Consider the following 57,671-nt stretch of genomic DNA (forward strand, 5'->3'; position numbering starts at 1 on the left):
ATCTCTGAACAAGTGGCAGGTCTTCTGAATAACCGTAATAAGGCTGTATTGGATCAGGCTGGAATACAGTTTAAGAGTCGAAATCATACGCTCACCGAAATTAACGTGTTGGAAATTAGAACAGGTGGTCAAGAGGTGGGCCAAGGAAAAGCTGAATTTAGCGGCAATCTGCTATTGGATGGCGGAGACGCTGTAATTCATGGGGATCTAACCACGAAAACAGACTTTGTTTCAGTAGAAGGACTTACAGTCAAGGGCAAGCTGACGATTGCACCCGAGGTCAAGCATGATTTTTATGCCAAAAATATCAATGTGGAACAGTCTGTCTTCGTTTATGGCGGCGATAGTAATACGGTTGTATTTGACAATTCCACTCTCAATAACGTGGATGTAGATAAAAGCGATGTACATGTGGCACTAACAGGGGATACCCGTACTCAAGAAGTTAACATTAGATCAGACAGTATGCTTAATATCGAGAAAACGGCTAATCTCCCGTTATTAAATATTCTCGAAGGTGCAAGCAAAGTGGAGCTACAAGGAGCCGTTGAGACGGTTCATGTGAATACATCCAAGTCCCTGCAACTCAACGGTAACATCACTTTACAACAGCTTAATGTGGATGGGACAGGCGCTGTCAACATTAATGCTGCAGGCACCGTTCAGCAGCTTCAAGTGAATAACCCTTCCGCGCAGGTTAATGTGGCGGGCAATGTGAAAGTTTCAGAGATTTCTTTGGCTGCCGGAGTTTCGTCTTCAGTTGTGAGTGGAAATACAGGATCGGCATCTTCCAATACGGTATCTCCTTCATCAGGGGGAGCGAGTGGGGGGAGTGGAGGCGAAACATCTCCTGTTGTTGCCAATCGTGCTCCTGAACTACTAAAACCATTTGAAAGTCGCAAGTATACGCAAAATGGACAAGGAGCAACGTTAAACCTAAACAAATATGTGACTGATCCGGATGGTGACTTGGTAACTTATACGGTCAGTTCATCCAAACCTGCCGTAGCAAAGGTTATCCTGAATGGATCGCAATTAGATATTGTTCCCTTGGGGGATGGCACGGCTACCATAACGGTGACTTCCAATGATGGTCGTGGTAAAAGGCTGAGATCCACATTCGAAGTCTACGTGAATAGACCTCCTCTTGCATCGCCAATTCCTGATCAGGAATTGATAGCTGAATCAGGTAGCAAGGATGTGGATCTCATGGTCTATGTTATGGATGATGAGAAATATGAATCGGAGTTGCTATACAGTGTAACGAACAGTGCCACGGAAATCGTGGACACAGAAATCGTGAAATCGAACTATGCTGAATCTGTATTGAGGTTAACGCCTAAAAAGGCGGGGGAAGTTGTTCTTAAAATTAAGGTGGATGATGGACAAATTGCAGATGATGGCAGTACGGGAATTACTGAACTCGACATGAAAGTTGTTGTTCTGCCACCACTCAATCGTGCGCCTGTGGGGGAAGCTCCATCGAAAATAGAGGTATACCTGGGGGATGACATCCCTGTAGTGAAATTAAACGAGGTATATACTGATCCAGACGGTGATCCTTTGACGTATACAGCGACTTCATCCAATCCAGACGGGGTAACAGTAGAGGAGAATGCGGGTGAACTGAAGTTAACATCACTTCAAAATGGGACGTATAGGATATCTTACACAGTGAATGACGGTAACGGAGGAATCACTGAAGATTTTTTCGATATCGATATTCTACTAGTGCCAAATCATAATCCGGTAGGAAATTCACCAGGATGGGTTGAAGCATATCTGGGTTTCCTGACAGATCCTATCCCCTCGGTGGACTTAAATGATTATTATACAGATCCGGATGGTGACCCACTCACATTCAGTGCATACTCCTCTAATCCTGACTTAATTGTTGAGGAGGAAGCGGGTGTACTGAGCTTTACCGCTCTAGAATTTGGAGAATACGTCATTTATTATTCAGTAGAGGATGGAAAAGGAGGTTCCATTTCAACCGCATTTCAGATAAGGGTTAATCCTAAGCCTAATGCTTCTCCTGTGCTTACTCAGAATCTGCCTGCTCAAACGTTGTTTGTAGGCAAGGAAGATACGATCATTAATCTCTCGGGATATTTTAATGATCCCGATGGAGATGCATTAGAGTTTCATACACCACTTGATTTCAATAATCTCCTGATCGCAGCGGTAGATATTCAAGATAACAAGCTGATTATTCATCCAAGACAGGTTGGCAAATTTCAAGCTAACATCAAAGCAAAAGATATGTATGGAAAAGAAGCGACAGCCTATATTGATATTGAAGTTCTTGAAACTGGAAATATCAGTTCAATTCCGGATCAAACGGTAACATGGCCTTGGTCTGCTCTGAATCTTGATTTGACGTCGTACCTGATGAATTTTGATACAGCCACGTTAACGGTGGATGCTTCCTCAGCAGATACCAATATTGCGACAGTCTCTGCCAATGGTTCACTGATAGCTGTTGCTCCAGTTGCTGAAGGAAATACGACAGTGACGTTAACGGTATATGACCAGAAAGGGCGTAGTGAACAAGCGTCCTTTGGTGTGACTATACAAGGCGAGCCTGCTGGTCCTAACTTGGCCCCAGAGGTAGCAAGTAACATTTACGAACAAGTTTTAACACCTAATGTAACGAATGAGCGCACGTTTGACCTGAGTCAACTGTTCAGTGACCCCGATGGAGATGCGTTGCAGTTCACGATAAGCAACAGCTCAAATGAAGCGGTGAATGCAAGCATTAATGGTAACCAGATCATACTAAAACCGGGGACTGGGAACGTAGTTGCTCCTCTAACCATAACAGCGAAGGATGGAAAAGGTGGACAGGTAGATTACACCTTCAACGTTCGGACTGCTTCTCTGGTTAACGGTGGGGTCATGCAGATCAACACCAAGTCCGGTGTCATAGATCCTCTGAATCTTGCAGCGTCCAATTGGTTCCCTGGGCAGACGAGTTTTAAAGTATATAGCGGTACGCCGGATTCGACGTTTACAGGACCGGATACGATTAATTCTTCCCAGATCCCTTTGAGTGTATCTCCATTATTATTCTGGATCATAGGGAATGACGGTAGGGCCGTGGTCGTTCAGGTGAACTCGAAAAATCAGGGCACGTCAGAGTTATTCTTCTCTCAGTATGTAGATGCAGGAAATGGACGCAGTGTTGTTCAACTTTATTACACAGGTGACGGTGATCCGTCACATAAAGCAACCGGGTATCAATTGGAAGTTCATCAGTGGATGAAAAAGACATCCACAATGAAAGTGACAACCAAAAACATATTTGATGTTACTCCAGGGTTACCTTATTTAAACATCAATTATACTTTTTACGACTTTTTCGATATAACTACAGCCCAGTATTACAATGATGAATTGGAATTGTATAACCCGAATGAGTATAACGTTGTTGCTTTGGTTCTCAAAAAGGATGGACGAACTGTAGATGTATTAGGTGATCCAACTTCACATGATCAATTCATGCCTGCTGGCGGGACGTTTATCCGAAAACGCGGGATATATACGGGTTCACAACAGTTCTCATTAACCGGTGAATGGAATGAGTTCCCTAAAGGAACTTTACAGTACGTGGGTAAACATACACCGTAGACTTGTATTTGCTACAATGGCGTTTAGTTTAACAGATCAATAAAGATAATCCTCCATGCTCCCAACGTGAGCATGGAGGATTTTTATTTAACCGGATATGGATACATGCAGGATCTGAGAATCTCAATCTTCTGCTCCTCCGTTCGTTTACGCGGTGCCAATTCTTCTACATAAGAACGCTCCAGTTTGGCGCGCATGAAACACTCTGCATATTCGTTGGGATGTGAATGAAGCTCTTTGGCATATTCTCCAAATGCGCTGACATCCCGTACCTTTTCCAGTACGCTGTTCAGCAGTGGACTCCCAGCATAGAGCAGGGAGTCTGTTTCTCCGGATTCAAACTTGAGGAACAGAATAGCTTTCTGTAGGGCGTTGATTTCACCTTGGGTGAGGTAAATGGGTTTCGTGATGTGCTCTTTGGTTTGCTCAGGTGCAGGTTCGTTATGAGTCATGGATGTTCACTCCCTGGTATTGAAAGCAGAACACGTTTCGCAGACGCACCGAAATCGGAATGAGATTGAAGAGATTTTAGCGCAAGGACTGCGCCCGGAACATGTTTGTGAGCAGTAAGAATAGCAAAAGCTGCGCTTTGAAGTAATATATAGGCATTTCCCTCCAGCACTTCCTGAGCCAATTGGATCTCGGCTTCTGTGATGGGCAGTAGAGCGAGGGTTTGCAAGACGTAATTCTGTACATCCTCATCTTCTTCTGAGTCACGAACAATTTGCGCGGCAGCATGAAGGATTTCCCCCAGAAGAGCAGAGGAGCCTGCCATGCCTAAAGCACGCCAAGCTTCGATACGGATGAGATCCTCTTCATGTGTATCCATGCCAATAGCGAGAACTTGCTGAGTAAGGTGATTATCGGTTAGTTCGATCAGATCACGAAGTGCCTTTAGTTTTTCTTCACCACTGATTTCGTTAAAATCAGGGTGTTCATTGTTGTTATTATGATTTAAATCAGACATGTCAGACATATCCTATTGTTCACCTCCTGAAGAATATTAAGATTGGGGTGGAAGCAGGATGGGACGGGCAGCCAAGGCTTCTTCCACAATCTGTTCAGGCGTCAGGTCTCGCTCATCCCAGAAAATCAGATTACTGATCTCCGCATGTGGAACCTGCTGCTGTAGCTCCGTCAACATGTCATCCAACTCGGCTTCCGTTCCTTCAGAGTCCATCAGTTTGCGAACCAATTCGACCAAATGTAATCTATTGTCCATATCGATACCTCCTGAATGATTCATAGTGTGAACAAACTAGTCTTTCATGGGCTGATTCAATGGATCATACGTAATGAGCGCCGGAAAAAAAATGGGCTCAAGCATCAGACTAATACGTTGTTCGTCTTGATCAGTATAAGAAATGAAATAGTTCCCGAAATGAGACTCGTAGTTAAAGTCTTGGAATTGAAAGGAATGTTCGGGATACTTTATCTTCACATATAACGTAGTAACTCCTCGGGCTAGGTTTCTTTTAACATAGGAATTTGGGCCACGATGATAATAGCAATAAGAACAATTAGTATACGTTTAGCGAGACGGGTCAGATGGATTCACCCCATTATTGTAAATCAATTTTCAACAATTCATGAAGGCCCATCTCAAAATGGATGTCACTCCATAAAGATAGCCAGATTACCAAATTGCTCGCCTTTTTCCATACGTTCGAATGCTTTTGCTACGTCTTGCAATGGATATACGCCATCAATTACAGGATGTATATCATGTTGCTCCACCCATTGCAGCATCTGGATAAACTCCTCAAGGCTGCCCATAGAGGTGCCGATCAGACTGATCTGCGGGAAGAAGATGGAGCGAATGGGTACGGTCAGATCATCCCCCGAGCTTGCACCATACATCACGATACGTCCACCTGGTCTGATTATATCAAAATATTTTGGGAAAATGGCTTGTCCGATGCTATCCAAGATGATGTCCACAGGTTCCATATCGTTCTTCATACACCAATCGGCATGACTATCCAGTGCATGGGTAGCACCCAAACGCAGAGCTTCATTTCTTTTGGCTTCACTTCTGGAGGTGACGGTCACCTTGGCACCAGCCGCAACCGCCATGAGCAGGGCATAGGTCGCTACACCACCACCAATACCGGGAATGAGGATATGTTCACCTTGTTTCAGTTCACCGCGAGTGAACAAAGCACGGTAGGCCGTCAACGCCGAAAGGGACAGCACGCCTGCTTCCTCCCAAGATAGGTGGGCTGGCTTAGGCAGGGCATTTTCAGCAGGTAACGTGATATATTGAGCCAGCGTTCCATCCGTAGGACCACCAACAATATCGGGCACAATGGGCACGTTACTTGCAACTTCCCATCCGAGTGTAGGATGGATAATGACTTCATCACCTATTGCGAACCCTCTTACACCTTCGCCAATCTCAACGATGATACCTGCTCCATCGGAACCGGGAATGAGCGGGGCTTCCTGACTGGTGCGTCCTGCCATGATAAAAAGATCACGATGGTTGATTCCAGCGGATTTCAATTGGATCTGCACTTCCCCGGCTTCTGGTACCCGAGATGTTGACTCTGTATATTGAAGACCTGCAAGGCCGCTCTGGCCTGAATGTACGATAGCTTTCATGTTCAACATTCCTCCTGTCTGTGTAGCCAGATTTCACTACTGAGCCTCATTGTACAGACGGAGCAGATTCACGTAAAATGAACAAAAATGATTGTCAGTATCATTGAAAATAATAGATAAGCACTTTGCATGAATTAGATGATGAAGAATGCCGATATAACGACGAGCAGGTGATCAGGGTATGGATGCAGGTGATTTGAAAATATTTCAGGCGGTTGCCCGCGAAGGTAGTATCAGTAAAGCTGCACTCGCACTCAATTATGTGCAGTCCAATGTAACAACACGGATTAAACAGTTGGAGACACAGCTACAAGTACCGCTGTTTCATCGTTCCAATCGGGGGATGTCTCTTACACCAGCGGGCGAGAATCTGCTTGTGTATGCGGATAGAATTTTGCAATTATTATATGAAGCAGAGCAGGCCACACAAGTGGGTAACCCTCCGTCCGGCCTGCTTCGTCTGGGTGCCATTGAGACAGCAGCTTCCACTTTCCTCACGCCGCTCTTGGCTGAATACAGTTCATGCTACCCTGAGGTACACCATTCGCTTGTCACGGGTGGGACCCATGAGCTGAACCAGAAGGTCATTCAACATGAATTGCATGGCGCTTTAATATATGGCCCAATCGATCATCCTGAGCTGAACTATATGAAGATGTATGACGAGGAATTGGTGTTGATCGCTGAACCTGGAGTGCATGAGATACACGAGTTATTGTCCAGGCCGATGTTGTTTTTTGAGATCGGATGCACACATCGCACTCAGGCGGAATCCTTTTTGAAAGATCAGGGTATCCACTCTCTGCGCATTATGGAATATGGAACACTGGACACGATTCTGAATGGAGTATCTGCCGGGCTCGGTGTATCATTGCTGCCGCGGTCTTCAGTTACCAAAGCAGAATTAAGAGGTGAGATCTCAGTGATGTCTTTGCCAGATCCCTATTGCCGGTTGGAAGTAGGATTTGTGTATTCCCGTGGTGAACATATATCTAGTGCGCTGAGCGCTTTGGTTGAGATTATTACAGAACCAGAACTATAAGAGGTTGTTCAAAAGTCTGTTTATGAATATGCACTATAAAGGAGTGAGTGATCTTGAAAGAAACTGCGCTAACGTTGGGTGATGCATTTAATCAGGCAGACTTTATTGTAGGTGGTCATGGCAGTCGCCAAGTGAAGGTACTTCAGAACGTACTGGACCAGATCGATGGGGAGGTGTTCAGTGACCACTACGGCAACGGCTCCATCATTGAAGAATTTCAGCAACAGATGGCTGACATTCTCGGCAAGGAATCGGCCGTATTTTTCCCAAGCGGAACGATGGCCCAGCAGATTGCATTACGGATCTGGTGTGACCGCAAAGGTGTAAAACGGGTAGCTTACCACCCTCTGTGTCATCTGGAAATCCATGAGGAAGACGGATTGAAAGAGTTACACCAGATTGAATCGATTTTGCTGGCGGACAAGGATCGGTTGATTCGTTTGGAAGATGTACAGGCGCTTGATCTGGACATTGCCTGCCTGCTGTTGGAACTGCCACAACGCGAGATTGGCGGGCAGTTGCCAGCGTATGAAGAACTGGAAGCGATCTCGGCCTATTGCCGTGAACGCGGGATTAAGCTGCATCTGGACGGGGCACGCCTGTTTGAGATTACTCCCTATTACGAGAAAACGCCTGCGGAGATTTGCAGTCTGTTTGATACGGTGTATGTGTCTTTTTACAAAGGGATCGGGGGCATTGCGGGGGCCATATTGGCCGGAGACACGGATGTGATGCAAGAGTCAAAAGTATGGAAACGGCGGCACGGCGGAGATCTGATCGGTCTGTATCCGTACATTCTGAGCTCCCAGTATTATTTCAATGAACGTATTGGAAAAATGGAGCTTTATTATGAGCAGGCTAAAGAACTGGCATCTCTATTGAATGCATGTCACGGGATACATACATTGCCCGAAGTCCCGGTATCCAATATGTTCCATGTACATCTTGCGCTCGGTGCTACCGAAGTTGAACCAATCCTTGTGCAAATGGCTCAGCGGTTTGGTATAGGAATGACTTCATATCTGAACAAGACGAGTGGGAACAGCTGTGCCTTTGAATTGTCTACGGGTGATCGTTATGAGAAACTTCCCCAGGATAAGCTGCGTGCAGCACTGGAATGGCTGGATCAAGAGTTGCGTACACAGGTGAGATAACAAGCGGATTCTAGCGTAAAGGGGGAGTTCAAGTGAAGTCGATGGAATTAGAACCGATTCGTGATCTTTTGGTGAAAGCTTACGATACAACTATGGGAGAAGGGTGCACGCCCGAAACGCAACAGAGCATTGAAGATTTTGAGCAAAAGTATAACGTGATACTACCCGCAGCGTACCGTGCACTTTTGCTTGAATTCGGGGCATGTAATTTCGGCGATCCTGCCTTGTATTCAGCAAAAGAACTGGATTGGGCATATCCCGAGTTTCTGGAAGTCTACCGTGAAGTTAAGAAAGAGTACCAGCTGTCGGATGATCTCAATCCGTTCCCGATTGGTGGATTTGGCGAAGGCAGTATGGCTATGTTGGATCAGACTTCGGGCAAGATCCTGATGTTGATCCATGATGCAGGAGATACGCCAATTCGAGAGATTGCAGTAGACTTTATTGATTTAATGACGCAGCTGACGGAGTCCGCGATCTGGGTACAGGAACAGATGAATTAACAGGGAGACGGAAGGAAGCGCAACAGACCTATGGATATTCGTAAGTTAAGATATTTTATCACCGTGGCGGAGGAACTTCATTTTCACCGTGCAGCGGAAAAATTAAACATGACGCAGCCACCCCTGAGCCAGCAGATTCAAAATCTGGAGGAAGAGCTTGGCGTAAAGTTATTGGAGCGCACGAGAAAAATGGTTCGTTTGACGCCAGCGGGTGCCGTCTTTCTGGAACAGGCCAGACTCATCATGGCCCAACTTGATCGATCTATTCAGCTTACACAAAAGGCAGATCAAGGTATCATTGGGCATATATCCGTAGCCTTCGTGGATTCCGCTTCGGGCGGGATCATGGTGGAGGTGCTTAGAAAATTTCGCACTGCGTATCCGCAGATTGAATTGACATTACGTGAGATGACTTCGTCCCAACAATTACAGGCATTGGAAGACGGTCAGATCCATATTGGATTTCTGCGGTATCAGGAAGATACTCGACATGTTTCCTTCCGCACCTGTCAGGAGGAAACGTTGCTCGCCGTATTGCCAGAGCATCACCCGATGGCAGCCCTGACTCAAGTTTCGATTCGAGAACTGGCGGATGAAGATTTTATTTTATTCCCACGACATCTGGGCTCCCCATTTCATCGAATGGTTCTTGACTACTGTAGAACACATGGCGTAGACCCACGGATTACGCAGGAAGCGATCCAGATGTATACGATTGTGAATCTCGTTGCAGCGGGCATGGGTATTTCCATCGTTCCCTCCTCGGTGGATGTATTCCAGCGAAAAGGTGTGGTCTTTCTTCCATTACAAGAAACTCCGCCCTCCGTACCGTTGTATACGGCATGGCGGACGGATATGAATCAGGAAGTGGTATCCCGGTTTATGGACATTGTTGATGAATGTGTTTAACCCGTCTTGGCTGGATCACGCTCAATCCAAGGATTCAGTATTTCATCAATACGAGTCATGATCGCAGGGTCCAGTTTCACACCAGAAGCTTTTACATTTTCCAATACCTGCTCCGGTCGGGATGCACCGATAATGACGGAACTGACATACGAGTGCTGAAGAACCCACGCCACAGCGAGTTGAGGAAGAGTTAGACCAATCTCTTTAGCGAGCGGAACAAGCTGTTGCACAGCGGTAAGAACATCTTCGCGTAACCACTGACCAGCCAGTTTATTGAAAAAGGGTGCGCCTGCCTCCCCAGCTGCACGTGATCCGGTGGGCAACGCTGCGTTAGGCACATATTTGCCTGATAGTATACCCTGAGCCAGAGGAGACCATGTAATCTGTCCAAGTCCTGGTTGTTCGCTTGCAGGTACTACTTCTTGCTCAATCACACGCCACAACATCGAATATTGGGGCTGACTTGCAATGAAGGGTACATAAAGTTCCTTCGCCAAAGCGGCTCCTCGTGCAATCTGATCCGCGTTCCATTCACTTACGCCAATGTAGTGGACCTTGCCCTGACGCACCAGATCGGAGAATGCCAGAAACGTCTCTTCCAGTGGAGTGTTGTAATCATAACGGTGAGCGTAATAGACATCGATATAATCAGTCTGTAGCCGCCGTAATGAACCATTGCAGGCTTCCATGATGTGTTTACGTGAAAGTCCGCGGTCATTATGACCTGTGCCGGTTGGGTGACAGACTTTGGTGCACAGTTCAATACTCTCTCTTCGTATATCCTTAAGTGCTTGTCCCAGTACGGTTTCTGCCTCGGTATTGGAGTACACGTCTGCGGTATCAAATGTGGTAATACCTGCCTCCAATGCCGTTCGCACACAAGCTTCTGCTATTCCATCCTCGACTTGCGCTCCATGCGTAATCCAGTTGCCGAGTGAAATCTCACTGACGGTTAATCCACTGTTTCCTAATTTACGATATTCCATTCATGTCGCCTCCCTAAGTCATCTGGACTCCATTGTAACAATGGCAGATTAATAGGTGAAATATCTTTTAACCTCATCTTTGATACGAAAAAAGTATCAGTGAATCTACATTTTCTCCTGGAGGTATTTGCGATAGAGAGCAGGCGTAATCTCCTCGAACTTTTTGAATATTTTGATAAAATATCCCGATTCATTAAATCCCAGCTCATCACTGATCTGTGAGACAGGCATGTCGGTGACCTCCAACAATTGCTTGGCCCACTTTATCTTGAGTTTTGCCAGGTAGGTTGTGAAGTTCTCACCCGTTTCCTTGGCAAACAGTCTGCTGAAATAACTCGGACTCAGGTGGCATAGATCGGCCATTTGTTTGAGTGAAACTTGTTCGCTTTTGTGACTGTGAATGTATTCAAAAGCAGGCTGAAGTACAGGGCTGGAGCTTTCCGTGTCACTTGGGCTGTTCTTCAGATAAGCATCCGCAATCGCATTCGTCATCTCTTTTTTGATCGACTCGATATTACGAATGGAGTAACCCGGCAGAATGGTGGAGAGGTTCAGAGACTCCTGATTGCCTGAAGCTTTCTCGAACATTTCAACTAACAGATTTTTGTTGAGCGCTTCCTCCACAATGTAGTTGCAGAGCAGGGATAACATGTTGGAGATTTTCACAATCTCTTCATAGGTCATTACAGGCAGCTGGGCGTAATCGTCCTTTAATTCCTCCAGCTTGGCTGCATGCATGGGTACGTTTTTGGACGTGACAATTTGCTCCAAGTCGCTACCTTTCTCGGGATTGGCGAGTTTCACTTGTCCTGCCATGACAGCGCCGATATATTTGCCATCAATCGTGATCGGAATCGCGATATCTATAATATTGAAATGGCATAAATACACATAAGGCTCGTTCAATCGAACAGCTTCCAGACCACCGCGTGAATCACATTTTTGGCAGTAGGGGAGAAGCTCCGGGTCTTTACGCACATTCTGGCAGAAAGCCTGACAGCTGCTATGACTGGTTACGGGAATGCCTTTATAATCAACGGTGAGGATCGCCAGTTTGGTTACTGTTGCGAGAGAATCTTGTAGACGCTTCCATTTATTAAGGTCGAGAATTTTATTGATATGCAGATATTCTTTGATCATTGGTGCAACCTCCATAGGCTAACCTGATTCATAATTTAGGCCGTTAAAAGTTAGCAAGTTGTACATATTAAGACGTAATGATGACGGGTAATGTATAATGGGAGGTCAAAATTCAACCATCTCATGACAATAAGATACCATGATTGCGCTAAAAAGCAAAAAATTACGATTGTAAATTATAATAATTTGTTATCAAAGTCCACTGTAAACCTGCTGCTCATGCGTTATATTAAGGTCAATTGTAAGAAATTAAAATTTGATGTAATCACTACACGATTTCATATCCTTAGGAGGCATATATTATTATGAGAAAAGCATTTATCAGCCCAACCAAATATGTACAAGGCGAAGACGAGTTGTTGAACCTGGGGTACTTTGTTAAATCCTTCGGAGAATCGGCCTTGCTGATTGCACATCCGGATGATGTACAGCGTGTCAAAGCAAAGCTGGATGCAACAGCAGAGAAATTTAACATTACATTTGTTGAAAGCGGTTTTAAAGGGGAATGTTCCCGTGAGGAGGTTGCTCGTCTGCAAGCGATCGCGAAGGAAAAAGGATGTGACTCTACCATCGGTCTTGGTGGCGGTAAAGCGATCGATGCTGCGAAATGTGTAGCTGAAGGCGAAGCACTGATCATCTGCCCAACGATTGCGGCAACAGACGCACCGACAAGTCACTCGGCTGTATTGTACACACCGGATGGTTCTTTCGATGACTATGCTTACTTCAAACAAAGCCCAAGTGTGGTACTCGTTGATACAACGGTAATTGCTAATGCACCAACACGTTTCCTCGTATCGGGTATGGGAGATGCGCTCTCTACATACTTCGAAGCAAGAGCAACAGCGAAATCCTATTCCCGTGTAAACGCAAGTTTGCCAATGGGTTCTCGTGAAGGGTATACGCCATCCGCAGTAGGTACCAATGCGGCACTTGCCTTGGCAAAACTGTGTTATGAAATGCTGCTGACTGACGGTGCAAAAGCCAAGGTAGCAAGTGACAGCAACGTCGTGACACAAGCGCTGGAAAACATCGTTGAGACCAACATTCTGTTGTCAGGTCTTGGATTCGAAAGTGGCGGTCTGGCCGCAGCACATGCGATCCACAACGGTTTGACTGTTCTGGAAGGCACACATCATTTCTTCCACGGTGAAAAAGTATCCTTCGGTACGATTGCACAACTTGTACTCGAAAATGCACCAACCGAAGAGTTGCATGAAGTCATGGACTTCTGTCTTGAAGTGGGACTGCCGATCAGCTTGGCGGATATCGGTGTAGACACGATTAGTCAGGAAGAGTTGTTGAAAGTTGCAGAGATCGCTTGTATTCCGGAAGAATCCATTCACGCCATGCCGTTCCCAATCACTGTTCCTGAAGTGGCTGCTGCCATAGCAGCGGCTGACCGCATGGGTCGTGAGTACAAAGCAGCTCGCCGGGAGGTAAAATAATGAAGAAAATTATTAACCAGGCCGAACATGTTGTTATGGAAATGTGCAACGGGATTGCGCTTGCACACCCGGAGCTTGAATTTCTGAAAAAATATAAAGTCATCAAACGCAGAGAGATTCAGGCTGATAAAGTCAGCCTAATCAGTGGCGGCGGCAGTGGACATGAACCGGCTCACGCAGGTTATGTGGGTAAAGGGATGCTGGATGCAGCCGTATGTGGAGATGTGTTCGCATCCCCTTCCCAAATCCAGGTGTACCAAGCGATCAAGGCAACAGCAAGCAACAAGGGAACACTCTTGATCATCAAGAATTACAGTGGCGACATGATGAATTTCAAGAATGCAGCGCATCTGGCAGAAGAGGATGGCATCGACGTACAATATGTACGCGTTGAGGATGACATCGCTGTACAAGACAGCTTGTATACGGTAGGACGCCGCGGCGTTGCCGGCACTGTACTGGTTCACAAGATTGCCGGAGCAGCAGCCGAAGAAGGCCGCAGTCTGGCAGATGTGAAATCTGTTGCCGAGAAAGCAGCTCAGAACGTTCGCAGTATTGGTTTTGGATTCACATCCTGTACCGTACCCGCCAAAGGCACGCCTACATTCGAAATTGCTGAAAATGAGATGGAATTCGGCGTAGGGATTCATGGTGAGCCAGGGATTCGCCGGGAGAAAATCGTATCGGCTGATGAATTGGCAGGACGTATGGTCGAAGCATTGCTCGCAGATATGAAGCTGGATAAGGATACATCCGCTGAGATTGCGGTGCTCGTGAATGGTTTTGGTGCAACACCTTTGCAAGAACTTTACCTGCTCAACAATTCCGTTCAGCGTGAGCTTGCTGGACATGCAGGTCTGAAGGTCGCTACTACGTTTGTAGGCAACTACATGACAAGTATCGATATGGCGGGTGCATCGGTTACGATTCTGAAACTGGATGATGAACTAAAAACGCTGTTGTTCAAGGAAAGTGATACACCTGCATTTAAAGTATCTGGCCCTCCAGTAGCACAAGTGGCGTATTCCGAAGCGCTTGAGGCTGTTGTGGGTGAAGACGCTCCCGTATCTTACGAAGTGGAGACGGATGCATCAGCTGCGGTAATCAAAGGCAATCAATTTTCACTGGACAATGTCGTCTACCTGATCGATAAAATGGGTGAGATCATCATCAAGAACGAAGTACCGTTCTGTGAACTGGATTCCCATGCCGGTGATGGCGATTTTGGTATGAGTGTAGCAAAAGGCTTCCGCCAGTTGAAACGCGAATGGAACCACATCATTAACGAAGATAAAAAAGACATCGGATCGTTCCTGGATGCATGTTCCTTGGTCATCATGGAATATTGTGGCGGCGCATCCGGCCCGATCTGGGGTTCGGCATTCCGTGCGGCTGGCAAAGCTGTAGGGGATAAACAGCAATTAGACGTTGCTGAATTCGCTGAGATGATCCATGCGGCCGTGCAAGGGATTCAGTCTACTGGAGAGCGTTCCTTCGGACGTGGCGCCGTTGTAGGTGATAAAACCTTGATCGATGCACTCGTTCCGTGTGCCGATTCCTGGACTCAAAGTGCGGAATCTGGCGATGACTTCAAAACCGCATTTGCCAAAGGTGCAGCAGCAGCCGTTGAAGGTGCGAAGAAAACCGAAGACATCGTGGCGCGTATGGGACGTGCAGGTGCCGTCGGCGATCGTAGTCTGGGCTACCCGGATGCAGGCGCGTATGCGCTGGGTGTTATTTTCACAGAATTATCTGAGTCTATGAAGTAAGATTGGTTTCAATCATCCAAAATTCAATATGATATGCAGTGATTGACACAGGTAACGGCGCCGGATGTCCGGCGTCTTTATGTGTGCCTTTTTTAGGCCATATTAAGTCAATTTTTACATGTTATCATTTACATCAATGGGTATATCTTATTTTTTCACGCATATGTTCATTTATTTATCTAACATTTTATATTTATTAAAGGAGTTTTCTATGAGAACAGTCACATCATTCTTGAAAAAACCGCAGGGGTTGCTGGTTTTATCACTAGTTCTGGTTATTTTCGGTAGCTTGTTTGCCGGAATGTTCAATACGTCCTTCTATTCCGTGAAGGTCAAAGAGATCAAATTCCAAGCTGAGCACGGAACACTGTCAGGCCTGCTCTACATGCCCAAAGGCGCGGGTGCAGATGACAAACGTCCAGTTATTATTACAACTCACGGGTATCTGAATACCAAAGAAATGCAGGATGCACCTGCCATTGAAATGTCTCGACGCGGTTACATCGTGCTTGCACTGGACATGTACGACCACGGCGATTCCCGCTGGAGTGCAGATATTCCTGTGAAGGACCTGTTTGGCACGTTCTGGATCTACTCGCAATTTGATGCCGCCAAATATATCTATGAGCAGGACTTCACCAAAAAAGATGAGCAAGGCAATGCCTATGTCGCAGTTAGCGGTCATTCCATGGGTGGGTTCTCAACATTGCTATCCATGTACATGGATGAGATGAGTTCTCTGCAAACTGGATACCGCATGATCTATACAGGTATCTCCGTTGGTTCGGATTTCTCCTACGCCGCAGCTGTTGCACCTCAAGATCAGCTTCAAGCAGCATATGGCAGCCGGACTGTAGGCATGATTGCAGGTAAGTATGACGAATTCTTCTTCAACAAATCAGATGAAGAAAAAACAGCGGCAGAGAAAGAAGTGCAAGGTACAGTAACTCGTAAGGACTTTGCTGCAACTGCTTCGGGTAAAGCTTTCCTTGGACTTACGCCAGATGCGCCAAAAGGCGAGACGGACCAATTTAAAGAAGTAACATCCGGTGATCTGACCGTGGATGGTAAGGTGGTACGTGCTTCTCAGACGGGTGAACACATTATGTTTACGCCGAATCAAACGCACCCATGGAACCATTTCTCGGGAACAACGACCGGTCACTTGATCGACTTTTACACGCATGCATTCAATGGTGTGACCTCACCCAACCAGACAAATGTGAATCTGGATTCCGGTAATCAGATCTGGTGGGCTAAGGAAGCCTTTAATTTTGTCGCTCTGATCGGGTTCTTCCTGATGATTGTTCCGCTGATTACGTTGCTGCTCAGACTTCCGTTCTTGCGTAACGCGGCAACAGGTGAGATTGCAACCGTGTCCGCAGCGGTCAATGGAAAACAAAAAACAATGTATTGGCTCGCTATTGCATTCAGCACATTGATCCCAGCAATCTTGTTCCCTACCTTAATGGATAAAGAGGCGAGCGGACTGAATGTACTCCGCATCATTGCTCTGGTTTTGCTGATCGTAAGTGTGCTTGGTGCCATTATTGGATTCGTCGTGGCTGGAAGCAAAAGAAACAACTATACCGCAAACCGTCGGGTAAACAATATTGCGGTGGGCAGTGTGCTTCTCGCGATCGTATCTCTGGTAATGTGGGTCATCTTCAACTATGCAGATAAGATTGTGGTTACAAGTTCGTATTTCAATGAACCAACAACAAACCAGATTGTGTACTGGGCGTTGGTATCAGCCTTAATTATGATCCTGGTAACCTTTGCATTCCACTATTTCTCCAAAAAGGATGCTGGAACCCGTTTCAGCGATTATGGTATCAGCCTGAACCCTGTTACGATAATTGCCAGCTTGGTAACCGCAGTACTGGCGGTAGTTATTGGATACGCATTGTTATTCGTAGTACAGGCGATCTTCGGAACAGATTTCCGAATCTGGACGTTTGCGGTCCGTACGTTCGAGAGTGAACACTTCATTACCGCATTGCGTTATACCCCGTTTTTCCTGATATATTACTTTGTCAGCGCGGTTGCCCTGAATGCCAATACACGTGGCAAACGTGGGGGGATGTTCCTGGCCATGGTACTGAATGTTGGCGGGTTGGTGCTGTGGTTGCTAGTGCAATACGGCAAAGACTTTATGACAGGTGTGGCGTTGTATCCAGGTCAGGCATTGAATGGCATTTTGCTCTTTGCACTGGTGCCTTGTCTCATCATCGCTGCCGTGTATGCACGCAAATTGTTTGAAAAAACGAATAACTTATGGCTTGCCGCATTTGTGAACACATTATTGTTCACCATGGTTACGGTGGCGAATACCGCACTGTTTTGGAATTTGGTTTAATGTGAAAAAGATATGGAATGCACCTAGGATTACACTTGACCACTCCGATTGCAGACCATACTTGATTTAGACACTCAGGAACTACATAGACAGAAAACCTTTCGATCTCTCTTATCCCCGGAGCACGCTTCGCTTCTTCAGGTCCTTTCTGTCTGCTTCGCTCTTGTGTCTGTAATAAGTAATATAACTGCAATCTCCATTCCGGTGTAATCATGGGTCAAACCATATCCAACGTTACATTAAACGTGGATATAAGTAAGGGGACCGCTCTGTAGCTTGGCTTACAGAGCGGTCTTTTTGATATGGAGGAGCGATCTTGTGTGCCTTAAATTGGATTCGCAGTTCCAGATAGTGTAATCTGGAGGTTAGGTGCAGATCGGTAAAAAACCATTTGAACGAGAAGGGATCGGGATGATTCAATGACGCAAAAAATCTATTATGACTCTGCTTATACAAGAGAGTGGCATACAACAATTACAGGCAAAGTGGACAAGGAAGATGGTGTATATGTCACGCTGGCGGAGACTGCTTTTTACCCGCATGGGGGCGGACAACCTTGTGATCTGGGACAAATTGGCGGCATCGCAGTTCTGGATGTGAACATTGAAGATGGCGAGGTGTGGCATAAGCTGGAACGCGCCCCTGAACAGACTGAGGTACATTGTGAGATTGACTGGGAGCGCAGATTCGATCATATGCAGCAGCATACGGGTCAGCATTTGTTATCGGCAATCACTCTGAAGCTGACTGAAGCGATGACGCTCAGTTTCCATCTTGGAACGGAGTATGACACGATTGATGTGGCTGCGCCTGAACTGGGAGCGAATCAATTGACCGCCATTGAACAAGAAGTGAATCGCCAGATCTATCGTAACGCTCGCATCAACACGTCCTGGGTTACAGCAGAAGAGGCAGCACAATTGCCACTGGTGAAGCAGCCTACGGTAACGGAAGACATTCGTATCGTCGAGATCGAGGGTGTGGAGTATAACGCCTGCGGCGGAACCCATGTGTCGGCGACAGGCGAGATTGGCATCATCAAACTGTTGAAAACCGAAAAAGTGAAGGGCGGCACCCGCATTTATTTCAAATGTGGAACAAGGGCGCTGAATGAATTCACAGCTACACAAAACGTGCTCAACAGCATCATGGTTAAATTAAAGACCAGTAAGGACGAGTTATTGGAGCGCATTGAGAAAATGGAGCTGGAGCAAAAACAGCTGCAAACCGAGCTGAATGCAGTGAAAACAACGAACGATGCCTATTATGCGGAGGAACTTCTGGCCGCCCGGCAGGGGCTGGTGATTGCGCAGGTCTTTGAAGACAAATCGCTCAAGGATATGCAGAGCCTTGCCACCAAGCTGACGGCAGACCATGAAGGCCTTGTACTCTTTGCCAGTATCTCAGAGGCCAAAGTTGTTCTGGCACAGAACGGACAGCCGCCTGAATGGGCTTGTGGACCTTTCTTCAAAGGCAATCTTGGAGCCTACAATGGCAAAGGTGGCGGCAGTGAAAAGATGGCTCAGGCGGGCTTTGCCAGCAGTGAAGATGCGCTTGCCTTTTACGAATTCACCAAGGATCAGCTGGGACATCACTGATTCGCATTTTCCTTTATAAGACACGCAGGTATTGAAATATAAGTAGGGGACAAGCACGTCACATTGTGGCGTGTTTTCCATTGCCAATAGTTGAAGGAGGTTGGAACATGACAGAACGAATTCCGTGTATACGTGAAGGGTGTCCAAATACCATTTTGCCAGCAACGGCTGCCAGAACAAGTGGGTATTGCATGCCTTGCAAGCAAGAGATGGAGCGCGAGGAACGCCAGAGATACATTGAAGCGAATCGACGTGACGTGAACTTGTATGCAGGTATCACAGACCCGGTCGAGGTTTTGAAAATCATGCATGAACCTCAGGTACGCGATCCACTAATTCGTTATACACCCTATGAACAATCCGAGGAACAGGTATATCTATCCTTGTCTGTAGAGCAACAAGATCAGATGAAGGATTATGCGATGCAACGGAGTCGTACAGGTGATGAAGATATGGGCAAAGACATTCTGATATATCTGGTCTGCTACCATGATATATCGTTAACTGCCGAAATTCCTGAGCTGCTGGAACAGGAGATCTATTATCCTGCCATTTTGTATAAAAGTGCCTCGGGTGAGGCTCGTGATCGTCTCTTGCAGCAGGTGAACACCGATGATGAGAATCGGAATCACATATTGCTCATGCTGGCCCATATCGGAGATGATGTTGTCGTGCAGCAGTTCCGGCAATGGAGACAGTCTCCGCCATCTTGGGCGAGTGAATTGTACGTGGCACCTGAGCATTACACCACTGAAGCTGGTTGGGAACTTACAAAAGACGGGCAACGCAGGGAATTATTCATCACCCCAAGTTATTCACTCTATAAAATAAAAGAGAATGAAGGACCTAACGTGGAGTTAACCGAAAATTCACTCTCGATGCTGAACCCTAGTAACAATTGCTGTCCATGGTGTGGCAATACGTTAACCACCTTAATTAATCTGGATGTTAAACATCCCGCTTTGAAGGAGGTGTCTTGGCATGCCCACCGACTTCAGATACAGACTTGCGTAATATGCAGCAGTTACGGTGTGGTTTACATGGAGTTGGACGCAGCAGGGGAACCGTTATGGAGTTCACATAATGTCATGCCTGCGGGAATGGACGAGATTGACCTGGACGACTATGGTAAACTTGCACCGGATGTTGGCCAGCAGTTTCGGATTGCGAATGCATCGCGTCATGCATTCCATGCCAGTGAGTGGGCGATGGAGCCATCGTTATCTCAGGTCGGCGGCCATCCAGGATGGGTTCAGGATGCAGAGTATCCAACATGTCCAAGCTGTTCCGCGAGAATGAAGGCTGTCGCACAACTGGATTGGGGCGAGGTTGAGGAATACGGTGAGGGTATGTATTACATGTTCATATGTGAGCCGTGTCAGATGACCGCCGTATCATACCAGCAATCTTGATGGTGGAAGCAATTATAAGCCATTAACTTATCTATAATATTACAGGGCTGTTTAGGTTGTAATGACAGACAGTAGCATACAGACTATGACATAAAGAGGCATCCCGTAAGTTCTTGAACTTCAGGGGATGCCTTTTTAATGTACGTCAGATTTTCCTACAATTCCGCAGATGCCTGCTTCAGCAGTCCAGCCAGCCACTCATAATCCGGTGTATCTTTTTCCTTGAGCTTGATCGTTTTGCGTTCTTCCGGGCCTTCAAATATCCCATCGGGTAGATCAAGTCCGGTTGCATGAAAGATGGTGAAGGAAACGGCTTGTTTGGATGGAGAGATGACCGCAGCGTACTTTCCATTTTTCAAAAAATGAGGTTTCTTGTATTGCACACGTTCCTGCACGTCAGGGATGGTGTCATGCACTAACTGGCGCAATTGTTCAGCGACCTGTACTTGCCAGGGGATCTGAATCTGTTCAATAAACGCAGTAACTTCTACATTCTTGGTCATGCATGTTCACCCTCCGTATGGATCTGATTGTGTAATTCCCATTCTGGTCTTAGGATTCCCATCATTAAGCGGTCGTAACGTTTACCATCACGATATACAGCGGAGCGTGCCCGTCCTTCCAACTGAAAACCAGCCTTCTCATAGGAGCGAATCGCTTTGGCGTTGTAGGCGATGACATCGAGGCCAACCCGGTCCAGATTCATCTCATGGAATGCATATCGTAAAATAAGATTCAACGCTTCCGTGCCATATCCCTTGTTGCGATGTTTGGCAAGTCCGATGCCAATGGCAAGCTGTCCGCAGCGGTTATTCCATTCAATGCTGTGGATAACGACAAAACCAATCAGCATATCCTCTTCATGCATGCGCAGTCTGAAGTACACTTCCTTGTTCTTTGTCTCGCCCTCATCTTCCAACTGTTTCTCTGAATAGGGAATGGCAAGATCAGTATCCACATTCCGAAGGTACTCCGGGTCTTCGTTCCATTGCAGCATCGTCTGCACGTCCTCAGGACGTGGCGGCGTCATTTTCAATCGTTTGCTATAAAACAGGTTGTCCGTTGTGAGTGTCATAGGGGTCTCCTTTTGGCATCTGATAGCCTCATCATACTGGAAATTATAGGTGGATCACAATAGAACATTTCAGTGCATGTAAGTATGCTCTTGTCATGAAACCTAACACGGTAGTAAGATGAAATCATCGATATACATTCAGTGATAGAACCAATAATAATGTCGGCAGGAGTGGTACGTTTTGGAGATCAAAGTGGATGATTTGAGTGGAGTACAAGTTAAGGCATTGATCGCGGAGCACTTGCAAGGGATGGCAGCGGATTCGCCTCCGGAGAGTATTCATGCGTTGAATCTGGATGGGCTTAAGAAACCTGAAATTACATTCTGGTGTGCGTGGGAAGGGGAAGACTTGCTCGGCTGCGGGGCTATCAAAGAACTTGATCCAGAGCATGCAGAGTTGAAGTCGATGCGCACGGCTTCAGCCCACTTGAGAAAAGGCGTAGCGAGAAAAATTTTGGCTCACATTCTGGAGGTTGCCACAGAGCGTGGCTATAAGCGAATTAGTCTGGAGACGGGTTCAATGGATTCATTTATTCCGGCACGGAAGCTGTATGAAGAATTCGGATTCCAATATTGCGAACCATTCGCAGATTATACATTGGACCCGAACAGCGTATTTATGACGAAAACAATCTAAATGGATTTACATGAGAAACCAGAATTCTGTTTTTTACAGGATGCTGGTTTTTTATTTATTTTGCAACATATCGTACATCTTAAAATTTGGAAAAAGAGTAGAATAAACTCAATAATACAGTATTAAAGCAACTTGGCCTTGTGACGAAGAATAAGGAGGGAGTTGTCCATAATTTACTGGTGGTTTGGTCATATGAATCCGCTGTTTGCTGTCTTGGTGTTATGTCCCATCATTGCTGTAGTGCTCAGCTGGATTGTACACAGATTGCTCCGTGCCATTGTGGGGTATAAAACATAGGTTATGTCCACATATGTTTGGGATGAATTGGCCATAAGGAACTTCTGGGCTGATTGATGGACAATAGGGTATACTGGACATTATGTCTATGAAACAAGACAGCATTACAGACGTTTTTTACATCAGGAGGACTTTGAATTGGCTCAGACAGAAGGAACACTACAGAAGAAGCTTAAACCAAGACACATCAGTTTTATGGCTATGGGTGGTGTCATTGGTACGGGGATTTTCAAAGGCAGCGCAGAGACGATCGGACTTGCAGGTCCGGGCGTTATTGTCACGTACATTTTTGCTGGATTATTGCTGCTGGTCGTTATGGCCGCGATGGCGGAGATGGCTACGGTGTACAAGAACAAAAATATGAAAGACTTCGTGCAAGAGGCATTTGGTAGCCGAGTCTCCTTTGTTATGGGATGGATGTACTGTTTTCTGTGGTTATCGGTATGTGTCATTGAGGTGATTGCTGCCGGGAGCTTTTTGCAGTATTGGTTCACGGAAGTACCGCTGTGGATGCTGAGTCTGGCTTGTGCGGCGTTCATTATACTGGTTAATCTGCTAAGTGTAGGTGTGTTCGGGGAATTTGAGTTTTGGCTGGCCGGAATCAAAATTGCCATGATCATTATTTTTATCTTCCTGGGTGCAGGGTTGATCTTTGGCATTATCCCAAGTGATAACACTCCATATCTGCAAAATTATACGCAAGCAGGCGGGTTCTTCCCGAACGGATGGTCATCGATCTTCTCGGCACTGCTTGTGGTCATGTTCTCTTATGGAGGATCGGAGCTGATTGGTCTGACCCTGACCGAGACTGAAAATGCAGAAAAAGTGATGCCCAAAATCGTGGGCAATTTCATGCTCAGAATTATTCTGTTCTTCACCTTGCCAATTCTCATCATCTGTGGTCTGATCCCATGGAATGAGATTGGGCCGGAGAGCAGTCCGTTTGTACAGGTGCTCGCCTCAACGGGACTACCAGGAGCGGCGCACATAATGAACTTCATTTTGGTGACGGCAGTTCTGTCTGCTGCAAATTCAGGGATCTATGGTGCATCCCGGATGATGCACTCCATGGCAGTGGGCGGGGAAGCTCCGAAGGCATTGTCAAAGACGAATCGCAACGGTAGCCCTGTTAACACACTTCTGGTGTGCTCAGTAGTTTTGCTCGGAGGTTCCTTGCTTGGCCTGTTCGCGCAGGATCAACTGTTCCGTGTATTGCTCGCAGTTCCGGGGTTTGTCGTGATCCTTGTGTGGATCTGTATTGCCTCATCCCAGTTGAAACTGCGGAAGAAATATCCGGTTCAACCGACCTTCAAAGTTTGGGGATTCCCTTATATAACCGGAGTCGTGGTACTATGTCTCAGTGTGATTGCGGTGATGTTTGTGTTTGATGAAGGTAATCGGTTCAGCATTAGCATCTGTCTTGCCGTACTTGCGGTGCTGATCATCTGGTCCCTGATTCGATTCAGAAAGATGAATGGACGGACAGTTTAGTATTTGTAATATATAAATGTGCGATAATACGTAACAAAGAACATCCCGGCGGTGGTATTCGAGCCGGGATGTTCTTTGTGTTAATAGTCTTTTGGTATTCAATTTATTGTCCTACATACTTATCCATAAAGTGATCTACTCTTTGGAAATAATCAGTAGGATAATGGTTAATCGCATCAATGTGTTCCGTATTTTGAGGATACCATACTTCTGCATTGGGATTATTTTTCAAGGACTCATAGATCTTTTCTGTATTTTTATAACTTATTTGCTGATCCCCAGTACCGTGAATGAGCATAACGGGCTTGTTTTGCATCTTTTTAACCGCGTCCATAGGTGATACGGAATCGAGATCAACGTTAAAGACCCAATCCGCCATCCATGTCGATGTATAACTGAAAGGGAATGCAGGTAAACCTGAGAAGAATGGCAGGCCCTCTCTCAGAAATAAACCGGCATTACGAAATGGACTATCTGCAATTACAGCCTGGATATCATCACTTTCACTTGTGGCCAGTAGAGAAGTAGCAGCCCCCATAGAGAAGCCGATAACTCCAATATGGTCTCCTGCATGATCTCTGGATTTTAGATAGTCTACAGCCCCAAGTAAATCGTATTTCTCATGTAGACCCAGCGTAATCAAATCCCCATCGGACTTACCCTGTGAGCTGAGATCAAAGGCCAGTACGTTATACCCCTTTGGAACGAAATGCTCTACCAATTTGGGAGTACGCCCTTTGACTAAACGATTACTCGTATACCCATGCACGACAATAATTGTTTTGTTACTTGCTGTGCCTGAAGATATACTCGCTGGGAAGAAAGTTCCTCGAATCGTATTATCATTTTTCAAACTCTTGAATTCGACTTCTTCGTAAGGTGTTTTCTCCATATTCAACTCGTAGCTGACATTGGTATCTCGTGGATGGTGTAATAACGTGTCTACTACTTTGTAGGATACAAAGAATACAAGAGCCACAAGAAGAGCAAGTGCAATCCCGAGGCCCCATAACAGTTTCTTGCGTTTCTCCATGCGACCTTTAAATGTCAGAACGGGTGGTAAAGATGGTTGACTCATTCAGATTCCTCCAGTGTTTCATCATGTTGTATTGGTGCAAACAGATAAAAGGCATGTCCCTTCAGATTCTCCCACTCAGGATGATGCAGAATGTCTTCCCCGAGAGTCAAGGCTACTCCATTCAAAAAAGAGATATAGCTCCGAGAGATCATTGCTGGAGAGAAACTTTTGTTGAACTCCCCCATGGATTGCCCCTTTGTATAGACAGCTTCAATCGTATCGGTCATTATTTTTATGCTTTCAAGGACCTTCTGTGTAAGTTCGGGGAATCTGGTTCGTTGCCCCAACACAGATTGAACGAGTCGCAACTCATTGGTGTAGAAGTAAATATGACTGAATTGTTCTTCTACCATGTTTTTAATCAGCGTACCTGGTGTTCCTTTTTGTTGTAGAGAAGCAAGTGATTTCTTCTGAATATCATCAAGCGGTTCAAGTACAGCGGCATGGAACAGAGCTTCTTTGCTTGGGAAGTATTGAAAGATGGTTCCGGAAGTTACTCCTGCAGTTTTTGCAATAATAGCCGTTGTGGTATTGGAATATCCGCTTTCGGCAAACAGGATCACGGCTTCTTTTAGGATTCGTTTACGCCGCTCGAGTCTCTTTTCCTCATTAACCGGTCTGGCCAAATGAATTCTCCTCTCATCATTACAATTAATTAATTAACTGATCAATTAATTAATAATATAACTGAATTAATTCCTTATGGCAATAGTAAGTTGTCCATTCATTTGCTGAAAGGATTTTAACTAGAAGTGGTTACAAGACAAAGGTATATATTGCAGGTTCTGTTGGGAAAAAAACTAAAATTATGCCTAGATATAGTTTCTGCTAACAAATCTACCACAGCCATGATAGCGTTTTTATATTAATCCAATATTTTCTTGCCTAATTCGACATATTCGTTTACTATTTTCCCATACTTAGTGCTTCAAGCATGCGTTTTTTGGGTGCGCCTAGTCAAAAAGGCTTGGGTTCACGGGAGAGGAAGAGGAGCGGATGATCGGTTTTTTTAGAAAACGTTTGGTTGTACGCATCGTTGCAGTCGTTACACTGGCCATGACGATTATAGCTGTTGGCAGCATGCTGTTACAGGTGGCCAATATGAAACTGGCTGCGCAGGAGGCAATTTCGAGTTACAATATCCAAATTGCTCAGAGTTATGTGAATCAGCTGGATACAGCATCTTATGCCGAGTTTGCCAAGGATCCCAAAGAGAATGACGCGTTCTTGAAGATTCGTGATGAACTGGATGATTTTCGCGTAAGTATCGGTGCGATGTATGTGTATTTCGTCAAAATAGATGACAAAGGTACCCCGCTTATTATGGTGGACGGTATGAAGGATGCGGATAAAGCTTCACCGACTAATGAAGTAACGGATATCCCTCAGGAGGCTGTGCAGAAGCTGTTGCTGGGGCAACCAGCCAGTTCTTCAATCATTAACAATGAGGAGTATGGCAACTATATTTCCTCTTACGCTCCGATGCTCGATAGTAATGGCGCTGTAACAGGTGTAATTGGTATCGATACGGCGGTATCGGTGATCGGAAGCATTGAATCGGATATCATGAAATCGAGTATTCCCTTCTATGCCTTATTGCTACTAATTACTCTTATAGGTATTGCCGTTGTCATGTGGTTTATCGTAAGGGGACTGCGACCACTTCAACCGCTTAAAGCGAGTGTGGAAAAAATGGCGCAGGGTGAGCTTGCAGAAGCCAACCAAATTTTGACTTCGTATAATCTGAAAAGCAAAGATGAGATTGGAACCACATATCAAGCGATGATACATATGTCCGGCAACTTGAATAAGATCGTGAGTAACATGGTTGAAGGCGTGGCAGTAACCACCAATATTTTATCAGACTCAACCAAACAATTTAATCGCAGTACCGACGAGATGCTTGAGATGAGCAAGACGGTTGACCAGTCTGTCGAACAGATTAGGCAAGGGGCGCATACGCAGAAGCAGGGTGCGAGCGATAGCGCGAATGCCATGGAAGAGATTGCCAAAGGCATAACGGACATTTCCGAATCCTCCATGATAGTATCCGATGCAGCAACAAGTGCCCTTGCTACAGCAGAGTCCGGTAAACAGAGCATGACAATGATGAAAACACAGATGGAGAGCATCTCACATGTCTCAGGTGAAGTTGTAGCGATGGTTCAGGTGCTGAACAACTATTCCCAGGAGATTGGTGGTGCCCTGCACACGGTTCGTGATTTTGCGAGTCAGACGAAGCTGCTTGCGCTTAATGCATCCATTGAGGCAGCTCATGCAGGCGAACATGGCAGAGGTTTTGCGGTTGTGGCGGATGAAGTTCGCAAGCTTGCTGAGGCCTCAAGCACATCTATGGAACGGATCTCCGACTTGCTGCTTCGCATTCAACAAGAATCACAGCAGATTGGGTCACAGATGGGGGTTACCGCACAGGAGATTGGACAAGGTGTTACGATTACCGTAGAAGCGGAGCAAGCTTTCGCCCATGTGGTTGATGCGTTCCAACTGGTGACTCGTCGCATTCAAGAAGTCTCCGCTGCGGCAGAGGAAATCTCGGCAGGATCGGAAGAGGCGGCAGCCTCCGTCAATACGATCTCGCAGATCTCAGCCGGAGTGTCGGATCATTCGGATGAAATCTATCGTTTGATGCGTGAACAGTCGGCTATGTTCAACAGGGTGGCGCAGACTTCCACCATGCTGGAGCAGCAGACCAACGAGATGAGCGAAGCTGTGCGAAAAGTGAAAGTATAGTTTGAGTAAGATGTAGTAATAGTAGTCCAAAAAGTGGTCAGAAAAGAGTCTGGTTTGTTGTATAGCCAGTGTAACGATGTAATGCAAAAAAAAGTGTTCCGCTCTTGGAGAAGTTGGTGTTCATCCCAAACTTCCTTCAGAGGTGTGGAGCACTTTTTGCTTTTCATATCACTTTTATAGATGATCCAGCTCTATCGCCTGTCTGAAGCGTCGGGCGAATCGTTCTGCGGCTACGGCGGCCTCCTTGGATTCCGTCTGCACGAAGCCAATTTGCATCTTCGGTTGATCGATTCCAGCGATTTCTACCATCTTCACCAGACCTTCCTTCCATAATGGATTTTGGTAAAAGGAAAAGTCGTGACCAATCGTGGCGGCAATATCGTTTCGTAACACCATGTTGATGGCTTCTGAATTATTTGTTTTAAACAGAATGGACAGAGATCCATGATCATAGGTGAATTCCTTGATGAAGTCTTCGATGAAACCATCTCGATAGAGTGCCAGCTTGTGTTCTTTTAATTGATCAGGTGAAACACGGGGGTGCTTGGCAAGTTCAGACAGGTGATGCGTACCGACTACTAGCTTACCCGAGTACATGGGACTGAAGTGAAGTCCATCGAATTCCCGCAGCTGTTTGGCGTAGATCGCGATAAAGCCCAGATGGGTCTTGTTATTGCGAATATCCTCGATAATTTCCATGGACCCTTTCTCTTCAATGGAGATGTTAAGTTGTGGGTGCTCACGCTTCATATCCGCAGCAGACTGGACAAGATAGGGCATGACACTTGGAAAAGTAGCCACATGAAGCTCTCCGCTAAGAGAGGAGGCTTCTGCGTTCAGGGATTTTAATTCATCAATCCGCTGTAAAATGTCCAGTGCCTTGGCAATGAATTGTTTGCCTTCGGGAGTGGGATGAGTACCCTGCCGCGAGCGTTCGAACAAGATGATACCCAATTCTTTCTCCAGACGATGAACCGATTGGCTGATCGCCGATTGTGTGACATGCAGATGCTCCGAGGCGGCGGAGAATGATTGTGTTTTCGCAATTTCAACGACATATTCGAGCTGTTCCAGATTCATGATTTCATCTCCGTTTAGCATTAATACAACTAATGTTAACATTAGTATCTATAAATATGAATAATACATGAACAGCGATATAATATATAGACAAGCGTTATAGTTCTTTACTATATAAGTAGAACCTTTCTTTTACACCAGAAACGCAGAGTGCAGAACCAATCTGAAGAAGCAGAGCGTGCGCCTTTATCACCGGATTTTTCCCTTGGATCAAGGGAATGAAGAAAATCTGGGGATAAGAGCGATCGAAAGATGGTACTGCAATCAGCGTAATTAGGTGTAACATGTCTAGTTCAACTTATATAGACAATCATATAAAGGGGATGAACTTCATGAAAGCAGCAGTATGGTATGCCCATAAAGACGTGCGTGTGGAAGAGCGGGAGGTTCCGGTTGCTCAAGCGGGTCAGGTCAAAATCAAAGTGGAATATGCGGGGATCTGCGGCAGTGACTTGCATGCCTATCATCATGGTGTGGGGATTCAAGAAGGCGAGAATCATCCGCTCTCAGGACAGAAAGCACCGTTGACATTGGGTCATGAATTTGCAGGAACCGTGAGTGAATTGGGAAGTAATGTAAGCGGTATCAGTGTAGGGGATCGAGTTGTGGTAGAGCCATTGTACCATTGTGGAAAATGCGAGTACTGTATCCAGGGGCGCTATAACCAATGTACTCAATTTGGATTTGTTGGACTGAATGGTGATGGTGGTTTTGCGGAGTATGTTGTTGTTGAAGCATACATGGTTCATCCCATACCGGATAACGTATCTTTCGAAGAAGGTGCGCTCGTAGAGCCTACGGCAGTAGCCTTTCACGCGGTTCGTCACAGCAAGCTGAAAGTGGGGAACAAAGTAGCCGTATATGGAGCAGGTCCAATTGGATTATTGACCATTCTGTCTGCCAAAGCTGCAGGAGCCTCTGAGATCTATGCAGTTGATGTATTTGAGGAACGTTTGGACTTGGCAGCCAAGCTGGGAGCGATTCCGGTGAACAGTGCCAAAGTCAATGCAACAGAGGTGATCTTGCAACAATCGGGTGGCATTGATGTGGCTTATGAAGCAGCGGGTGTACAACCAACGATGGATAGCGCCATTGCGGTTGTCAAAAAAGGTGGAGAAGTTGTTGTCATCGCAGCAATTCCGAACCCGCTTCAAGTGAATTTCTTCGATCTTCTTGTCAAGGAAGCGAATCTAACGGCAACGCTGGCATATCGCCACATTTTCCCTGAAGTGATTTCATTGATTGCGGAAGGATCGCTCGATGTGAAACAAGTCATCACCAAGAAAATCAAACTGGACGACATCGTGCAGGAAGGACTTGAGCTGTTGATGAGCGACAAGAGCCATGCGAAGATTTTGGTGGAGATTGGTGGCTAAAAACCGTTCGCTAACGAAGATAGATTTTCATATCAACGTAATTGAAGTATAAGTTTTAGATCGCGAAAAAGACCGTTCATCCGTATGAATGGTCTTTTTCGCGTTATTCAAGTAGAACACGCATCTTTCACTAGCTACTCTTCATCAATCATATTCCGCTGATCGCGGCTCGCAGATTACTTTTACCGCCCACTAGGAGTCATATCGGTAACAGATCGCCTTGCCCCCGCTACTCTCGGAGCTGAATTCCTCATCCTCTGTAAATCCGAAACGCTCATATAAACGGATGGCATTGACCATCTGACCGCCCGTATATAAATACACCGTATTTTTGCCCATGTCCTTGGCAGATTCCACGCATTGTTGGAGCAATTCTCTGGCGATTCCATGACCTCTCCATTTTGGATCAACACCTAACAGCCGAATAAACGGATAATCGATTGGTAATTCAAAGTCTGGATAAGCCTTGCGTGCTGTTTCGAATAATTGGACTGTACCGACAATCTGATCATCAATCTTGGCGATCCATAATTGTGTCAGGTACGGATTAACCACAGACTCTCTAATATCTTTTAGGTAGGCCTCCCAGCGTTCATTTTGCTCAAAAGTCTCCCGATACTCGGCGTAACTTGCAATAAGGATATCTACAATCTCTGGATGGTCCGTTTCTGTGGCAGGATGAATCGTAACGGCAGCCGTTGTCATCTAATAATTCCCCTTCTCTTATGGGTTAAGTATGGAATATCGTTTTCTTGCATTTTACCATAACGGATTCAATCCGATTGATTCAAATATTCTATAGTAAACTCAGTCATTTCTATAGATCAAAGCATATCAGCGATTGAGCTGTGTGGAATACAGATGATTGCGATATTCGGTTGGCGTATTGCCTTCGTATTGCTTGAACATGCGCAGGAATAGTTTGTAATCGGAGAAGCCACACTGTCCGGCAATTTCTTTTACACTGGCATTGGTGTTCAGCAGCAGCTGTTTCGCACGGCGAATACGTTCGGTGAGGATATAGGTTTTGAGTCCAGTGCCTTTTTCGCGCTTCACCATTTTGGAAATATAGTCTTTGTTAAAATTAAAATTCTTCGCAATCTCACTCACCGTAATGTTTGTATGCAGATGAATATCGACCCACTTGCAGATATGGTCCACAATTGCATTGTGCGGGCGATAATCGGCCTCTATATTCCGCTCCAGTTCTCGGAACAACAATAACAAAGCAGCGTCGGCTTCCTCCGGTGAGAAGGATGACACATGCAGCAGCTGCTTGAATAACTGATTGGCCATGGAAGGTACCTGAATGGTGGCATGTGTCTTAAACTGGTTGAATTCTGGCTGCATGGCATCATAGTGAACCCAGTAGAAGCTGACGGGGGCATCGCTGATTTGGTAGCCATAGTGGGTGCGACCCGCGCGCAGAAACAACAGATCGTTGGCACGAACTACATATTGTTCCTCTTCTTCCGCGATGTACATCTCACCTTCCAGCATCAAAATGATCTCATGCACAGGCATGCTGCGTCTCATGTGGCTCCAGTTGCCTTCGGATATGAACTTGCCGCACAGGTAATGTTCCAGTGGCATTTGCATAGGACGGATTTATCCACCTTTTCTTGGATTATGAGTCTGATGTAATTATATTTTATTTGATAATATGGGGATATTCAAGCTCTGTAATGGATTATTGAGTATTGGACATATGGAACAGAACACGGATTTTACCCCTTAAGAATGAATGGATATCTATATAAGTTGAACTAAGCATTTACATGATAACGGAGAGGACAGAAAAAACCTGAAAAAGCGAAGCGTTCGCCTTTATCCCTGGATTTTCCCTTGAGAAAGGGGATCAAAAAAATCTGGGGATAACAGCGATTGGAAGGTTATTCTGTCATCGTAGTGTCAGTGTAAATAATCTTTAGTTCAACTTATCTATTACATCCCGAGAAGGAGTGAGTGTCATGATTGATACGAAAAAAGGATTTCTGGGACCGGAACATGTAGATCTGTTAAATGGAGTGTTCCAAACATCACAAGAGGTGGGGGAGCGTTACCTGTTATCGCTGGATATTGATCGATTCCTGGCTCCATGCTTCGAAGCTCATGGTTTACCTGCCCGAAAAGAGCGTTACGCGGGTTGGGAGGCACGTACCATCAGCGGACATTCCCTCGGACATTATCTGTCTGCCCTGGCTGTGACGTATCAGGCAACCGGGAATATCACGTTAAAAGAAAGACTGGATTATGCTGTCACCGAACTGGCGAGAATCCAACAGACCACGGGGAGCGGGTATATCGGTGGTTTGTCCGAAGAACCTTTCCACATGGCTTTTCGAGCAGAGAATATCGGTGGGTTCAACATCGGTGAATACTGGGTTCCCTGGTACAGTGTGCACAAAATCTATCGCGGCCTGATTGATGCGTACAAACTCACTGGTAACGGACAGGCACTTGATGTAGTTACTCGATTTGCAGACTGGGCGGTAGAAGGTTTGCTCCCGATGACAGAAGAACAGATGCAGACGATGCTTCAAAGTGAACACGGGGGCATGAATGAAATATTTGCACACTTGTATGGGATTACCGGCAAAGCCTTATATCTTGAGATCGCTAACAAGTTCACCCATCAATTGATCCTGAGACCCTTGGAGCACAAGCAGGACGATCTTCAAGGCAAACACGCCAATACGCAGATTCCTAAAGTGATCGGTGCAGCCGAAATCTACAATCAGGATCATACCCATGAGAGTTACCGGACAGCGGCAGAGTTTTTCTGGAACACCACGGTGCATCATCGTTCTTACGTATTTGGTGCGACGAGCATCTCGGAGCATTACGAAGCAAGGGGTATGGAGAGTCTGGGCATCAAAACAGGAGAGAGCTGTTGTACTCACAACATGTTGCAACTTACCAAGCAACTCTTCGCCTGGAATCACGATAGTGCCTACATGGACTATTATGAAAACGCCATCTATAATCACATCCTCGGCACGCAGGACCCCGATACGGGGAACAAAACGTATTTTGCATCAACGCTGCAAGGCCACTACAAAATCTATGGTACTCACGATACTGCTTGGTGGTGCTGCACAGGATCAGGCATGGAGAACCCGGGCAAATATGCCGAGGCCATCTATTTTGAGAATGAACAAGACCTGTACGTCAACCTGTATATCGCTTCCCAATTGGATTGGGTGTCACAGGGATTATCCCTGAAGCTTGAAACCGACTTTCCTTATTCGGAAAAGGTGACCCTGACGATCACCGGAGGCAGCGCCTCGGCTCATCTAAGATTACGTGTGCCCTCATGGCTGCAACAGCCAATGACGGCAACAGTTAACGGGGATACGGAACATCCGTATACACGGATGGAACCCGGCTATCTGTCCATCGACCGCACATGGTCTGCGGGCGATGTCATCACAATCACCCTGCCGATGTCACTTCGCCAGTACACCTCCCGGGATGATGCCCACAAGGTGGCATTCCTGTACGGCCCGATTGTACTCGCCGGTGCACTGGGAAACGAGGGTCTTCCAGAGGATACGATTGTGGATGAAACAGCACTGAATCCCAAGACCGCACCCGTACCTGTGATCTGGACGGAGCAGGAGGAAGTACAAGAGTGGATCAAGGTTGTAGATGCAGACACGTTAACTTTCGAACTTAGCAAGGATGTCACTTCCACAGGCGAAGCCGTGAAACTCATTCCGTTCTATGATGTGCATCATGAATTTTATACCGTGTATTGGCCGTTTAACGATGAAGGTGATGCGCTCGAGAAAGAGTTGAACGATATCACCATCGACAGGGTTCAGGCTGACGGTCAGCAGGATGAGATTGGACATCAACTGGATAGCAACTGCCGTGGGGAGCATCACAACGGTTCAACCACAGATGGCCGTAAGAAGTTGCATATGTGGCGAGAGGCTTTTGGCATCAGTGGAGCTTATTTCAGTTACCAACTGGCAGTGGACCACGCCGCAACCAATTATTTATGTGTGGCCTATTGGGGTGGAGATCATTCCCCGTTTGAGCGGGAAGGTACGTTATATGAGAGACAATTCACCATTACCGTGGATGGGGCAATCATTGGCGAGCAGCGAATTCATATGAACAAAATCGGCGAAGTGTTCTATGTGACCTATGATATTCCTGAGGCGGTTACATCAGGAAAAGACAGCGTTAAGGTGATGTTCCAGGCGAAGGGCAACAATGGCTGTGCCGGGAAAGTCGTAGAGGTACGTACTACACGAAGCAAACCGGAATCCATCTTTTCGAAATAAGAGGCATGGTGTGAAAAGGCGCAAAACACAATGTTATAATGAAAATAAATTACGGTTAGGTGGAAGAGGAGGTTGGAAGTGTGGCAAAACCCGATAATAAAGGTACTTATAGCTTTCAGGATTGGTTAACATGGGAAGGATCATGGGAGTTAATTAACGGCAGAGCTTTTAATATCTCGCCAGTACCTACTTCATCGCACCAGTTTATTGTGGGTGAGCTGCACTTCTCTTTGCGGACTTTTTTTCAGAATCGGAAATGTTTCGTGTTTGTTGCCCCTTTTGATGTGTATTTTAGCGAAAATGAACAATATGACCTGCCAGATCAAGTTGTACAGCCTGATTTATCGGTGGTTTGCTCCAAAGACCAGATATCCAAAAGTGGTTGCCAGGGTGCACCTTCTTTAATTATCGAGGTGTTATCGCCTTCGACTGCGTTAAAGGATTTTAACGAAAAATTTAACTTGTATCAGAAATATGGTGTGAACGAATACTGGATTGTTGATCCAGGCAATCAAACCGTCCATGTGTACACGCTGGAGGATGGCAGTTACCAGACTCGTCATCTATATACAGAGCAGGAAACGATTATTTCCGTCGTATATCCTGACTTGCACATTCCGCTGGATTCGTTGTTCAAGCTCAGGTAGAGGAAACAAAAAAAGTGAACCAACGCATAAGGGACGAAACCGGATGATCTCCGATTCGTCCTTTTTGCATTACTATTTTTTAGACAAGTCTTATATAAAAAATGACACGCCTAGCTATTTTCCACGTATTACCGGATAACATTTCTTTTTCCATCATCTGCTGTTTGAGAAGACATACTTCTACGGATTGACCACCAAATTTCCTGCCAAGTTCCACGTTGTCCCTGAAAATATGAAATGGGATAAGCCCAAACCACGTATATTATGAGTATCCAAATATCCAATGATATCCACCTGAGAGCGTTAACATCATGTACAATAAGAATAAGCTTAACAGGGAAATAACGACATGAAGCACCAATATATAACATGAAAGGAGGTCGGATGATTGAACATGATCAAGTACATAAAATTGATGGGGTTAATCTTCGGAGTTGTGGCTGTGAATGTCCTGGCATTCTCACCCGGCTTTATCGGGCTGAATTTCGGGGAGGGTGCATTCACAACTGCGCTATCCGTTACCCTGTTGTTCGGTAGTGCAATGGCACTTTTATATGGCAGTTATACCTTGTTGTTGAGACAGCCGATAGTCCTGCCCGTGAGGCATATCGAAACGCATGACGAATATGTGGAAGCTTTATCTTTTTATAGACGCATCAAAGTCCTCGAAGAAGATATTACGCTGGGGCTGTCCCAACTTAGCCGGATGAAAAAGAAGAAAGAAACACTCCTGAATGTGCTTCATCAGCGGTTTGATCCGGGGGAACTAAGCTACAAAAAATTCGCATCGGTCACGCTGGAAGTGGAGAAGTTGCTATATCTCAACATCCGCAGTGTGCTGAACCGGTTGAATGTATTTGATGAAGCCGACTATGCCAACATGATGAAATCCAAATCCTCAAACCTTCCCCAGAAACTTTTTCAGGAAAAAACCAAGGTATACAACGATTATCTGTCTTATGTGAAGAATGCATTACACACCAATGAGGAAATTTTGCTCAAGCTGGATCAGTTGTTACTTGAGATTTCACGCCTCGACAGCTTTGAAGCCGGAGATATTGAACAGATGCCTTGTATGCAGGAGATTGATCAGTTAATCAAGCACACCAAATTATACAGACAGTGAGGGGTTGCTCGTATGGCCAAGAAGGGAAAGTTTTTTTTCATATCCATTGTAATGCTGGTACTTGTATTCGGTCTGGTCTATGCAGGAATTACACTAACATCGAACTTTGGCAAGTCGACCACACAGGTGAGCACAGAGAACGCGGGTAAGGAACTGGGGAAATTGTACGCGGACATTGCGCCAGCGACGGCGGAGCCGGTCAAAGGACAGATTGATCTCGATCCGGTCGACGTGGCGGAATCGCTGCCGGATATCTCCAAATTCGCAATTGCTGTAGAGAATACAACGAATGATTACGTCGAAATTTTCTCTTCCACGGAGAAGTCGGGCAGCGGGGTAGACGGCTGGTTAACCGAGGTGGGCGAGGAATTCAACAAAGCGAATATCACCGTTGGTGGAAAACCGGTGTCGGTCAAAATTCGCAATATTGCCTCCGGTACGGCTACCGATTATATCAAGTCGGGCAAGTATATACCGGATGCATTCACACCTTCCAATGAACTGTGGGGCGAGATGGTTGAGGCCAGTGGGGTGAAAACAGAGATGGTGTCCGAGCGACTGGTCGGGAATGTGCCCGGTATTGTCATTTCTAAAGCCAAATATGACGCACTGGTTGATACGTACGGCTCCGTTAATGTAAAAACCGTAACCGAAGCCATTGCCAACAATGAACTCGCGATGGGATATACCGATCCATTTGCCAGCTCCACCGGACTGAACTTCCTGGTGACTGCACTGAATACGTATGATAGCGCCAATCCGCTGGGAGAGAAGGCGATTGAGGGATTTGAGAAATTCCAGACGAATGTTCCGTTTACGGCCTCGACAACCATTCAGATGCGGGAAGCTGCCAAGTCAGGCAGACTGGATGCCTTTGTACTCGAATATCAGACGTATGTGAATACCGCCGATCTGAAGAGTGGTTACGTCTTTACACCTTTTGGCGTGAGACATGACAGTCCGCTGTATGCATTGGGGCAATTGCCGCAGAACAAACAGGAGATTATCCAGAAGTTTGCGGAATTCGTAACCCAGGCGAAGTACCAACAATCAGCGGAAGAGTTTGGTTTCAACGGGTTGCAGGATTACAAATCCGAACTGGCCACTGTGGATGGCGGCACGTTGTTGTCTGCACAGAAAGTATGGAAAGAAAAGAAAAACGGCAGTAAACCGATTGCTGCTGTGTTCGTGACGGATGTATCCGGAAGCATGGACGGCGAACCGCTTAACCGACTGAAGGAGTCGCTGCGCAAAGGTCAGAAGTACCTGGGTACAGACAACAGTATTGGCTTGGTTTCATACTCCAGTGGGGTAACCGTGAATCTGCCCATTGCCAAGTATGATACGAACCAGCAGTCCATGTTTGTCGGAACAGTGGATAGTCTGCAAGCTGGCGGAGGGACGGCGACCTTTGACGGGATCGTGGTAGCGATGAAGATGCTCGAAGATTACATGGCTGCTAATCCAAACGTGAAGCCTTTAATCTTTGTCCTGAGTGATGGCGAGACCAATGAAGGTCATACCCTGAAGGATATTCGGGATTTGGTTGAGACGTATAAAGTACCAATCTATACGATTGGGTACAACGCAGATATCAAGGCTTTGGAGAGTATTTCCAGCATTAACGAAGCGGCAAGCATCAATGCAGATACCGACGATGTCGTGTACAAGATCGGTAACCTGTTTAACGTACAGATGTAATCTAAAGGGGGAACTATAGATGTCATTTTCAATGGAAATACCAAGCCAGAAGGAAATTCAGAAGGTGATTGAAGAAGAGGTGAAACCCGTGCCCGCTGAGGTCGCGGAGCTTCAACAAGTGGCCAATGCCAACGTAGAGATGATTATGACACTGGATCTCGAATCCCTGGAGAAACGCAAAGAGATTCTGCAATCCATTGACGGCTTTGGCATGAACACGATGAGATCCTCTTCCGAGAAAAACGCCTTGCTTCAAGTCTCCGTTGGACATCTGTCCAAGACGGGAGACGAGGGCGGTCAGGTCGCCAAAGGTTTGACCGAGCTGCATATGCAACTGAAGGATCTCGACCCGAGCGTGGTCGACTTTGCCAAGACCGGTTTCCTCGGGAAATTGTTCAATCCGCTGCGAGCCTATTTCCTGAAATATCAGAAGGCTGACGCAGTCATTGCTGACATCGTAACCTCTTTGGATAAAGGCAGATCCACCCTGCGAAACGATAATACAACGCTGGAGATCGAACAGCAGAACCTGCGGGAACTCACCAAACGACTGCAAAAGGAGATTCAGCTTGGCGTACTCATGGATGAGTCCATCGATGCGCAGATTGAAGCGGCCAAGGTTCGCAATGAAGACCCCGAAAAAGTTCGCTTTATTACGGAAGAAGTGTTGTTCCCGCTCCGTCAGCGGGTCATGGACCTGCAACAAATGCTGGTTGTGAACCAGCAGGGCATCATGGCAATTGAAGTAGTCATCCGCAATAATAAGGAACTGATCCGAGGCGTAGACCGTGCGAAGAATGTAACGATCTCGGCATTGAAAATTGCCGTTACTGTAGCAAGTGCTTTGTATAATCAGAAGATTGTTCTGCAGAAGATTGAATTGCTGAACCAGACAACCAATGATCTTATTGCCGGTACATCCAAAATGCTCAAGGATCAGGGGATTGCCATTCAGAAGCAGGCGTATGAAGCTAGCATTTCTGTGGATACGATGAAACAGGCGTTCACCGATGTATTGTCAGCACTCGATTCAATTAGTCTGTATAAGCAGGAAGCCCTGCCAAGAATGCACGAGACGATTAACCAGTTCCGTGAACTTGCGGATACCGGAGAGCAGCAGATTCAGCGGTTGGAGAAAGGGCAGAAGCTGGGGTTGTGATCAGAAGAGAGAGAAATAATACGTATTATATTGTTATCTTTTTTTATAATTAGAAAAAGCGACCTTTCTCCATTAAGTATGGGGAATGGTCGCTTTTGGGTTTCTATGAATAAGTATTAACTGCCATACCCGATATTCCGTGCATAAGGGTATATCTGCTGCTCGTATTGGTCGAGGAGAACGCCAGCCGCACGTACTTTGGTGCGACCTTGTTGCAGTATCTTAGAATTCACTTTGTTTTTAGAAACGGCTTGTTTGTACAACAAGTATCCTTCCAACTGAAGGTAGCTTCCCTTGACATAATAGGCATGTATTTTCTTAAGTTCAGGATTGGAAGGTTTGATTTGTTTTAACATGGAGACCGTTTTTGTATAATTAGGGATCACCGTATTCGTAAGTTTGAGGTACATGGACTTGCGATTGGTTGAATTCACCTCACCTCCCACACTACCTAACGTGTCGATTGCTTTATTCTCATAAGGTACCAGACGAGATATTTGTTCAAGGTATTTTTCGAATTCCTTTTGATCTTTAGTGAGCTCCTGTTCTGCATCATCTAATTCTAATTCGTCCATAAGTTCTTCGTTCAAATCATCTTCGTCGTCACTATAACTCTGATCTGAATATGTAGAGGTTGCTACTTTGGCTGCATTGGCAGAAGCGGCTGGAGAAAGAAGCATCCCGCCAAGCAAAACAAAACTGGTAATCAATGATATAATCCACGACTTCTTCAAATGTAAGGTCATCCCCTTTTGTTTGTATTCCATTGGATAACCTAACATATCAATACCAGAAATTACAGGAATGTATTTACATAAATATGGTTGTTGATCTTTTTCAAAATTCCTCTCAATGACCATACTATAGGGAAATAAGGCGATTCAAAACTTCAATCTTTTAACACGACATTGTCAGGCTTGTAATGAATGATCTTGAATAACTCCTCGGCCATGTAGACGGGGCTATGCTTGAAATCCTGTCTAATCCACTCCATGATCATGCCAAATATCGCATGAGACTGGTAGCTTGCCAGCAGTTCATGGTTAATGTGCTGCGGGAAAATGTGGTTCAGATCCTGTAAGGCGAGATCCCGAAGAACATCACAGATCATACGCTGGAAGTTGGAGGAGGCCTCCGATTTCACAACCAGTGTATAGAATTGTGCGTGCTGGTGCACATGTTCGAATATGGTGATTGCCGAAGATGGCATAAGATTGACCTCGAACTCTTCCATACCCTGATAGGGTTTGCGGAAAGAAGTTACCAGATCCTGAATCACATCATCGATAATCTCGTTGAACAGGTCTTCTTTGTACTGATAATGCCTGTAGAAAGTTCCCCGATTCAGGTCGGCTCGGTGCACAATATCCGTAATCGATATTTCTTTAAAGGGATGTTTTTGCATCAAATGGATGAGAGCATCCTTCAGCGCAGCTTTTGATTTCTTGATTCTTCGGTCCATCGAATTCGGAGTTTCAGACATCTGTTTTCCTCCTCGCGAGTTCACTTTATTAATTAAAGAACATTTGGGCTTAGTAGTGTTGTTTAACGTACAACTGGACAAGCTTTTACTGATTGAAGTGAAACGCTATGACTTATTATACTAAGGATAAGAGTTAATGAACATTTGTTTGTTAACTTATTGTAAACGAATACACAAAGGAGGATACATGTAATGAAACTTCAAGATAAAGTGGCAGTTGTTACAGGTGCTGGTTCAGGTATGGGGAAAGCGATCGCGACGTTGTACGCCCAAGAGGGTGCAAAAGTAGTTGTATCGGATATTAACGAGGAATCCGCACAGGCGGTAGTTCATGATATTAAGGCACAGGGCGGGGAAGCGATTGTGGTTCTGGCCAATGTAGCCAAAGAAGAAGATGTGCAGAATTTGATTGATACGACGGTGAGCACATACGGTACAGTAGATATTCTGATTAACAATGCGGGCATTATGGATGGTATGGAGCCTGCAGCGGATATAACGGATGAGAAGTGGGAGAGATTGTTCGCTGTGAACACAACCAGTGTGATGCGGACAACACGGAAAGTATTGCCGATCTTCCTGGAAAAACAAAAAGGCGTCATCGTGAACATTGCTTCGGCAGGTGGATTGCACGGCGGACGTGCAGGAGCAGCCTATACGGCTTCCAAACATGCGGTCGTGGGCTTCACCAAAAATACAGGGTATATGTATGCTGAGCAAGGCATTCGTTGTAATGCTATCGCTCCAGGTGCCGTGGCAACCAACATCAGCGCATCCATGGCTGGTATTAGCCCATACGGTGCAGGGCGGCAACAGCTGGGCATGGCAATCAACCCACGCATCGGGACGAGCGAAGAGATCGCCAAGGTGGCCTTGTTCCTTGGGTCGGACGAGTCCAGCTTCGTGAACGGAACCGTTGTTACAGCTGATGCAGGCTGGAGCTCTTATTAATCCGTTCAAGCGCAGTCGAGCATGGAGCACTGAAATAGTGCGAAAAGTCAGGAAGCCGCATAACCATATGCGGCTTCTTTTTTTGTGTTACTCCGAAAACGGTGGACCACAGTGTCATATCCCGTATTAGGACAAACGTTTGCATTACTACACGGATGCTCGAAATGGATCAATTTGAGGGTGGCTTTGGTTTGGAAAAGAGTGAGGATTCGCGCACGATCAGACGATGGGGGATAATGACCGGATTATGAGGTTGTGGTTCCCCGCTTAGAATTTTCAACAAGACCTGAACGGCTGTATAGCCCAGCTGATAGGTTCCAATGTCTATAGAACTTAATGGTGGTGAAGCCAGCTCCGATAGAGCAATATTGTTAAAACTAACCACACTGATATCCTCAGGCACCAGATAATGAAGCTCGGCAAGAGCTCTCAGTACCCCAAAGGCCACATTGTCATCAATGACAACGATTGCGGTGGGTCTGTTCGGCAAAGACATGAACAGCGACATCGCCCTGAATCCACTTTCCTGTAGAAATTCGCCTTCCACAATCCAGTCACTATCGGCATCCAGCCCGGCTTGGGCAAGCGCCTTTTGGTATCCTAGCATGCGATCATGCGATAACGTAATGTCCGGGGGGCCGCTGACAAATCCGATTCGCGTATGCCCTTGGGCGATCAGATGATGTGTCGCATCATAAGCAGTCTGTACATTATCGTTATCCACCATGGGGGCATTGGGATGAGCTTCACTGCGACCGATTAACACAAAAGGAAACTTTTCCGCTTCCAAAAATGAAATAATGGGATCGTCTCTTTTGGACCCAAGCAACAGAATGCCATCCACTCTGCGACCATGAACAAGACGGGAGATCGCGTGCAGTTCATTGTCTGATGAAGTTTCAGTGGTTAGCAGCAATTCATAATTCATACGGGTGGCATGTGTAATAATACCCCGCAGCAATTCCCCGAAAAAGTAATTCTGAAACAACTCTTCAGCAGGACGTGGAAGCATAATGCCAAGGGTATGTGTCGTTTTGGAAACCAGGCTCTTCGCCATGATGTTGGGATGGTAGTTTAATTCTTTCATGATTTGCTTCACTTTGAGAGACGTCTTGGTGCTGATTCTGGGATGGTTGGAAATCACCCGTGACACTGTAGAAGGGGAAACACCCGCCAATTTGGCAATATCCTTGATCGTAATCATGTAAAAAAATCCCTTCTGAACAATCGTATAAATATTCTCTATGGTAATCCAAAGGATACGATAAATCAATTGCTAACTGCCAAGTATGAGATGCACAGGAAGTAAAATAAAGGAAGAAAGAGCCTGAACAAGGAAACAGGAAATTACTGTAGGTAGAAGAGGTAAATTGGTTAAAATTGAGCAAATATGGCTTGTGCAAACGTTTGTGCAAATAAAGTTTGGTATTGTATGATGTGATTGTTATTGTAGCGCTTACATCTGTGGATTTACATACTTCTTGACTTATTTCCCCCTACATATTGAACGGAGGAGTCATCTTGTCTTCCATTTGAGCAAACGTTTGTACAAGGGTGAATATGGAATGCAAACCTGACAACATACGCAGACAAAAGGGTGAAAAGCGCGAACATTGTTGGACCAAGCAGAGGGAAGGGGACATTTTACATGAGAAAATGGCAAGGGGCAACATTGTCCGTCATGATGGCTTTTACACTGGCTGCGTGCGGGGCTGGAGGCGGAAGTCCATCTCCAACTACGGCAGGTGAGAATCCGGAGGAAGTGGTAGAGCTGACAGCCGAGAACCTTCAACCGGAAGAAGGGGCAACCCTGGTGATCTGGGAGGACAAAAATCAAAGCAGTTTTATTGAGCAAAGAGCCAAAAAATTCGAAGAGAAGTATGGGGTAACGGTCAAAATGGAGGAATTACCTCCAACCGATCAGGTAACCAAACTGACGACGGATGGCCCGGCGGGTCTCGCGGCAGATGTCGTCGTTTTCCCGCATGATAAGATTGGTAGCGCTTCAGAGGCGGGACTTATTCTGCCCAACGACATATTCGAAGCAGAGACTGTAGAGAACACCAGTGACAACGCACTGAAGGCGGTAACGTTCAAGGATATCCTGTACGGCTATCCGTACAGCGTGGAGACCTATGCTCTCTTTTACAACAAAGCATTGTATCCAGAAGCTCCGAAAAACTTCGATGAGATTATCAGCTTCGCCAAGACGTTCAATAACGTGAAATCCAATCAGTATGCGCTAATGTGGGAATTGCAGCAATTTTACTATAACTATGCATTCCTTGCTTCACAGGGCGGTTATATTTTTGGAGACAACGGGATGGATAGCGCGGATCTCGGTCTGAATAATGAAGGAGCCCAGAAGGGTGGACAGTTCTTGCAGAAGCTGAAGTCGGAGGTGCTGCCGCTCAAGATGGGTGACGTGAACTATGATATCAAAAAAGGATTATTCTCCAGCGGCAAGCTGGCTATGGACATTAACGGTCCGTGGACCATTGCCGATTATCGCAATGCCGGTATTGATTTTGGCGTTGCTCCGCTTCCGGCAATTGATGGCAAACCGATGACCTCCTTCTCAGGCGTAAAAGCCTATTATGTAAATGCATTTACACAATATCCGAATGCGTCGAAGCTTTTGGCAGCGTTCCTTTCCAATGAAGAGGCCCAGATGGAGAACTTTGATCTGAACGGTACACTCCCTGCGAACAAAAACGTGGCTGCTGATTCCAAGGTGCAGGAGGACCCGATTAATAAGGCGTTTTTGGAACAGTTCAACAACTCTACTCCAATGCCTTCGCTTCCTGCCATGGACAGTGTATGGGGCCCGATCACGTCTGCCATTACGGATATATGGGATACCGATAAGGACGTGAAGACATCGCTAGACAATGCCGTGAAACAGATTCAGGAAAGCCTTGCTACCGTCCAATAGGGACGAACGAAGAATGCGAAGATATGCATAAGAATTGTATAGATTGAACTTAATATTTACACAAAAACGGAGAGGGCAGAAGGAAGCTGAAGAAGTGAAACGCTCGCCTTTATCACCGGATTTTCCCCTTTGGAAAAGGGATCGAAAAAAATCTGGGGATAACAGCGATCGGAAGCTTGTTCTGTCATCAGAGTGGTCAGTGTAAGTACATTTTTGTTCAATGTATACAGGTTAGCAAGAGGCGGGGAGGAGAGAGCAAATGCAACAGCAGCATGTCCCGGTGCCCGTTGGACCGAACAGGGAAAGGCAACACCGGATGACAGCGGCCATATGTTCCATCATACTGCAAGGTCTTGGACAGCTGTACAATCGACAGTGGATTAAGGGAATTGGTCTATTGTTACTGGAGGGAGCAGGGCTTGCGTACCTGCTTCCTCGTCTGTCACAGGCTGTATGGGGCATATGGACACTGGGGGAAAATACACAGCGTTTTGTCAAAGTGAATGGGTCCACCGTACTTCAAAGGGGAGACCATTCCATCTTTTTACTGTTGGATGGCATTATCGTACTACTGGTGTTTTTTGTGTTTATCCTGATCTACATCTTGAATATCCGGGATGCGTATGTCACGGGACTCGCAAGGGAGGAAGGGAAGAAGACTCTGGGCGCAGCGGCTTCGCTTCGGAACATGATGGACAAAAACTTTCCCTACCTGTTTCTGTCCATCCCGGCACTGGGCATTCTTTTCTTCACCGTTATGCCGATTCTGTTTACGATCACCATTGCATTTACCAACTACTCAGCGCCGGACCACATTCCGCCAGCCAAACTCGTGGACTGGGTGGGCTTCAAGACATTCAGTGATCTGATTCAGTTGAAATCCTGGAGTCAGACATTCTACGGTGTGCTGACCTGGACGGTTATCTGGGCGATTCTGGCAACAGTCACCACCTATTTTGGCGGTGTGCTTGTGGCACTGTTGATTGAACAGCGGGGCATACGCTTCAAGAAGCTGTGGCGGACGATTTTTATTCTGCCTTATGCGATTCCGCAGATTATCTCCTTGCTGCTCATGCGTAATCTGTTCAATGGCCAGTTTGGCCCAATCAATACGTACATGAGAGCGTTTGGGCTGGAAGGATTACCTTGGCTCACAGATCCGTTCTGGGCCAAAGTCACCGTCATTGTTGTCAACATGTGGATTGGTATTCCCGTCAGTATGGTACTGATTCTAGGTGTATTGACAGCCATCCCTCGTGATCTCTACGAGGCTGCGGAAGTGGATGGAGCATCCGCATTTCAGAAATTCCGAATTATTACGATGCCGTTCATTCTTTTTGCTACAACTCCGGTACTCATTATGCAGTTCGCCGGAAACTTCAACAACTTCAATGTCATCTTCCTGCTGACGAACGGAAATCCGCTACGCGGAGATTATCAGTACGCGGGGGCGACGGACCTGTTGGTAACCTGGCTCTACAAGCTCACGCTCGACAATAACAAGTTCAATATGGCTTCAGCGGTAGGGATTATTATCTTCCTCATCATCGCTTCATTCTCCATCTGGAACTTCCGCCGCTCCAAATCATTCAAGGAGGAGGACATGATTCAATGAAGACACGTAATAATCCGCTGCGTCTGGCCCTGAGTTATGTGTTATTGGTGATTATCGCTATTATCTCCATCTACCCGGTACTCTGGATCTTTCTCTCTTCCCTGAGACCTGGTGCGGCATTGTTCAGTGAACGGTTGTGGCCCGAAGCATTCACGCTGACTCATTACGGTGAGTTATTTAATAATCCGTCCTTTATGTATGGAAGATGGTATATGAATACGCTGAAAATTGCCTTTTTCACGATGATCTTCTCCACGTTGATGGTGACACTCGGGATGTACGCACTCTCCCGCTTCCGCTTCCGTGGACGTAAAACCATTCTCTCCACCATGCTGATTCTTGGTATGTTCCCAAGCTTTATGAGCATGATTGCGATCTATATCATTTTGCTGCAAATCAAATTGCTCGACACCCACGCTGCGCTCATTCTGGTCTATTCATCCGGAGCAGTACTGGGTGGATTTATCGTCAAAGGTTTCTTTGATACGATTCCCCGCAGTCTGGATGAAGCGGCCCGCATGGATGGTGCGAGTCATCTGCGTGTATTTACCAGCATCATCCTGCCCTTATCCAAGCCAATGCTGACCTATGTGGCACTAACCAGTTTTACTGGTGCGTGGATGGACTTTATCTTTGCCCGGCTGGTGCTGCGGACAAAGGAAAACTGGACGCTGGCGGTGGGGATGTGGGATCTGGTCAATCGGTATCAGGACAGTAACTTTACCATGTTTGCTGCGGGGGCGGTTCTGATCGCCATCCCAATTACCCTGCTGTTTGTTTTCTTGCAACGATTCCTTGTTCAAGGTCTGACGGCAGGAGCTTCCAAAGGTTAATTCTGTGCCATAACAACATAGTTAGCCGCGATACCTGCGGCACATCCAACCAGGCACTTCCGTAATGTCATGTCTTTGTCGACTGACAGAACTGCGGAAGTGCCTGGTTCCGTATGGGCTTGAATGATGATGAGGGAGGAACGTGATGTATGGGCATGAACCCGTCCAGTGAGCCCGAGATTATGGCATACCAAGATGGACAAGCTGCATTGAATAATAGCAAAACTCCGCAAGCGCTATGGCATAATGTCACCTTCCGCAGGATATTGTACGGCTATGGGATCTCGGTCTTTGGAGATTGCTTCAATGGGATTGCGATCAGTCTGTGGGTGTTACAGACCACAGGGAGTGCGAAGAGCATGGCGGCCGTACAGATCTGCAATATGGCCGTCAGTTTTTTATTTGGATCGGTAGCGGGTACGGTTGCAGACCGATTGGATCGGAGGAAGCTGATGCTGGCCTCGGATGTATTCCGCGGCTTAATGGCTGTGCTGATTGCGATTAGCTTATTTGGTTGGCATGCGCCATTCCCGGTGGTACTTCTGTTGCTCTCACTCTCCATGTTTTCAAGTCTGTTTCAGGCACCTGCATTCCACGCCTCTGTAGCAAGTATGGTAGGCAGGGAGCATATTCAACAAGCAACCGGAACCATTCATATGGTGGATAATCTTGCCCGAATCAGCGGTCTGGCCGCGGCGGGAATTGCTGTGTCTGCATTTGGAGGATTCGTCGCCATATTAATTACAGGGGCAACCTTTCTGTTGTCCGCAGTTTGTGTGCTGATGGCGGGCCGCTTTCCTGAGGTACAGCGATCCGTTAGTCAGCAGACCACGTTTGTTCAGGAATGGCGCAGTTCGTTTGGCTATATCTATCGGAATCGTCTAATTCGATCCATTGTATTACTCAATCCGGTGCTAATCTTGTTTTTCATGTCAGCCATGATGCTGGTTCAAGTGATGGCAGTCAAGGTGTGGGAGGCGAATCCGGTACAATTTGGGTTAATTGAAACCTGTATTCCACTTGGATATATGATTGGCTCTGCACTGCTGATTGCTTCGGGAAAACGATTGAAGCGAAGAGGGAGATGGGTATTTATCGGTTTGATTGTATTAGGACCACTCTATATTTTTTTGGCGAATGTATCCTCACCAATCATGGCGTTGCCGTTAATCGTGGGCGGAGGTGCGATGTTCGCCTGCTGTACGATGCTCACCCAGATTATGCTGAGGACAGCCGTTCCAGACGAGCTGCAAGGAAGGGTCTATGGTGTCGTTGGAACAATCACCAGTACAGCGCCTATTCTGGGATTGACTGTTGTCTCCGTATTGGCAGATCAGTGGGGGGCAGCTTCTGTGCTGCAAGGCGTGGGCATACTGCTGCTGGCGACAGGTATTCTGGCCGCTACAACCTTGAAGTCGATCCGAACCTATCAATAAAACGTATTAGGATTATCAATGATATGGATTGAACCACATGTACACATCAGCAGAGAGTGAGATAGAGGTAATCTTAGCAGCTTATAAAGAACCTAAGCATTCTGGCTAAGCAAAACAAAACAAAACCCGGAGCACACGCTGCGTTAGCGTAACTACTCCGGGTTAGCTTGTGGACAGAATATTCTATTGCCAGTTTACATTTACAGTCGCTGTTCCGCTGGTTGGTGTGGTGAACGTGTGGTTGGAACCACCTTCCCACGTAATGGTTGCTCCATTTTTCTTGAAGAATTTGAACTCCAGTTGTTTTCCAGCGGGCACGCTCACATCATAGTACCAAGTTGGGTAGGCATGGATAACTTGATTAAAAGCAGGTCCAATAGCGGTGGTGCCCGTACTCCAGTTGCCGAGTTCTGCCACATTACCTGTCAGATAGATGTTCTGACCCAGTGTGGTGGAAGAATTGTTAATGACGAATCGTACAGTGACCTGATCACCCGTAAGGATGGTGAAGTTGTTATACGCATTGCTGTTGACGCCATTCGCAGCTACTTTCACAGCATAATTGCCTGCGGCAACAGCTGGGATCGTCACTTTGATCTGTGTATCTTCCCAGGATGTAATGGCTGCACCAGTAACGGCTGTTGTACCGAAGTATACGGTACCTTTGGTGGAGCCAAATCCACGTCCGCTAATGGTAACAACATTACCCGGTTTACCCATCACCGGACCTACATGTCCGATCGTTGGTGTTGTTTCACTTGTTGTATACTGCCAGACCGCGGTTGCTCCGGCTGCCAGAGTGAATGAAGAGATGGTACCATTGGTGGAAGTGATGTTATTACCGTTCAGTGCGCCGCCCAGTACATCGGTGTAGTTGCCTGTTGGCAGTGAAGTGCTTAGATTCGCAATGCTCGCTGGTGTGGAGAGATTACGGTTCACCGCAACAACAGCTACACTTTTACCGAATTTGCGCTCATAGATGTACACATCATTATTGATCCAGCGTTGCTGCGTGGAGCCGTAGGCAATGGCCGGATTGGATTTGCGAAGAGGGGCCAGCTTGCTGATTACGTTGAAGGCCGTTGTTGTTTTGGAGAAAGAAGGCATTTTGGCCCGATTGTCAGGGTCCCCGTTACCTGTCAGATACTGTTCGGTACCATAATAGATGGCAGGTACGCCGCGTGAAGTCAGCGTGAAGGCCAGCGCCTGTTCCAGACGACGGTTATTCACGGCACTTGTTTTGAAGCGATCCATATCATGGTTATCAATGAACGTAACTTGATCATTCACCTGATTGTAATCTGCCGCTGTGCCTGTAATCATCGAATCGAGGGCATACATATTGGATGTGTTATCCCGGAAGACGTTACGTACGGCAGAGTTAAAGCGGAAATCAAGCAGGCTCATCCCGGATTCATTGGCAAATTCCGTGTTATCCGCATCGGATGCAGCAGATCCCAGGAACCATTCACCGAAGGTGAATACAGGTTTATGTGCATAGATGGAGGACATCCAGCTCTTTTGCCAGCCGAGAGGCATATGTTTCACCGCATCAACACGAATACCGTCCACGCCCATATCAAGCCAGAGCTTGATTGCATCTTTGAAATATTGGTCGATGGTGCTGTTATTGTGATTCAGATCAGCCAGGTCATAGAGGTTTTTGTAGATACCATTCTCCAGGGAGGAAAAATCGGAGCCGCCGTTGTGATGGAAATATCCATTTGTATCATTTGTGTATCCGCCAACAAGATTACCATTATCGTACAACTTGCCATTCTCAGCAAAGGACGTATCGGTTTCCATGGCAGGAGACGTATGGTTCGGTGCAAAGTCAATTACGATCTTGATGCCTTTGGCATGAGCGGTTGTAATCAGATTTTGAAAGTCAGCCATCGTTCCGAAATACGGATTGGTCTTTTTGAAATCACGTGCCCAGTAGCCATGATAAGCTGTGTTGATTACGCCGCCATAGTTGATCGTGGCGAAGATATTCTCAACCGGCTGGGATATCCACAATGCCGTAACGCCCAGATCGCTGAAATAGTTATCGTTGATTTTGTTGATCAGACCCTGCCAGTCGCCTCCGCAATACAACTTCAGGTTGCTACATGTAGCATCGTAGGCAGCTCCGGTGGGGTTGTTGGAAGGATTGCCGTCCAGGAAGCGGTCCGTAAAGATCTGATAGATGACGTCTGTACTAAAGTTCTGCTTGTTGGTAACTGCGGTATCCGCATCGGCATAGATCGCGGAAGCAGGCAGATAGGGAAGTGCGCCTCCTGCAAGTAAACTGAGTGTCAGTGTTGTGCTGAGGAGTACGCGTTTGGCCATTTGAAACATAGTAATCCACCCTTCTCGTGAATGTAGTAGTTTAAATAAACAACTAACCTGGCTCTTGAATAATAGCGCTTTCAATACAACGGAATGATACGCAGTGGATTGAAGACTTCCCTCCTTTTGACACGCCAACAACCCCGGCATCTCCTTCGGGAGTTACCGGGGTTGTCCTAAACCGCTCTGGTTTAAAAGCATGGCCCTCGAGTTATGATCACAACGTTATCGTAAGAAATATTGGATCTTATGTCAATAACTTTTTTGAGAGCATTTATTTTCTATTTTTATGTTTACAAAAGGACGTCTGCGCATTAAACTATTCGCAGATTCACAATATAAGGGCTATGTATCCCGGGACACGTACGTGTGTTTTGGGACAACCCCGTCTCTTCTGAGGCGGGGTTATTTGTATTATGCAGTCGAATCGGGAGAAGAGAGGCGGTTGATGATCGTTGAGTACCCATTCTGTCATCGAATGTTTGGAAGGCATTCAGGCGTCACGGCTGGGCAATATCCGCAACATTTATGTGTATCTCCCGCCCGGTTACCATGAGCAGACAGCTCGGCATTATCCGGTTCTGTACGTTCATGCAGGGCAGCGTGCTTTTGGTCCATCCGGGCCAGGCAATGAAACATGGAATATGGATCAGGCAGCAGACGGTCTTATTTCTTCCGGGCAGATTGAATCACTGATTATTGTCGGCATTACGCATGTCCGTCCAGTCACGCACAACGAATTCTATCACTTCATCGCTCCGGAGAGAGAGGCCGTGAGTGTGGGATGCTCAGGCATCGACTATGAGCATTTTATCATTCATGAACTCAAACCGATCATTGACCATCGTTACCGGACGTTGCCGGACAAGGAGAATACCGGGCTGTTGGGTTCATCTGCTGCTGCACTTTGTACATTGCACATGGGGATGCGAAATCCGGATGTTTTCGGAAAACTGATCATGATGTCGCCATTCTATGTGGATGTGCAGCTGGACGAAACATCGGAAAGCGGGCTGTTGGAAGAAAACATGTATCGCTTGCCAGATGAGGTACCCGACGTTCGGATGTGGATGGATATTGGAGACACGGAAGGTCTGTTTCTGCCTTCCCAGGTCAGAAGGGTAGCTCATCAATTACTTGAACGCGGAGTCAGATCGGATGAGGACTTGGCATTTCTGGAACAGCAGGGTGCCTGTCATCAGGAAGGTGACTGGGGAGCACGCGTTCATCTCCCGTTACTATACATGTTCGGCCACGTTGGTAAACCCACCTCGCTCAAACTGCTTGGCAGGGATGTCATCGGACTACAGGGTGGAATGAGCGTGTGTATCAATGCACAAATGCACTATGAGAGCGGATGGGTTCAGAGTCTGCTGCATGGGAATTATTCTTCAAGTGACCCGGATGTAATCCAGGTTCGTTCGAGTGGAGAACTGGTGCCTGTTGGTATTGGAAGTGCATCCATTACGCTGACTATGGGGGAACTGTCTGCTACACGCATCTATACTGTGGTTCCTGAATTGTCCACTCATGTGGAGGTCTGCATTCATGCAGAGGTAGCCTCAGAGGATGGGCAGGAGGAAACGATCTATGGTGGGATGGGCATGAAGCTTGTCCGTTCCGGTATAGGTCGATATGAAGGTTGTTACCGAGTTCCGCGTGATAGTGGATTCTCCTTCCGGTTTACTCGCGGTTTCCGCCGTTTCGAGACCGATGTGGATGGCAAACCTGTTTCCAATCGGGTATTTCGAGCGACAGATGATATGTCTGTGCATTATCTAATCCAATCCTGGGGCAGTACGTCAGCCAAAACGGGAACAGGAGGCCAAAAATGATCATTCCTTCATTCGCTCCAGTGCTGGACATTCCCTATTATTATCCCTGCAATTTCCCTCTGATTCATGAAGTGCTCCATCAGCAAGGATCCATCACAAGTCTTGCACTGCTGGCGGCAAGCCGGTTGTACAGCCTTCCATCGTGCGGGGATAACGGACTGGTGAAGCCTTATTTTCACAAACTGGATTATGTAGAGCCGATCTGGGAGATGTATGGTCAGCGGGAGCTGGAAACCTTCGAGGAAGGCAAGGCGCTGATCAGGCAGCATATCGGCGAAGGTGGACTTTTTTTGGCTACAGGAACCAGTTATCATCTGCCTTACTGTGAGGATTATCAGAATCCCGAGTACATTCGCAAACACGTGAAGCAAGGCTCCCGACTGCATCTGGTAGACCATTGGATTGCCGTATATGGTATGGAAGATGAGCATGTTCACGTCTACGATCCCGTGCCCTCCAAGTATAAGGGAAAGGTTACTCAAAGGGCCTTTCATGATTTCTGGAAAGGGAACCAAAGCATACCCGAGCTTGCTCACGCGAAGCGCAAAGAAAAACTCCGAACGTTTGGCACCATGGACATTCGGGCAACTGTGCAGCTTGACTCTGCCGGGTACCGAGACATGTTGACCCAGGCGTTAACAACGCAGATTGATGAATTTCTGACAGGCCGGACGATTACACAAGGAGAGCGGAATTATTATTTTGGACATGCGGTGTCTCTGCAGCTCCTGGATACGTTACATGGGACGAAAGAAGGGGATCAGGCCAATGAAATGTTAATATCGGGTCTGTTGTTCGATATGCGATGGAGCCGGTATTTTCTTCGAGATCTTCTTCAGGAGTCTGCCTTATGGCTCGGTTCTCCACTTGATCAATATGCGAGAGAATTCAGCGACATCATTGCACGGTGGGAGAAGGCATACAATATGCTTCAGGTCAGTCGGATAAAGCAGCGTGAGCAATGGAAAGTACAGCTGACAGGTGTCATTAAAATGTTGGTCACGGATGAATGGCACTGGTATGAGTCGCTTCGACAGTCCATGCCTCAGGCAAATTGCTTTCAACGTCAGACCGTGCCAATGATTGAACAAGAACACAGGGAGGCTTTGCTTCGTATCGTAATGGATAGTTGCCGGGAGTTAAATGCATACCATAATACATCGATTCCGCTTGGTGAGGGTGGTAACGCTCCGCTATACGGACGAAATGGACAACTGGATTCGCTGGAGCTCGTGTCCTTGCTTGCTGTGGTGGAGCAGGGAATTGAAGATCGATGGGGTACAGGAATGGGAGCTGCTCTGGTGGAGATAGCTGCTGCTTCCATGCCGGAAAGTCCCTATCAGACGGTAGGCTCACTTGTTGATTATCTCGCACAACAATATTCGCCTGCTGGTGAGGAGGAAGCAAAATGTTGAACCAATTCTTGCTTGAACGATTCGCGGAACAGGGACAGCATCCTGCACTGATCTGGAAGGATCAGGAGTACAGCTATCAGTGGCTGCTGGAACAGGTTGGCATAATGGGTGAGTGGATTATAGCAGAAGGGCTGACTGGGCAACTTGTAACACTGGAGGATGACTATTCCCCATATGCAGCGGCGGCATTGGTTGCTTTGCTCGGACAAGGGTGTATCGTGCTCCCCATGGATCGGTACCTGGTTGAAGCCAAACGACAGGAATACATCGAACTGGCACAGGTGAAATGGCGGTTGGGCGTTGAAGAAGGCAAGCTGTGCATTCGGCAAACGTGTGAAAATTCTGGAGAGGTTCCTGTGTTGTTATCTACGCTGGCACAGGAGGGTGTAGGAGGACTGGTACTCTTTTCATCCGGATCAACCGGAGTGAGTAAAGCGACTGTGCATCGTGCAGATCGGCTGTTACATCGTTTTCGGCGGCAGGTTCGGCCCTTGCGAACGATTCCATTCATGATGTTTGATCATATCGGCGGTGTGAACACAATGCTGCAATCCCTGTCCAGTGGGGGATGTCTGTGTATCATTGCGGATCGATCTCCCGAAGAAGTGTGCCGGACGATTGAGAAGTTTCGTGTGCAGGCGCTGCCCGTCTCCCCAACATTCATGAATCTGTTGCTGTTGGGCAGAAACGATGAAGGGTATGACTTGTCCAGTCTCGAGGTTGTATCATACGGATCGGAAGTGATGCCTGAGTCCGTACTGGCAGCCTGGAACCGGAGATTTCCACAGATCAGAACGATACAGGCCTATGGCATGTCTGAACTTGGTATTCTGCCAACCCGCTCCAAAGAACCAGGTTCTCTGCTGTTCTCCATTCAAGATGAAGAGGTCAAGTACCGGGTGGTGGAAGGAGAATTGCAGATTCATACAGCAACAGCGATGATTGGATATCTGAATGCACCATCACCCTTCACAGAGGATGGGTGGCTGCGAACAGGCGATGAAGCTGTGCTGGAGCAGGGGTACATTCGTATTCTGGGCCGCCGTTCGGAGATCATTAACATAGGGGGACGGAAAGTGTATCCTGCCGAGGTCGAGGGTGTTCTGGAAGAGATGGAATGTATTGAAGCCGCCGTAGTTTCGGGAGAACAGAGTGGTATCACTGGTCAGAGGGTGAAGGTGACTATCCGTCTGGCTACAGAATGTACTCTCACCGATCTGCGGCGATCCATCTGGGAATATTGTCGGGACAAGCTGCCTTCATACAAGATTCCGCAGAAAATCGTAATTACACAGGGAGAACTCGTAAGTTCAAGAATGAAAAAAATCCGTAAACCGATGATGTCGATATCCTAAACGAAATAACGCTTCTCTGATTCGTTAGCCATTGAGTCCGCTTATAACGAAGCGAATAACTTGTGGTGGGATCGTTAGAATACGACGTATAAAATGTAGGAGAGGCTGCCTCTGGTCGACAATATGACCTAGGAGACAGCCTCTTTGGAGTTATATTCCCTTGTTAGCTGTATTTATATCAGGCTTCCGCAGGTTGTTTGACCTCCATTTGCAGTAAGGAGAAGCCGTATGCTTCCAGATCGAGGGTCATTTTATTTTGCCGGGATTCCACGGCATTTGATGTGTACAGATTCCGCCAAACGTTACGATCTGCCAAAGGGAGCTCAAGAGTACACGGCTCATCTCCCGCATTCAGCACAAGAAGCATGCGCTCACCCGTATGCGAATCCGATCGTTCAATGGCAAGACAAGGGTCTCCGGCTTTTGCATATACAATCTTCAGTTCCGTGCTGCGCAGTGCAGGGTGCTGTTTGCGAAGGGCGATCGTATGGGTGAAGAATTCCAGAAGTTCACGGTTCTGTTTGGTCTCATCCCATTCCATACACTTGCGGCAACCCGGATCATACCCCCCGTCAAGCCCCACTTCGTCTCCATAATAAATACATGGCACACCTGGATACGTAAGCAGCAACGTAACGGCAAGTTTCATCTTGCGCTCGTCTCCATCACATAAGGTCAGCAGTCTGGGTGTATCATGACTTCCGAGCAGATTGAAGGCAGCTTCAGTAACCGTTTGTGAATAGGCTGCAAGCAGTTTGCCGATCTCATTGGCAAATCCGAGTCCATCGAGCTTTCCGTTCACGGTGTAGTCCAATACCGAATTGGTAAACGGATAATTCATCACGGCATCGAATTGGTCTCCCTGAAGCCACATGAGCGAATCATGCCAGATCTCACCGAGCAGATAAGCATCAGGTTTGATGGCTTTTACCGTCTGACGGAATTCGCGCCAGAACTGATGATCCACTTCGTTGGCTACATCGAGCCTCCATCCGTCAATGTCCATCTCCTCGATCCAGAAGCGTCCTACCTCAAGCAGGTATGCCTTCACTTCAGGGTGTTCCGTATTCAGCTTTGGCATAAGCGGTTCAAAGGCAAAGGTATCATAAGTTGGAATGCCATCTTCCACACGCGGCGGCCAGTCTTTGATATAGAACCAGTCTGCGTAGGGGGAAGCAGCTCCATTCTTCATGACATCAACAAAAGGAGGGAACTCTCTGCCGGAATGATTGAATACCGCATCCAGAACAACACGTATGCCGCGCTGATGACAGGCATCCACAAAGGTCTTGAACTGTTCATTGGTTCCAAAATGAGGATCAACCTTCATGTAATCGCCTGTATTATATTTATGATTCGTGGTGGCCTCGAACAGCGGACAGAAATAGATGGCATTGACGCCCAGCTGGCTTATATGATCCAGATGATCAAGCACACCTTGCAGGTCCCCGCCGAAGAAGTTCACCGGTGTGGGTTCCCCTCCCCAGGGTTCAGCATTGCTGGGACTGATCGATGGATCACCATTCGCATAACGTTCAGGGAAGATCTGATAAAACACGGCGTCCTTAACCCACGCAGGCGGTTCAAAAATGTCGACCGGATTCATAAATGGAAAATCAAAAAACTCCAGTGGATGATCAGGCAGCGCCTGCTCGAATCCGCGCTCTGTCATCCAGACCGATTCCTCTCCCTGAATCAGTTGGAAGCCATACCGTAATCTGCGATAGGGAGGTGAAGTCTCGGCTTCCCAATAATCGAACATCTCATCCCGGGCAAAGATGCGCATGGGGATGTGCGTAATCGTTCGATCCCAGGCATATTTGTCCCCGGTAATGGCAATCACCGCATCCAGATCATCACGTTTGGAACGAAGTCGCAAATGCATGGTCGAGCGATCATAAGCGTAGGACCAATTGAGTTTGGGGCGATGATAAATGGCTTCAAGAATCATGTGAATCACTCCTCGTTAGATGATGAATTTCAGATCAATGTGGCCATGAACGCAAAAAAAGGCACAACCTCAATTGTTCACGAGGTTGTACCTTTCGGCAGCATAGCCTTTTGATTATAGTGTTATTATACGAATTAACTCAGCAAAAGAAAACACTTTTCTTCCTTAAATTTCAAATTGTTTTATTCGAAATGTAGGATGCATATCTGCAATTACTGTTTTTTATAAATCAAATCCAAGTTTATTGGCGTATGCAGAGAATTC

Annotated in this window: 47 protein-coding genes (2 of these 47 cut by a window edge); 28 read left to right on the forward strand and 19 right to left on the reverse strand. The window is 46.5% G+C overall.

The annotated features are described in order from the left end of the window. Window positions 1–3,630, forward strand: the 3' portion of a protein-coding gene (locus tag J2X75_RS15795) for an Ig-like domain-containing protein (protein WP_310337742.1). Its footprint begins 714 nt before the window's first position; only the last 3,630 of its 4,344 coding nucleotides appear in the window; its start codon lies beyond the left edge, outside the window; its stop codon occupies window positions 3,628–3,630. Between the two features lie 83 nt (window positions 3,631–3,713). On the opposite strand, the gene J2X75_RS15800 is transcribed toward J2X75_RS15795, so the two are convergent. From J2X75_RS15800 to J2X75_RS15815, 4 genes are all read right to left on the reverse strand, one after another. Beyond that, window positions 3,714–4,082 carry a hypothetical protein gene (locus J2X75_RS15800; RefSeq protein ID WP_310337743.1) on the reverse strand — a complete coding sequence of 123 codons (369 nt, stop codon included), beginning with the start codon at window positions 4,080–4,082 and terminating at the stop codon, window positions 3,714–3,716. After that, the gene (locus J2X75_RS15805; RefSeq protein ID WP_310337745.1) at window positions 4,079–4,606 is read right to left on the reverse strand and encodes a hypothetical protein; all 528 of its coding nucleotides are present in this window, start codon (window positions 4,604–4,606) and stop codon (window positions 4,079–4,081) included. The genes J2X75_RS15800 and J2X75_RS15805 overlap by 4 nt, the downstream gene beginning before the upstream one ends. Window positions 4,607–4,633: 27 nt before the next feature. Next, window positions 4,634–4,852 carry a hypothetical protein gene (locus J2X75_RS15810; RefSeq protein ID WP_310337747.1) on the reverse strand — a complete coding sequence of 73 codons (219 nt, stop codon included), beginning with the start codon at window positions 4,850–4,852 and terminating at the stop codon, window positions 4,634–4,636. A 392-nt stretch (window positions 4,853–5,244) separates the two neighbouring features. Then, entirely contained in the window at window positions 5,245–6,234 is a 990-nt protein-coding gene (locus tag J2X75_RS15815; protein ID WP_310337749.1) for a quinone oxidoreductase family protein, read from the reverse strand. Between the two features lie 181 nt (window positions 6,235–6,415). On the opposite strand from J2X75_RS15815, the gene J2X75_RS15820 reads away from it, so the two are divergent. Genes J2X75_RS15820 through J2X75_RS15835 form a run of 4 tightly spaced genes read left to right on the forward strand, consistent with a single transcriptional unit; the run spans window position 6,416 to window position 9,842 of the window. Then, complete coding sequence (locus J2X75_RS15820; protein ID WP_210109720.1) at window positions 6,416–7,276, forward strand: LysR family transcriptional regulator; 861 nt, start codon at window positions 6,416–6,418, stop codon at window positions 7,274–7,276. 53 nt (window positions 7,277–7,329) lie between these two features. Beyond that, a complete protein-coding gene (locus J2X75_RS15825) occupies window positions 7,330–8,430 on the forward strand; it encodes a threonine aldolase family protein (RefSeq protein ID WP_310337752.1) in 1,101 nt (366 codons plus the stop codon). A 41-nt stretch (window positions 8,431–8,471) separates the two neighbouring features. Then, a complete protein-coding gene (locus J2X75_RS15830; RefSeq protein ID WP_310338486.1) occupies window positions 8,472–8,933 on the forward strand; it encodes an SMI1/KNR4 family protein in 462 nt (153 codons plus the stop codon). A 30-nt stretch (window positions 8,934–8,963) separates the two neighbouring features. Further along, window positions 8,964–9,842: a LysR family transcriptional regulator gene (locus J2X75_RS15835; protein ID WP_310337755.1), complete on the forward strand. Its 879-nt coding sequence runs from the start codon at window positions 8,964–8,966 to the stop codon at window positions 9,840–9,842. On the opposite strand, the gene J2X75_RS15840 is transcribed toward J2X75_RS15835, so the two are convergent. Beyond that, window positions 9,839–10,828, reverse strand: a complete 990-nt coding sequence (locus J2X75_RS15840; RefSeq protein ID WP_310337757.1) for an aldo/keto reductase family protein — start codon at window positions 10,826–10,828, stop codon at window positions 9,839–9,841. The genes J2X75_RS15835 and J2X75_RS15840 overlap by 4 nt on opposite strands. Window positions 10,829–10,933: 105 nt before the next feature. Further along, window positions 10,934–11,968 (reverse strand): PocR ligand-binding domain-containing protein, encoded by a 1,035-nt coding sequence (locus J2X75_RS15845; protein WP_310337759.1) that lies wholly within the window; start codon window positions 11,966–11,968, stop codon window positions 10,934–10,936. 305 nt (window positions 11,969–12,273) lie between these two features. Here J2X75_RS15845 and J2X75_RS15850 point away from each other — a divergent pair, with 305 nt between their 5' ends. The 5 genes from J2X75_RS15850 to J2X75_RS15870 all read left to right on the forward strand — a co-directional run bounded on the left by J2X75_RS15850 (window position 12,274) and on the right by J2X75_RS15870 (window position 20,554). Continuing rightward, the gene (locus J2X75_RS15850) at window positions 12,274–13,416 is read left to right on the forward strand and encodes a glycerol dehydrogenase (RefSeq protein WP_017690500.1); all 1,143 of its coding nucleotides are present in this window, start codon (window positions 12,274–12,276) and stop codon (window positions 13,414–13,416) included. Further along, a complete protein-coding gene (dhaK, locus tag J2X75_RS15855; RefSeq protein ID WP_310337763.1) occupies window positions 13,416–15,185 on the forward strand; it encodes a dihydroxyacetone kinase subunit DhaK in 1,770 nt (589 codons plus the stop codon). Before J2X75_RS15850 ends, dhaK begins: the two co-directional genes overlap by 1 nt. Before the next feature lie 211 nt (window positions 15,186–15,396). Next, window positions 15,397–17,544, forward strand: a complete 2,148-nt coding sequence (locus J2X75_RS15860; RefSeq protein WP_310337765.1) for an alpha/beta hydrolase family protein — start codon at window positions 15,397–15,399, stop codon at window positions 17,542–17,544. Between the two features lie 419 nt (window positions 17,545–17,963). Continuing rightward, window positions 17,964–19,142 carry an alanyl-tRNA editing protein gene (locus J2X75_RS15865; RefSeq protein ID WP_310337767.1) on the forward strand — a complete coding sequence of 393 codons (1,179 nt, stop codon included), beginning with the start codon at window positions 17,964–17,966 and terminating at the stop codon, window positions 19,140–19,142. A 107-nt stretch (window positions 19,143–19,249) separates the two neighbouring features. Further along, window positions 19,250–20,554 (forward strand): DUF1963 domain-containing protein, encoded by a 1,305-nt coding sequence (locus J2X75_RS15870; protein ID WP_310337768.1) that lies wholly within the window; start codon window positions 19,250–19,252, stop codon window positions 20,552–20,554. 155 nt (window positions 20,555–20,709) lie between these two features. On the opposite strand, the gene J2X75_RS15875 is transcribed toward J2X75_RS15870, so the two are convergent. Beyond that, window positions 20,710–21,057, reverse strand: coding sequence for a DUF1801 domain-containing protein (locus J2X75_RS15875; RefSeq protein WP_124117325.1), 348 nt, complete (start codon window positions 21,055–21,057; stop codon window positions 20,710–20,712). Then, window positions 21,054–21,629, reverse strand: coding sequence for a GNAT family N-acetyltransferase (locus tag J2X75_RS15880; protein WP_310337772.1), 576 nt, complete (start codon window positions 21,627–21,629; stop codon window positions 21,054–21,056). The genes J2X75_RS15875 and J2X75_RS15880 overlap by 4 nt, the downstream gene beginning before the upstream one ends. A gap of 181 nt (window positions 21,630–21,810) precedes the next feature. On the opposite strand from J2X75_RS15880, the gene J2X75_RS15885 reads away from it, so the two are divergent. From J2X75_RS15885 to J2X75_RS15895, 3 genes are all read left to right on the forward strand, one after another. After that, entirely contained in the window at window positions 21,811–22,266 is a 456-nt protein-coding gene (locus J2X75_RS15885; protein WP_310337773.1) for a GNAT family N-acetyltransferase, read from the forward strand. A gap of 162 nt (window positions 22,267–22,428) precedes the next feature. Further along, window positions 22,429–22,563 (forward strand): hypothetical protein, encoded by a 135-nt coding sequence (locus J2X75_RS15890; RefSeq protein WP_310337775.1) that lies wholly within the window; start codon window positions 22,429–22,431, stop codon window positions 22,561–22,563. A gap of 138 nt (window positions 22,564–22,701) precedes the next feature. Next, on the forward strand, window positions 22,702–24,054 hold the full coding sequence (locus J2X75_RS15895; RefSeq protein WP_210109711.1) for an amino acid permease: 1,353 nt from the start codon (window positions 22,702–22,704) through the stop codon (window positions 24,052–24,054). A gap of 103 nt (window positions 24,055–24,157) precedes the next feature. Here J2X75_RS15895 and J2X75_RS15900 read toward each other — a convergent pair whose 3' ends face one another. Both J2X75_RS15900 and J2X75_RS15905 read right to left on the reverse strand, forming a co-directional pair. Further along, on the reverse strand, window positions 24,158–25,132 hold the full coding sequence (locus J2X75_RS15900) for an alpha/beta hydrolase (protein WP_310337777.1): 975 nt from the start codon (window positions 25,130–25,132) through the stop codon (window positions 24,158–24,160). Further along, a complete protein-coding gene (locus J2X75_RS15905; protein ID WP_124117321.1) occupies window positions 25,129–25,758 on the reverse strand; it encodes a TetR/AcrR family transcriptional regulator in 630 nt (209 codons plus the stop codon). Before J2X75_RS15905 ends, J2X75_RS15900 begins: the two co-directional genes overlap by 4 nt. Window positions 25,759–26,128: 370 nt before the next feature. Here J2X75_RS15905 and J2X75_RS15910 point away from each other — a divergent pair, with 370 nt between their 5' ends. Beyond that, the gene (locus J2X75_RS15910; RefSeq protein ID WP_310337779.1) at window positions 26,129–27,883 is read left to right on the forward strand and encodes a methyl-accepting chemotaxis protein; all 1,755 of its coding nucleotides are present in this window, start codon (window positions 26,129–26,131) and stop codon (window positions 27,881–27,883) included. 174 nt (window positions 27,884–28,057) lie between these two features. On the opposite strand, the gene J2X75_RS15915 is transcribed toward J2X75_RS15910, so the two are convergent. Continuing rightward, the gene (locus tag J2X75_RS15915) at window positions 28,058–28,963 is read right to left on the reverse strand and encodes a LysR family transcriptional regulator (protein WP_310337781.1); all 906 of its coding nucleotides are present in this window, start codon (window positions 28,961–28,963) and stop codon (window positions 28,058–28,060) included. A 332-nt stretch (window positions 28,964–29,295) separates the two neighbouring features. Here J2X75_RS15915 and J2X75_RS15920 point away from each other — a divergent pair, with 332 nt between their 5' ends. Further along, window positions 29,296–30,339, forward strand: a complete 1,044-nt coding sequence (locus J2X75_RS15920; protein ID WP_310337782.1) for a 2,3-butanediol dehydrogenase — start codon at window positions 29,296–29,298, stop codon at window positions 30,337–30,339. A 192-nt stretch (window positions 30,340–30,531) separates the two neighbouring features. On the opposite strand, the gene J2X75_RS15925 is transcribed toward J2X75_RS15920, so the two are convergent. Together J2X75_RS15925 and J2X75_RS15930 are read right to left on the reverse strand one after the other, a co-directional pair. Next, a complete protein-coding gene (locus tag J2X75_RS15925; protein WP_310337784.1) occupies window positions 30,532–31,044 on the reverse strand; it encodes a GNAT family N-acetyltransferase in 513 nt (170 codons plus the stop codon). Window positions 31,045–31,173: 129 nt separating this feature from the next. Next, window positions 31,174–31,938 (reverse strand): helix-turn-helix transcriptional regulator, encoded by a 765-nt coding sequence (locus J2X75_RS15930; protein ID WP_310337786.1) that lies wholly within the window; start codon window positions 31,936–31,938, stop codon window positions 31,174–31,176. A 371-nt stretch (window positions 31,939–32,309) separates the two neighbouring features. On the opposite strand from J2X75_RS15930, the gene J2X75_RS15935 reads away from it, so the two are divergent. The 5 genes from J2X75_RS15935 (at window position 32,310) to J2X75_RS15955 (ending at window position 39,267) form a co-directional block, all read left to right on the forward strand. After that, on the forward strand, window positions 32,310–34,634 hold the full coding sequence (locus tag J2X75_RS15935) for a beta-L-arabinofuranosidase domain-containing protein (protein ID WP_310337788.1): 2,325 nt from the start codon (window positions 32,310–32,312) through the stop codon (window positions 34,632–34,634). Between the two features lie 80 nt (window positions 34,635–34,714). Beyond that, the gene (locus tag J2X75_RS15940) at window positions 34,715–35,281 is read left to right on the forward strand and encodes a Uma2 family endonuclease (RefSeq protein ID WP_310337789.1); all 567 of its coding nucleotides are present in this window, start codon (window positions 34,715–34,717) and stop codon (window positions 35,279–35,281) included. A gap of 394 nt (window positions 35,282–35,675) precedes the next feature. Further along, window positions 35,676–36,407 (forward strand): hypothetical protein, encoded by a 732-nt coding sequence (locus J2X75_RS15945; protein ID WP_310338491.1) that lies wholly within the window; start codon window positions 35,676–35,678, stop codon window positions 36,405–36,407. 12 nt (window positions 36,408–36,419) lie between these two features. Continuing rightward, complete coding sequence (locus J2X75_RS15950) at window positions 36,420–38,108, forward strand: vWA domain-containing protein (RefSeq protein ID WP_310337791.1); 1,689 nt, start codon at window positions 36,420–36,422, stop codon at window positions 38,106–38,108. A 19-nt stretch (window positions 38,109–38,127) separates the two neighbouring features. Next, window positions 38,128–39,267, forward strand: a complete 1,140-nt coding sequence (locus J2X75_RS15955) for a toxic anion resistance protein (protein WP_310337792.1) — start codon at window positions 38,128–38,130, stop codon at window positions 39,265–39,267. A 116-nt stretch (window positions 39,268–39,383) separates the two neighbouring features. On the opposite strand, the gene J2X75_RS15960 is transcribed toward J2X75_RS15955, so the two are convergent. Beyond that, window positions 39,384–40,001, reverse strand: a complete 618-nt coding sequence (locus J2X75_RS15960) for a hypothetical protein (protein ID WP_310337794.1) — start codon at window positions 39,999–40,001, stop codon at window positions 39,384–39,386. A 155-nt stretch (window positions 40,002–40,156) separates the two neighbouring features. After that, window positions 40,157–40,750, reverse strand: coding sequence for a TetR/AcrR family transcriptional regulator (locus tag J2X75_RS15965; protein ID WP_310337797.1), 594 nt, complete (start codon window positions 40,748–40,750; stop codon window positions 40,157–40,159). 192 nt (window positions 40,751–40,942) lie between these two features. Here J2X75_RS15965 and J2X75_RS15970 point away from each other — a divergent pair, with 192 nt between their 5' ends. Continuing rightward, window positions 40,943–41,701: an SDR family oxidoreductase gene (locus J2X75_RS15970; RefSeq protein WP_124117309.1), complete on the forward strand. Its 759-nt coding sequence runs from the start codon at window positions 40,943–40,945 to the stop codon at window positions 41,699–41,701. A gap of 169 nt (window positions 41,702–41,870) precedes the next feature. Here the strand turns inward: J2X75_RS15970 and J2X75_RS15975 are convergent, their stop codons facing one another. Next, the gene (locus J2X75_RS15975) at window positions 41,871–42,905 is read right to left on the reverse strand and encodes a LacI family DNA-binding transcriptional regulator (RefSeq protein WP_192132664.1); all 1,035 of its coding nucleotides are present in this window, start codon (window positions 42,903–42,905) and stop codon (window positions 41,871–41,873) included. A 444-nt stretch (window positions 42,906–43,349) separates the two neighbouring features. Here J2X75_RS15975 and J2X75_RS15980 point away from each other — a divergent pair, with 444 nt between their 5' ends. From J2X75_RS15980 to J2X75_RS15995, 4 genes are all read left to right on the forward strand, one after another. Further along, window positions 43,350–44,636, forward strand: a complete 1,287-nt coding sequence (locus J2X75_RS15980) for a sugar ABC transporter substrate-binding protein (protein WP_310337801.1) — start codon at window positions 43,350–43,352, stop codon at window positions 44,634–44,636. A 259-nt stretch (window positions 44,637–44,895) separates the two neighbouring features. Next, complete coding sequence (locus tag J2X75_RS15985) at window positions 44,896–46,251, forward strand: sugar ABC transporter permease (RefSeq protein ID WP_310337803.1); 1,356 nt, start codon at window positions 44,896–44,898, stop codon at window positions 46,249–46,251. Further along, complete coding sequence (locus J2X75_RS15990) at window positions 46,248–47,084, forward strand: sugar ABC transporter permease (RefSeq protein ID WP_310337805.1); 837 nt, start codon at window positions 46,248–46,250, stop codon at window positions 47,082–47,084. The genes J2X75_RS15985 and J2X75_RS15990 overlap by 4 nt, the downstream gene beginning before the upstream one ends. Before the next feature lie 149 nt (window positions 47,085–47,233). Then, window positions 47,234–48,520, forward strand: coding sequence for an MFS transporter (locus tag J2X75_RS15995; RefSeq protein WP_310337806.1), 1,287 nt, complete (start codon window positions 47,234–47,236; stop codon window positions 48,518–48,520). A 183-nt stretch (window positions 48,521–48,703) separates the two neighbouring features. Here J2X75_RS15995 and J2X75_RS16000 read toward each other — a convergent pair whose 3' ends face one another. Further along, window positions 48,704–50,860 carry an alpha-amylase family glycosyl hydrolase gene (locus tag J2X75_RS16000; protein ID WP_310337808.1) on the reverse strand — a complete coding sequence of 719 codons (2,157 nt, stop codon included), beginning with the start codon at window positions 50,858–50,860 and terminating at the stop codon, window positions 48,704–48,706. 446 nt (window positions 50,861–51,306) lie between these two features. Here J2X75_RS16000 and J2X75_RS16005 point away from each other — a divergent pair, with 446 nt between their 5' ends. From J2X75_RS16005 to J2X75_RS16015, 3 genes are read left to right on the forward strand one after another with little or no spacing between them, the layout of a single operon-like run. Then, window positions 51,307–52,686: an alpha/beta hydrolase-fold protein gene (locus tag J2X75_RS16005; protein ID WP_310337811.1), complete on the forward strand. Its 1,380-nt coding sequence runs from the start codon at window positions 51,307–51,309 to the stop codon at window positions 52,684–52,686. Further along, window positions 52,683–54,101 (forward strand): cysteine peptidase family C39 domain-containing protein, encoded by a 1,419-nt coding sequence (locus tag J2X75_RS16010; RefSeq protein ID WP_310337813.1) that lies wholly within the window; start codon window positions 52,683–52,685, stop codon window positions 54,099–54,101. Before J2X75_RS16005 ends, J2X75_RS16010 begins: the two co-directional genes overlap by 4 nt. Then, window positions 54,095–55,456 carry an ANL family adenylate-forming protein gene (locus tag J2X75_RS16015; RefSeq protein WP_310337815.1) on the forward strand — a complete coding sequence of 454 codons (1,362 nt, stop codon included), beginning with the start codon at window positions 54,095–54,097 and terminating at the stop codon, window positions 55,454–55,456. Before J2X75_RS16010 ends, J2X75_RS16015 begins: the two co-directional genes overlap by 7 nt. 178 nt (window positions 55,457–55,634) lie before the next feature. Here the strand turns inward: J2X75_RS16015 and J2X75_RS16020 are convergent, their stop codons facing one another. Then, window positions 55,635–57,407 carry an alpha-glycosidase gene (locus tag J2X75_RS16020; RefSeq protein WP_310337817.1) on the reverse strand — a complete coding sequence of 591 codons (1,773 nt, stop codon included), beginning with the start codon at window positions 57,405–57,407 and terminating at the stop codon, window positions 55,635–55,637. 222 nt (window positions 57,408–57,629) lie between these two features. Then, window positions 57,630–57,671, reverse strand: partial view of a hypothetical protein gene (locus J2X75_RS16025; protein ID WP_310337818.1) — the 3' end only. It continues 540 nt past the right edge of the window; only the last 42 of its 582 coding nucleotides appear in the window; its start codon lies off the right edge, out of view; the stop codon is at window positions 57,630–57,632.

The sequence above is a fragment of the Paenibacillus sp. 2003 genome (assembly GCF_031455635.1).
Taxonomy (GTDB): Bacteria; Bacillota; Bacilli; order Paenibacillales; family Paenibacillaceae; genus Paenibacillus; species Paenibacillus amylolyticus_B.

Excerpts from the sequence above, each read along its gene's own strand:
- J2X75_RS15800 (WP_310337743.1), bottom strand. The coding sequence starts at position 4,082 with ATGACTCATAACGAACCTGCACCTGAGCAAACCAAAGAGCACATCACG.
- J2X75_RS15805 (WP_310337745.1), bottom strand. The coding sequence starts at position 4,606 with ATGTCTGACATGTCTGATTTAAATCATAATAACAACAATGAACACCCT.
- J2X75_RS15810 (WP_310337747.1), bottom strand. The coding sequence starts at position 4,852 with ATGGACAATAGATTACATTTGGTCGAATTGGTTCGCAAACTGATGGAC.
- J2X75_RS15815 (WP_310337749.1), bottom strand. The coding sequence starts at position 6,234 with ATGAAAGCTATCGTACATTCAGGCCAGAGCGGCCTTGCAGGTCTTCAA.
- J2X75_RS15820 (WP_210109720.1), top strand. The coding sequence starts at position 6,416 with ATGGATGCAGGTGATTTGAAAATATTTCAGGCGGTTGCCCGCGAAGGT.
- J2X75_RS15830 (WP_310338486.1), top strand. The coding sequence starts at position 8,472 with ATGGAATTAGAACCGATTCGTGATCTTTTGGTGAAAGCTTACGATACA.
- J2X75_RS15835 (WP_310337755.1), top strand. The coding sequence starts at position 8,964 with ATGGATATTCGTAAGTTAAGATATTTTATCACCGTGGCGGAGGAACTT.
- J2X75_RS15840 (WP_310337757.1), bottom strand. The coding sequence starts at position 10,828 with ATGGAATATCGTAAATTAGGAAACAGTGGATTAACCGTCAGTGAGATT.
- J2X75_RS15845 (WP_310337759.1), bottom strand. The coding sequence starts at position 11,968 with ATGATCAAAGAATATCTGCATATCAATAAAATTCTCGACCTTAATAAA.
- J2X75_RS15850 (WP_017690500.1), top strand. The coding sequence starts at position 12,274 with ATGAGAAAAGCATTTATCAGCCCAACCAAATATGTACAAGGCGAAGAC.
- dhaK (WP_310337763.1), top strand. The coding sequence starts at position 13,416 with ATGAAGAAAATTATTAACCAGGCCGAACATGTTGTTATGGAAATGTGC.
- J2X75_RS15860 (WP_310337765.1), top strand. The coding sequence starts at position 15,397 with ATGAGAACAGTCACATCATTCTTGAAAAAACCGCAGGGGTTGCTGGTT.
- J2X75_RS15865 (WP_310337767.1), top strand. The coding sequence starts at position 17,964 with ATGACGCAAAAAATCTATTATGACTCTGCTTATACAAGAGAGTGGCAT.
- J2X75_RS15870 (WP_310337768.1), top strand. The coding sequence starts at position 19,250 with ATGACAGAACGAATTCCGTGTATACGTGAAGGGTGTCCAAATACCATT.
- J2X75_RS15875 (WP_124117325.1), bottom strand. The coding sequence starts at position 21,057 with ATGACCAAGAATGTAGAAGTTACTGCGTTTATTGAACAGATTCAGATC.
- J2X75_RS15880 (WP_310337772.1), bottom strand. The coding sequence starts at position 21,629 with ATGACACTCACAACGGACAACCTGTTTTATAGCAAACGATTGAAAATG.
- J2X75_RS15900 (WP_310337777.1), bottom strand. The coding sequence starts at position 25,132 with ATGAGTCAACCATCTTTACCACCCGTTCTGACATTTAAAGGTCGCATG.
- J2X75_RS15910 (WP_310337779.1), top strand. The coding sequence starts at position 26,129 with ATGATCGGTTTTTTTAGAAAACGTTTGGTTGTACGCATCGTTGCAGTC.
- J2X75_RS15915 (WP_310337781.1), bottom strand. The coding sequence starts at position 28,963 with ATGAATCTGGAACAGCTCGAATATGTCGTTGAAATTGCGAAAACACAA.
- J2X75_RS15920 (WP_310337782.1), top strand. The coding sequence starts at position 29,296 with ATGAAAGCAGCAGTATGGTATGCCCATAAAGACGTGCGTGTGGAAGAG.
- J2X75_RS15925 (WP_310337784.1), bottom strand. The coding sequence starts at position 31,044 with ATGACAACGGCTGCCGTTACGATTCATCCTGCCACAGAAACGGACCAT.
- J2X75_RS15930 (WP_310337786.1), bottom strand. The coding sequence starts at position 31,938 with ATGCAAATGCCACTGGAACATTACCTGTGCGGCAAGTTCATATCCGAA.
- J2X75_RS15935 (WP_310337788.1), top strand. The coding sequence starts at position 32,310 with ATGATTGATACGAAAAAAGGATTTCTGGGACCGGAACATGTAGATCTG.
- J2X75_RS15945 (WP_310338491.1), top strand. The coding sequence starts at position 35,676 with ATGATCAAGTACATAAAATTGATGGGGTTAATCTTCGGAGTTGTGGCT.
- J2X75_RS15950 (WP_310337791.1), top strand. The coding sequence starts at position 36,420 with ATGGCCAAGAAGGGAAAGTTTTTTTTCATATCCATTGTAATGCTGGTA.
- J2X75_RS15955 (WP_310337792.1), top strand. The coding sequence starts at position 38,128 with ATGTCATTTTCAATGGAAATACCAAGCCAGAAGGAAATTCAGAAGGTG.
- J2X75_RS15965 (WP_310337797.1), bottom strand. The coding sequence starts at position 40,750 with ATGTCTGAAACTCCGAATTCGATGGACCGAAGAATCAAGAAATCAAAA.
- J2X75_RS15970 (WP_124117309.1), top strand. The coding sequence starts at position 40,943 with ATGAAACTTCAAGATAAAGTGGCAGTTGTTACAGGTGCTGGTTCAGGT.
- J2X75_RS15975 (WP_192132664.1), bottom strand. The coding sequence starts at position 42,905 with ATGATTACGATCAAGGATATTGCCAAATTGGCGGGTGTTTCCCCTTCT.
- J2X75_RS15980 (WP_310337801.1), top strand. The coding sequence starts at position 43,350 with ATGAGAAAATGGCAAGGGGCAACATTGTCCGTCATGATGGCTTTTACA.
- J2X75_RS15985 (WP_310337803.1), top strand. The coding sequence starts at position 44,896 with ATGCAACAGCAGCATGTCCCGGTGCCCGTTGGACCGAACAGGGAAAGG.
- J2X75_RS15990 (WP_310337805.1), top strand. The coding sequence starts at position 46,248 with ATGAAGACACGTAATAATCCGCTGCGTCTGGCCCTGAGTTATGTGTTA.
- J2X75_RS15995 (WP_310337806.1), top strand. The coding sequence starts at position 47,234 with ATGGGCATGAACCCGTCCAGTGAGCCCGAGATTATGGCATACCAAGAT.
- J2X75_RS16000 (WP_310337808.1), bottom strand. The coding sequence starts at position 50,860 with ATGTTTCAAATGGCCAAACGCGTACTCCTCAGCACAACACTGACACTC.
- J2X75_RS16010 (WP_310337813.1), top strand. The coding sequence starts at position 52,683 with ATGATCATTCCTTCATTCGCTCCAGTGCTGGACATTCCCTATTATTAT.
- J2X75_RS16015 (WP_310337815.1), top strand. The coding sequence starts at position 54,095 with ATGTTGAACCAATTCTTGCTTGAACGATTCGCGGAACAGGGACAGCAT.
- J2X75_RS16020 (WP_310337817.1), bottom strand. The coding sequence starts at position 57,407 with ATGATTCTTGAAGCCATTTATCATCGCCCCAAACTCAATTGGTCCTAC.